Origin of the sequence: Belnapia arida (assembly GCF_016773205.1) — a bacterium.
Lineage (GTDB): Bacteria > Pseudomonadota > Alphaproteobacteria > Acetobacterales > Acetobacteraceae > Belnapia > Belnapia arida.
In genome coordinates this window covers 1-40,953 of sequence record NZ_JAETWB010000030.1, presented here as the reverse complement: position 1 = coordinate 40,953, position 40,953 = coordinate 1, and the positions used below count along the sequence as shown (strand labels likewise).

The 40,953-nt window shown below is 62.5% G+C and carries 37 protein-coding genes; 25 read left to right on the top strand and 12 right to left on the bottom strand.

Going from position 1 to position 40,953, the window contains the following annotated elements; translation table 11 throughout:
* The coding region (locus tag JMJ56_RS26710; RefSeq protein WP_202834800.1) for a recombinase family protein at window positions 1–983 on the bottom strand (983 nt) is incomplete at its 3' end.
* Complete coding sequence (locus JMJ56_RS26705) at window positions 980–1,483, bottom strand: DUF2924 domain-containing protein (RefSeq protein ID WP_202834799.1); 504 nt, start codon at window positions 1,481–1,483, stop codon at window positions 980–982. The genes JMJ56_RS26710 and JMJ56_RS26705, both read right to left, overlap by 4 nt.
* Window positions 1,484–1,900: 417 nt before the next feature.
* On the opposite strand from JMJ56_RS26705, the gene JMJ56_RS26700 reads away from it, so the two are divergent.
* The 8 genes from JMJ56_RS26700 to JMJ56_RS26665 all read left to right on the top strand — a co-directional run bounded on the left by JMJ56_RS26700 (window position 1,901) and on the right by JMJ56_RS26665 (window position 10,470).
* Window positions 1,901–2,767, top strand: coding sequence for a hypothetical protein (locus JMJ56_RS26700; RefSeq protein WP_202834798.1), 867 nt, complete (start codon window positions 1,901–1,903; stop codon window positions 2,765–2,767).
* A gap of 86 nt (window positions 2,768–2,853) precedes the next feature.
* The gene (locus JMJ56_RS35395; protein ID WP_328702479.1) at window positions 2,854–3,084 is read left to right on the top strand and encodes a helix-turn-helix domain-containing protein; all 231 of its coding nucleotides are present in this window, start codon (window positions 2,854–2,856) and stop codon (window positions 3,082–3,084) included.
* Window positions 3,081–3,284, top strand: a complete 204-nt coding sequence (locus tag JMJ56_RS26695; RefSeq protein WP_202834797.1) for a hypothetical protein — start codon at window positions 3,081–3,083, stop codon at window positions 3,282–3,284. Before JMJ56_RS35395 ends, JMJ56_RS26695 begins: the two co-directional genes overlap by 4 nt.
* The gene (locus JMJ56_RS26690) at window positions 3,281–4,870 is read left to right on the top strand and encodes a hypothetical protein (RefSeq protein WP_202834796.1); all 1,590 of its coding nucleotides are present in this window, start codon (window positions 3,281–3,283) and stop codon (window positions 4,868–4,870) included. The genes JMJ56_RS26695 and JMJ56_RS26690 overlap by 4 nt, the downstream gene beginning before the upstream one ends.
* Window positions 4,871–5,052: 182 nt before the next feature.
* Window positions 5,053–6,033 carry a Bug family tripartite tricarboxylate transporter substrate binding protein gene (locus JMJ56_RS26685; RefSeq protein WP_202834795.1) on the top strand — a complete coding sequence of 327 codons (981 nt, stop codon included), beginning with the start codon at window positions 5,053–5,055 and terminating at the stop codon, window positions 6,031–6,033.
* A gap of 973 nt (window positions 6,034–7,006) precedes the next feature.
* Complete coding sequence (locus JMJ56_RS26675) at window positions 7,007–8,251, top strand: site-specific DNA-methyltransferase (RefSeq protein ID WP_202834793.1); 1,245 nt, start codon at window positions 7,007–7,009, stop codon at window positions 8,249–8,251.
* Between the two features lies 1 nt (window position 8,252).
* Window positions 8,253–8,765 (top strand): phage terminase small subunit P27 family, encoded by a 513-nt coding sequence (locus tag JMJ56_RS26670; RefSeq protein WP_202834792.1) that lies wholly within the window; start codon window positions 8,253–8,255, stop codon window positions 8,763–8,765.
* Window positions 8,743–10,470, top strand: coding sequence for a terminase large subunit (locus JMJ56_RS26665; RefSeq protein ID WP_202834791.1), 1,728 nt, complete (start codon window positions 8,743–8,745; stop codon window positions 10,468–10,470). The genes JMJ56_RS26670 and JMJ56_RS26665 overlap by 23 nt, the downstream gene beginning before the upstream one ends.
* 110 nt (window positions 10,471–10,580) lie before the next feature.
* On the opposite strand, the gene JMJ56_RS26660 is transcribed toward JMJ56_RS26665, so the two are convergent.
* Window positions 10,581–11,204, bottom strand: coding sequence for a hypothetical protein (locus JMJ56_RS26660; protein WP_202834790.1), 624 nt, complete (start codon window positions 11,202–11,204; stop codon window positions 10,581–10,583).
* Between the two features lie 910 nt (window positions 11,205–12,114).
* Between JMJ56_RS26660 and JMJ56_RS26655 the strand changes: the two genes are divergently transcribed.
* The 6 genes from JMJ56_RS26655 to JMJ56_RS26630 all read left to right on the top strand — a co-directional run bounded on the left by JMJ56_RS26655 (window position 12,115) and on the right by JMJ56_RS26630 (window position 17,636).
* On the top strand, window positions 12,115–13,215 hold the full coding sequence (locus JMJ56_RS26655; protein WP_236038633.1) for a peptidoglycan-binding protein: 1,101 nt from the start codon (window positions 12,115–12,117) through the stop codon (window positions 13,213–13,215).
* A 28-nt stretch (window positions 13,216–13,243) separates the two neighbouring features.
* Window positions 13,244–14,119, top strand: coding sequence for a Tll0287-like domain-containing protein (locus tag JMJ56_RS26650; RefSeq protein ID WP_202834788.1), 876 nt, complete (start codon window positions 13,244–13,246; stop codon window positions 14,117–14,119).
* A 22-nt stretch (window positions 14,120–14,141) separates the two neighbouring features.
* The gene (locus tag JMJ56_RS26645) at window positions 14,142–15,608 is read left to right on the top strand and encodes a serine/threonine-protein kinase (protein ID WP_202834787.1); all 1,467 of its coding nucleotides are present in this window, start codon (window positions 14,142–14,144) and stop codon (window positions 15,606–15,608) included.
* Between the two features lie 249 nt (window positions 15,609–15,857).
* The gene (locus JMJ56_RS26640) at window positions 15,858–16,145 is read left to right on the top strand and encodes a terminase TerL endonuclease subunit (protein WP_202834804.1); all 288 of its coding nucleotides are present in this window, start codon (window positions 15,858–15,860) and stop codon (window positions 16,143–16,145) included.
* Window positions 16,146–16,368: 223 nt separating this feature from the next.
* Window positions 16,369–17,193: a Bug family tripartite tricarboxylate transporter substrate binding protein gene (locus tag JMJ56_RS26635; protein ID WP_202834786.1), complete on the top strand. Its 825-nt coding sequence runs from the start codon at window positions 16,369–16,371 to the stop codon at window positions 17,191–17,193.
* Window positions 17,194–17,267: 74 nt separating this feature from the next.
* Window positions 17,268–17,636: a nuclear transport factor 2 family protein gene (locus tag JMJ56_RS26630; RefSeq protein WP_202834785.1), complete on the top strand. Its 369-nt coding sequence runs from the start codon at window positions 17,268–17,270 to the stop codon at window positions 17,634–17,636.
* A gap of 174 nt (window positions 17,637–17,810) precedes the next feature.
* Here the strand turns inward: JMJ56_RS26630 and JMJ56_RS35025 are convergent, their stop codons facing one another.
* The 3 genes from JMJ56_RS35025 to JMJ56_RS35015 form a co-directional block, all read right to left on the bottom strand.
* A complete protein-coding gene (locus tag JMJ56_RS35025) occupies window positions 17,811–18,485 on the bottom strand; it encodes a serine hydrolase domain-containing protein (protein ID WP_202834805.1) in 675 nt (224 codons plus the stop codon).
* Window positions 18,407–19,054, bottom strand: a complete 648-nt coding sequence (locus JMJ56_RS35020; RefSeq protein WP_202834784.1) for a serine hydrolase domain-containing protein — start codon at window positions 19,052–19,054, stop codon at window positions 18,407–18,409. Before JMJ56_RS35020 ends, JMJ56_RS35025 begins: the two co-directional genes overlap by 79 nt.
* A gap of 315 nt (window positions 19,055–19,369) precedes the next feature.
* A complete protein-coding gene (locus tag JMJ56_RS35015) occupies window positions 19,370–19,738 on the bottom strand; it encodes a DUF3489 domain-containing protein (protein WP_328702478.1) in 369 nt (122 codons plus the stop codon).
* Between the two features lie 663 nt (window positions 19,739–20,401).
* On the opposite strand from JMJ56_RS35015, the gene JMJ56_RS26610 reads away from it, so the two are divergent.
* Together JMJ56_RS26610 and JMJ56_RS26605 are read left to right on the top strand one after the other, a co-directional pair.
* On the top strand, window positions 20,402–21,376 hold the full coding sequence (locus JMJ56_RS26610) for a Bug family tripartite tricarboxylate transporter substrate binding protein (RefSeq protein WP_236038629.1): 975 nt from the start codon (window positions 20,402–20,404) through the stop codon (window positions 21,374–21,376).
* A 421-nt stretch (window positions 21,377–21,797) separates the two neighbouring features.
* Entirely contained in the window at window positions 21,798–22,532 is a 735-nt protein-coding gene (locus JMJ56_RS26605) for an SDR family NAD(P)-dependent oxidoreductase (RefSeq protein WP_202834782.1), read from the top strand.
* An 81-nt stretch (window positions 22,533–22,613) separates the two neighbouring features.
* Here the strand turns inward: JMJ56_RS26605 and JMJ56_RS26600 are convergent, their stop codons facing one another.
* The 3 genes from JMJ56_RS26600 to JMJ56_RS26590 form a co-directional block, all read right to left on the bottom strand.
* Window positions 22,614–23,753 carry an MBL fold metallo-hydrolase gene (locus tag JMJ56_RS26600; RefSeq protein ID WP_202834781.1) on the bottom strand — a complete coding sequence of 380 codons (1,140 nt, stop codon included), beginning with the start codon at window positions 23,751–23,753 and terminating at the stop codon, window positions 22,614–22,616.
* A 98-nt stretch (window positions 23,754–23,851) separates the two neighbouring features.
* Window positions 23,852–24,013: a hypothetical protein gene (locus tag JMJ56_RS26595; RefSeq protein WP_202834780.1), complete on the bottom strand. Its 162-nt coding sequence runs from the start codon at window positions 24,011–24,013 to the stop codon at window positions 23,852–23,854.
* A gap of 9 nt (window positions 24,014–24,022) precedes the next feature.
* Complete coding sequence (locus JMJ56_RS26590; protein WP_202834802.1) at window positions 24,023–24,490, bottom strand: DUF3489 domain-containing protein; 468 nt, start codon at window positions 24,488–24,490, stop codon at window positions 24,023–24,025.
* An 831-nt stretch (window positions 24,491–25,321) separates the two neighbouring features.
* Here JMJ56_RS26590 and JMJ56_RS26585 point away from each other — a divergent pair.
* The 6 genes from JMJ56_RS26585 to JMJ56_RS26560 all read left to right on the top strand — a co-directional run bounded on the left by JMJ56_RS26585 (window position 25,322) and on the right by JMJ56_RS26560 (window position 32,392).
* Window positions 25,322–26,338 (top strand): amino acid ABC transporter substrate-binding protein, encoded by a 1,017-nt coding sequence (locus JMJ56_RS26585; RefSeq protein WP_202834779.1) that lies wholly within the window; start codon window positions 25,322–25,324, stop codon window positions 26,336–26,338.
* A 134-nt stretch (window positions 26,339–26,472) separates the two neighbouring features.
* A complete protein-coding gene (locus JMJ56_RS26580) occupies window positions 26,473–26,718 on the top strand; it encodes a hypothetical protein (protein ID WP_202834778.1) in 246 nt (81 codons plus the stop codon).
* A gap of 296 nt (window positions 26,719–27,014) precedes the next feature.
* Window positions 27,015–28,631: a tetratricopeptide repeat protein gene (locus tag JMJ56_RS26575; RefSeq protein WP_202834777.1), complete on the top strand. Its 1,617-nt coding sequence runs from the start codon at window positions 27,015–27,017 to the stop codon at window positions 28,629–28,631.
* A gap of 688 nt (window positions 28,632–29,319) precedes the next feature.
* Complete coding sequence (locus tag JMJ56_RS26570; RefSeq protein WP_202834776.1) at window positions 29,320–30,654, top strand: extracellular solute-binding protein; 1,335 nt, start codon at window positions 29,320–29,322, stop codon at window positions 30,652–30,654.
* Window positions 30,654–31,568 (top strand): carbohydrate ABC transporter permease, encoded by a 915-nt coding sequence (locus JMJ56_RS26565; RefSeq protein ID WP_202834775.1) that lies wholly within the window; start codon window positions 30,654–30,656, stop codon window positions 31,566–31,568. The genes JMJ56_RS26570 and JMJ56_RS26565 overlap by 1 nt, the downstream gene beginning before the upstream one ends.
* Window positions 31,565–32,392, top strand: a complete 828-nt coding sequence (locus JMJ56_RS26560; protein WP_202834774.1) for a carbohydrate ABC transporter permease — start codon at window positions 31,565–31,567, stop codon at window positions 32,390–32,392. The genes JMJ56_RS26565 and JMJ56_RS26560 overlap by 4 nt, the downstream gene beginning before the upstream one ends.
* Window positions 32,393–33,123: 731 nt before the next feature.
* Here the strand turns inward: JMJ56_RS26560 and JMJ56_RS26555 are convergent.
* On the bottom strand, window positions 33,124–35,139 hold the full coding sequence (locus JMJ56_RS26555) for a hypothetical protein (protein ID WP_202834773.1): 2,016 nt from the start codon (window positions 35,137–35,139) through the stop codon (window positions 33,124–33,126).
* A 231-nt stretch (window positions 35,140–35,370) separates the two neighbouring features.
* On the opposite strand from JMJ56_RS26555, the gene JMJ56_RS26550 reads away from it, so the two are divergent.
* On the top strand, window positions 35,371–36,207 hold the full coding sequence (locus JMJ56_RS26550; RefSeq protein WP_202834772.1) for a class I SAM-dependent methyltransferase: 837 nt from the start codon (window positions 35,371–35,373) through the stop codon (window positions 36,205–36,207).
* A gap of 672 nt (window positions 36,208–36,879) precedes the next feature.
* Here the strand turns inward: JMJ56_RS26550 and JMJ56_RS26540 are convergent.
* A complete protein-coding gene (locus JMJ56_RS26540; protein WP_202834770.1) occupies window positions 36,880–37,836 on the bottom strand; it encodes a LysR family transcriptional regulator in 957 nt (318 codons plus the stop codon).
* A gap of 177 nt (window positions 37,837–38,013) precedes the next feature.
* Here JMJ56_RS26540 and JMJ56_RS26535 point away from each other — a divergent pair, with 177 nt between their 5' ends.
* Together JMJ56_RS26535 and JMJ56_RS26530 are read left to right on the top strand one after the other, a co-directional pair.
* The gene (locus JMJ56_RS26535) at window positions 38,014–38,655 is read left to right on the top strand and encodes a hydrolase (RefSeq protein WP_202834769.1); all 642 of its coding nucleotides are present in this window, start codon (window positions 38,014–38,016) and stop codon (window positions 38,653–38,655) included.
* Window positions 38,656–39,021: 366 nt separating this feature from the next.
* Window positions 39,022–40,575 carry a VOC family protein gene (locus JMJ56_RS26530; RefSeq protein ID WP_202834801.1) on the top strand — a complete coding sequence of 518 codons (1,554 nt, stop codon included), beginning with the start codon at window positions 39,022–39,024 and terminating at the stop codon, window positions 40,573–40,575.
* Between the two features lie 156 nt (window positions 40,576–40,731).
* Here the strand turns inward: JMJ56_RS26530 and JMJ56_RS34225 are convergent.
* The coding region (locus tag JMJ56_RS34225) for a hypothetical protein (protein WP_236038625.1) at window positions 40,732–40,953 on the bottom strand (222 nt) is incomplete at its 5' end.

The following is a 40,953-nucleotide window of genomic DNA, read 5'->3' as shown; positions in this document are numbered from 1 at the left end:
CGCTGCGCCACGTAGTAGCGGTACAGCCGGCCGTTCTTCCGGCTATGCGTCGGCGACATTGCCCGGCCATCGATGCCGAAGATCAGGCCCTTCAGCAGCGCCGGTGCATGCTGCCGGTTCTGGGCGGCTCGGGCCCGCGGGCTGACCTGTAGAATGGCGTGGACCCTGTCCCACAGCTCCTGCGGCACGATCGCCGCGTGCTCGCCGGGATAGACATGACCCTTGTGCGTCACCTCGCCGATGTAGGTCCTCAGGTTCAGGATCTTGTAGACATCACCCTTGTCGAGCGGCCGGCCCGACTTGCTGCCCACGCCCTCAGCCTGCAGGCGCCGGACCGTCTCGACGCCCGAGCCGGTCTCGACGAACAGCCCGAACACCCGCCGAACTCGCGCCGCTTCGGCCTCGTTCGGCACCAGCTTGCGCGCCACCACGTCATAGCCGAGCGGCACCTTGCCCCCCATCCACATGCCACGGGCGCGGGACGCCGCGAACTTGTCCCGGATCCGCTCGCCGATCACCTCGCGCTCGAACTGCGCGAAGCTGAGCAGGATGTTGAGCGTAAGCCGCCCCATGCTGGTCGTGGTGTTGAAGGACTGCGTCACCGAGACGAAGGTGACACCGTGCGCCTCCATGGTCTCGACCAGTTTGGCGAAGTCCATCAGCGAGCGGCTGAGCCGGTCGATCTTGTAGACGACGATAACGTCCACCCGGCCCTGTTCGATATCGGCCAGCAGGCGCTTGAGTGCCGGCCGCTCCAGCGTGCCGCCGGAGAAGCCACCATCGTCGTAGCGGTCGTGCACCAGGACCCAGCCCTCGGCGCGCTGGGAGGCGATGTAGGCTTCGCAGGCGTCGCGCTGGGCGTCGAGGGTGTTGAACTCCTTGTCCAGGCCCTCATCGGTGCTCTTGCGTGTGTAGACGGCGCAGCGGAGCTTCTGCACCGAAGCCGGCATGACGCGGTCGGTCGGCAGCTTGCGGCGGCTCATACGCTGGGCCTCCCTTTCAGCCCGAAGAAGGTCCAGCCGTTCCAGCGCGTGCCGGTGATATGCCGGGCGATGGCGGAGAGGGACCGATAGGGGCGGCCCTCGTACTCGAAATCGTCGGTCCGGACGGTGACTACGTGTTGGACGCCGTCGTATTCGCGGATCAGCCGCGTTCCGGGCAGTGGCCGGCTGTCGGCGCGGATGCGGCGGAGGACGACATTGCCGCCGTCCAGCTGCTCGCCAAGGGCCTCTAGCCGCGCTCGGGTCTCCGACTTCAGGCCGCCATAGGCCAGCTCCTGGATGCGGTAGGCGAGGCGGCTCTGGATGTAGGTGCGGCTGAAGGGAGGCGGCTCCTTGCCATAGAGCTCGCGCCATTGCTGCTTGAGGTGGGCGATTGGCGCGGTCTGCAGGGCAGCCAGGCGGCCGAGGACGTCTGCTGGTGGGATGGCGGCAATGATGGGAGCTGGCGCCTGAGCGGCGTTCTGGGCGGCTATGCGGGGCATGCGGGTCTCCGGTTGGTCCGGTTCGCATGCATGCTCTAGTCGGCGCGGAAGTGTAGCGAACTCTCTCCCTGGTCACCGGGGTGTGCGGCGTCATGGGCGGGATCTTCAGCGGTGCGGTGCCGGAGCCGCACGAGGCCGAGAGCCAGTATGGCGCTGACCTCGCGGAGGTGGGGCGGGAGCTGGGAAGCTTGGGGCGGGGAGAGCGGCATTCGCCGGCTAGGTTCTTACCGGCCGGCCTAAAGGTACAGCAAAAACGGCCGCTTAGCGAAGCAGCTGCACCACTTGATAATGCCGGCGTAGAGCAGAGTGACGAAGCGAGTGTGTGGCAAGTAATATAGCCATCCGTCCGACAGGCGTGTCGGAGTCGGATCGCAGCGGATCTCGCACAACAACTACGCCATCGAAAGCGACTACCGGATGAGCCTCCCATCTTCCCAGCCGGCAGCTCAAAACGCCTTCTCGTTGCCGATGCCGCCGCCAGCAGGCTGGACACCGCTGGAGACAGTGGAAGCTCATTACCCGTATGAGGCGGAACTGTACAAAAAAGGCGGGGAACCGCTCAAAGCAGCTGTTCGCGCCGACGATGGCGAATGGGCTGCGCTGCTCTATCGTGAGGGCGACGACGTCACCTCAACACAGGCAGACTTATGGCTTGAGAAGCGGCTACTAGCCGTCCTTCGTGGTCGTCCAGACTTACAGTTGACGGGCTACGATCTCACGCGCGGGATCCATTCGCCTCCTTATCAGATGCCGCACGCAGTGCTTCTTGCGTCTGACCCAGAAAGGCGACGTCTGGACGGTAATCGCATTTACATCCACATTGATTTTAAGTCGGATACGGTCGAAATCTCGTACAGCTTTCATGAGATGCAGCCGAACCTGCCGCACGACGCTGAGCTGACTGGGGTCCGGATTAAGGCACTTGCCGACGCTACTGTAGCGGTCAGCTCGCCAGCGCAGCCAAGCTCTAGGAAGTCCCGTGCTGCCGCCGCGAGTAAAGCGCCACCGTCACGGGACGAAATTGCGCGCTGGCAGAAGTGGCGCTTCGACAATTGGCCGGCGGGGAAAGCTGCACCTACAGGTCCGCAGTGCCTAGCCGCCGCCCGAGCACACTTTGGCTACAAGATCCCGCGGGATCCATTCCTGGCGATCCGTGAGCCTATCGTGTCACGGGCTTGGAAGAAGCCCGGCCGACGTCGTTCGGAGGATTCAGAGCCAGTAAGCGCCTCTAAGCCATTGAAGGAGAAACTGAATTCGTCGGTTAAATCTCCGGACCGGAGATAGGCCGGAGTTTTTGGAATCACGCTTCTACGCGCATAGAAACTCGGTTGCCCGGTGCATCTCGCACCGATTCTCGATGAGGCGACCTAATGGACAAGCCTACTCCCTGGCACGCTACTGAGCCGACGCCGTCTAGCTCCCCCGCTCTACGACACATGACGCAACTCGATTTGGCCCGCCGCTGGCGCATCAGCCCGCGTACGCTGGAGCGGTGGCGGTGGCTCCGCCAAGGGCCGCCCTATTTGAAGATCGGAGCAGTTGTCACCTACCGGGTCGAGGATATCGAAGCTTTTGAGGCAGAGCAGCGGAGGTCCGCATGAAGGACGCCGCGTCCGCCGCCGCCATGAGCGATCCGTGGCAGAACCCATCCTTCCGGCGCCGCTGGCAAGAGCCGCTGGATCACTGCATGCCACAGAGCACACCTACCCCAGAACTCAATGTCGCCCTGGAGATCACCGGCCGTGCCCTGCGGGAGCAGTGGCGCCGTGAACGGGCGAAGCGTGAAGGAGTGCCGTCATGAGCGCGAACGCTCGGACCGGTTGCGATGTCCCGCGGCGATGCATCCGCATTGTGCCAGGCCAGCTTCCCGGCATCGTCGATCAAGCTGAGCAGGCGCTGCTCGAAAGCGGCCTTGGGCTTTACCAACGTGGTTCGCTCATCGTCCGGCCCGGCATCGTGCTGATCACCATCGCAGGCGGCAAGGAGGTCGCCGCACAACGCATTCTCGAGGTCGGAGAACATGCGTTGGTGGAAGCAATGACTGCCGCGGCTGAATGGGAACGCTACTACGCGCAAAAGCGCAAATGGACAGCAACCGACGCGCCGATAGGGATTGCTAGAGCCTATCTGAAGCGTGTTGGTCGATGGAAGCTGCCGGTCTTGGCTGGTATCATCGATGCACCGACCCTGAGGCCGGATGGTAGTATCCTTTCGACCTCCGGCTATGACCGGGCGACAGGTTTACTGCTTGCTACTGGTGAGACAGTGTTTCCCTCCGTTCCTGATCAGCCTACCAAGGCCGAAGCTGCCGCGGCACTGCAAGTGCTCTCGCCGCTTGTCGCCAGCTTCCCATTCGTCGGTGCGTCGAGCCGGGCAGTCGCTTTCTCGGCCATCCTGACGGCATGTATTAGGTCGTCGCTGCCGGCGGCACCGATGCACGCCTTCTCTGCCCCAACCGCTGGATCTGGCAAGTCGAAGCTGGTCGATCTTGCGAGTGTCATCGCTACGGGCCGCGAGGCTGGGGTCATTTCTCAGGGCAGGACCGAGGAGGAGCTGGAGAAGCGTCTTGGCGCCCTCCTGCTGGCGGGTGACCGGGTGATTGCCATAGACAATTGCGAAACGCCGTTGGGAGGTGAGTTTCTTTGCTGTGCATTGACCCAGCCAGTTGTGCGTGCACGCATTTTGGGCCGATCAAAGGCACCCGAGTTGCCGTCCGATGCCTTCATCACCGCGACCGGCAACAATCTCGTCCTTGTGGGCGACCTGACGCGGCGGGCGGTGCTATGCCGCCTTGATCCCAAGGAGGAAAGGCCAGAGCTACGCAAGTTCTCGAGCGATCCGATCGCAATCGTCAAAGCTGATCGTGGGCGCTACCTGGTGGCTGCGCTCACCATCCTGCGGGCCTACCACGTCGCAGGTCGGCCAGAGCGACCTGATCCGTTGGGTTCCTACGAGATCTGGAGTGACTGGGTCCGTGGTGCGCTGCTTTGGTTGGGCGAGGCCGATCCAGTGGCGACGATGGAGGGAGTGCGTGAGAGCGATCCCAAGCTTGATGCTTTGCTCGCTGTGCTAGAGCAATGGGAGGAGGTCATCGGCAGGAACACGGTCTCCGTGCGTGACGTAATAGATCGCGCGACCCAGCAGGTTACAGCTCTCGGCATGGGCTACCGAACGGAGTTCCGTTATCCCGACTTCCGTGAGGCACTACTCGCTGTCGCCGGCGAGGGTGGCGCTGTCAACAGCAAGAGGCTCGGCAAATGGCTCGCGAGCAATCAAGACAGGGTTGTGCAAAGTCACCGGCTGATCCGTGTCGGTGTAAGTGGCGGCATCGCTCGGTGGCGAATTGAGGCCGTTACAGAGGCGTCGGCGGATGATGGTGCTGACTAAGCTTCTATAAGCCCGGCGTCCACTGAGCAGAGCTCCTGGCGGGGGTAGGGGGCTTCCCACCCTCGCTTGCCAGCGGAGCGCTTTGCGTAGTCAGTATATCGCGGGGTACCGGCTCCTGCGCTACCGTTTCAATCCCTGACGGCATGTCTCTTGGCAGCCGCAGAACTGGGAGGGAAACGGACATGAACACCACCGTCGCGGCGACACGCCGCGCGATGCTCGCCTTGCCGAGCGCGCTCGCAGCTACCGCCAGCAGAGCCCAAGGCGCCTGGCCCGACCGCCCGGTGCGCCTGCTCATCGGCTACCCGCCAGGCGGACCGACCGACTTCATCGGCCGGCTTGCCGCCACCGGCCTCCAGGCGGCCTGGGGACAGACCGTGGTGGTGGACAACCGAGCGGGCGCTTCCTCCTCCGTCGCGGCTGAGGTGGTGTCGCGCGCTGCACCAGACGGGCTGACCCTGTTCTTCGCCTCGAACGCCGTTGTGCTGAACGCTGCGATCCATCCCAGTATGCCGTATGCGCTGCCCGACAGCTTCGCTCCGGTTGGCACCTTCTGCACCGCGCCGAACGTCTTTTGGTGTGCTGCGAACCAGCCGTGGCGCGACTTGGAGGCTGTGACGGCTGCGGCCCGAGCTCAGCCGGGTACCCTGGCCTATGGCACCACCGGCGTCGGTGGCACCGGGCACTTCGGCGGGGAGACGGTGTGCCGGGCGCTCGGCATCTCCCTGACCCATGTGCCCTACCGTGGCACGGCGCCGTTGATGCAGGACGTGCTAGGCGGCCGTGTACCGCTCCTGGCTCACGGCATGGCCGGCGCAGTGGGCCCTTACCAAGCGGGGCAAATCCGGCCGCTTGCTATTCTTGGGCCGAAGCGCGCCCCGGAGCTGCCCGAGGTGCCAATCATGGCGGAACTCGGCCGCCCCGTGCCGGATAGCGGCCTGTGGTTCGGCATCATGGCGCCGGCTGGCACATCGCCCGCCTTCGTGGCCCGCATGGCGGACGACCTGAAGGCTCTCGCCGCAACGGCTGATACCCGCGCGAAGCTCGCCACCCAGGCTGCAGTCCCGGACTTCATCGGGCCGCAGGAGTTTACGGCGCGCATCCGCACGGAGCTGGCGACCTGGCAGGGGATCGCGCGGAGCGTCGGCATTAAGGCGGAGTAGCGGTTCGTTGCGGCTTCCAGCGTTCACCGCCGGCGCTCTCCGCGCAGGCGTTCTTGAGCGGCGGCGCACGCGCGCGCGACGCGGCAACAGTGGACGTTGCCCCTGTCCCACGTGTGGTTGCCTTTGCTTCAAGTGTGGTTACCGCTCCTTCTGCCCGAGCGGCGATGGTGACTACGGACCGCAGTCTCTGGGCCTCTCGTCTGCGAGTCCTAGGACATAGGTGGTTTGGTGGTTTAGGTGGTTTGATTCCGGTACCCCGTGTGGAGATGTCACAGTGAGAGTTGTTGTTGTGTATTGGGTGTGATGTGACGTTTGTAGAGAGGGTGTCAGATTAAACCCACCAAACCACCCAAACCACCTTGGCGCGCGCGACCCACGCCGGGTAGGTCGGTCGCCGCTCAGCCTCACTGCAACATGACGCACGAACAGCGTAAGCTTTCGTAATAGAGCGAAGGGGAAGGTTATTGTTCCTCGCAGTTCTGGCGGGCATAGTTGCTGTGCGCTGCTTGAACTGCGGCGCTTCGTCCAGAGGACGCCGACATGCCGCTCCGCTCACCGTTGCACCGCTCTGAAGCTTGGAGGCCACCGGCCTCCGGCTTTCGACGCGAGGGCAACGCCAGCAGCGCGGCGCGTGGGTATGGCGAAGACTGGCGGCGTCTGCGTCTGCAGGTGCTGGCTGACGAGCCGCTGTGCCGCATGTGCCAGGCCGCCGGTCGTGTCACCGCTGCTACCGAGGTACACCACATGCGCGGGTTCCACGGCATCCACGACCCACTGCGCCTCGACCGACGCTGGCTGATGCCGATCTGCGTGCCGTGCCATCGAAGTGAGTCGCAACGCGATGGGGTCGATGCCCGACGATGAGGGCGCCCGGCGCGATGGGGGAGGGGGGTGTCAAAGTCGACGGCCTTTGGCCGCCGGACCGAGCCCCCGCTGAATTTCTTTGCTTGCGATATTACTGACCGGGGCCGTTATGAGCCATATCGCCCAGACTTGGGCCGCTGACGCCGTCGAGCGCCGCTCCATCGGCAGCCTCATCCCCTACGCCCGCAATGCCCGTACCCACAGCGACGCGCAGGTAGCGCAGATCGCCGCCAGCATCCAGGAGTGGGGCTGGACGGTGCCGGTGCTGGTGGACGAGGAGGGCGGCATCATCGCGGGTCACGGCCGCGTCCTGGCAGCTCGGCAGCTTGGCTACGCCGAAGTGCCGGTCATGGTCGCCCGGGGCTGGAGCGACGCCCAGAAGCGCGCCTATGTGCTGGCCGACAACAAGCTTGCGCTGAACGCCGGCTGGAACGAGGAGCAGTTGCGGGTCGAGCTCGCCGACCTCCGCGGCATGGGAGCCGACCTGTCTCTGATCGGCTTCAGCGAGGGCGAGCTCACCTCGCTTCTGGTCGAGGGCACCGCCGGTCTGACCGACCCTGACGCCGTGCCGGAGGTCCCCGCCGAGCCGGTGACCCGCCCCGGCGACGTCTGGCTGCTTGGGCGGCATCGCCTGGTCTGTGGCGACAGCACCACCCCGGAGGCCGTCGAGGCCGCTCTGGGCAGTGTCCGGCCGCACCTCATGGTCACCGACCCGCCCTATGGCGTCGAGTACGACCCTGCCTGGCGCAATCGCGCTGGCCTCAGCACCACCCGTCGCACCGGAGCCGTGGCCAATGACGACCGAGCCGATTGGCGCGAGGCCTGGGCACTGTTCCCCGGCGAGGTCGCCTATGTCTGGCATGGCGCTCTCCACGCCGCTGCCGTGGCCGAGAGCCTCACGGCCTGCGGCTTCGAGATCCGCGCCCAGATCGTCTGGGCCAAGGACCGGCTGGTGCTCGGCCGCGGGCACTACCACTGGCAGCATGAGCCCTGCTGGTATGCCGTCCGCAAGGCCGCTGGCGGCCACTGGGCCGGCGACCGGAAGCAGACCACCCTCTGGCAGATCGCCAGCCGCGGCCAGGACGCCGAGACGGTGCACGGCACTCAGAAGCCAGTCGAGTGCATGCGGCGGCCGATCGAGAACAACTCGAGCCCGGGCCAGGCGGTGTACGAGCCCTTCTGTGGCTCGGGCACCACCTTGATCGCCGCTGAGATGACAGGCCGCACCTGCCACGCCATCGAGCTGTCGCCGGCCTATGTCGATGTCTCCGTGCTGCGGTGGCAGGCGTTCACCGGCCAGCAGGCCGTGCGCGAAGGTGACGGCCTCCCGTTCCCGATCGCTGAGGCGGCCTGAGATGCGCGGCCGCAAACCTGTGCCGACCGAGCTGCACAAGCTCCGTGGCACCCTGAACGCCACGCGCCACGGCAAGGACCGCGCCGGCGAGCCCGAGGCCACCGGCGACCTGCTGCCCGAGCCGCCGGCCTGGATGACCGAGGCTCAGCAGGCCGGCTGGCGCTATGCCCTGGAGCACGCACCGCGCGGCATCCTGAAGCAGATCGACCGTGGCTTGCTGACCGTTTGGGTCGAGGCCGAGGCGCGCTACCGCACCGCGGCCACGATGCAGGCGCAGCTGGACCAGAACACCAGCCTGCCACTGCTGACCAAAACGCGGGACGGCACGCCGGTGCAGTCGCCCTATATCGGCATCATGAACCGGGCGGCGGCGCTGATGATCAAGGCCGCTTCGGAGCTGGGCTTCTCGCCAGCGGCCCGGCCTCGCCTCGCCGCTGGTGCCCAGGAGCCAGCCGAGGAGCACTCCCCCTGGAGCCAGCTGAAGGTGATCCATGGCGGCAAGAGCGCGGGCTAACCGGGCTGTAGGTGCCCCTCAGGGCGTCGCTGAGGCGGTCGCCTATGCCGAGGCGGTGGTGGGCGGCACCATCCCGGCCGGGCGCCTTGCTGGCCTCGCCTGTGCGCGCTTCTTGCGCGACAAGGCCGCCGCCGAGGCAGGGGAGGGGGCTTGGGACTTCCGGCCCGATCTGGTCGAGGCAGCCCTGCTGTTTGCCGGCCAGATGCCGAACATCAAGGGCCCAGAGGCCGGCCAGCCGCTGCGGCTCATGCCGTGGCAGAAGCTGGTCTTTGCCAACCTCTTTGGCTTCGTCGAGCGCCGCACGACCACGCGCCGGTTCCGCCAGGCGGTGGTGTTCGTCCCCCGCGGCAACGGCAAGACGACGCTCGCCGCGCCGATCGCGCTCTACCTGACCTTCGTTGAGGGTGAGGGCGGCGCCGAGGGCTATGCCGCGGCGGTGACGCGGGATCAGGCCCGGATCCTGTTCGATGCCGCGCAGCAGATGGTCCGGAAGACCGGCGCCTTTCGCCAGGCGTTCGGCGTTGGGGTGGGCGCCAATGCGCTGTACCAGGAGAAGACCGCCTCGAAATTCGCGCCGGTCTCGTCCGATGCCAAAGCGCTGGACGGCCTCAACGTCCAGGTGGCGGTCTGCGACGAGATCGCCTCGCACAAGACGTCCGAGGTCTACGACGTGCTGCTGACGGCCATGGGCAAGCGGCGCCACCCGCTGCTGCTGTCCATCAGCACCGCGACCGGCAACACCACGGGCATCGGCAAGCAGCTCTGGGACTATGGCGTCCGGGTGCTGGAGGGTGCTCAGGAAGACGAGCGGCTGTTCACGCTGGTCTATGCTGCAGACGCGGAGGACGATCCTTGGGACGAGGCGACCTGGATCAAGGCCAACCCGAGCTGGGGGCAAGCGGTGCAGCCGGACGCCATCAGGGCCATCATGCGGCAGGCGCGGAACAACTTGGCCCAGGAGACGGCCGCGCGCACCCGCCACCTGAACATCTGGTCCGGCGCTGACGAGGCGCTGTTCTCGATGCGCGCCTGGCAGGCATGCCGCAGCCCGGAGCTGCGGCTGGGGGACTTCGAGGGGCAGGAGTGCCACCTCGGCCTCGACCTCGCCAGCCGCACCGACCTGGCGGCGCTGGCTTTGGTCTTTCCGCAGACCTGCCGCGACACGGGCAAGACGACCTATGCCGCCTTCGCCCGCTGCTACCTGAATGAGGAGGCAGTGCTGGAGGCGCGCAATGCCGCGTATCCCGGCTGGGCGGCGGCTGAACACCTCATCCTGACACCCGGCAACGAGACCGACTTCCAGGCCATCGAGGACGACATCCTCGAGCTCAGCCGCCGCTTTCGCATTGTGAGCGTGGGCTACGATCCCTGGCAATCGACACAGCTGGCACAGCGTTTACGGGCACAGGACATTGAGATGGTGGAGTTCCGCTCGACCACCGCGAACTTCTCACCGGCAATCATCGAGCTCGACGCTGCGATGCGCTCCGGTCGCCTCCAGCATGACGGCAACCCGGTGCTGGAGTGGTGCATCGGCAACGTGGTCGGTAAGCCGGACCGTCGGGGCAACCTGTACCCGACCAAGGCGCGGCCGGAGCAGAAGATTGATGCGGCCGTGGCGCTCATCATGGCCATTGGACGCTCGATGACCGAGCCGGAGCAGTTCACCAGCATCTTTGAGCGGGCGGAGTTGTGGATGGCGTAGCTGGAGCGACGCACTCACGAAAACCGACTCGAAGCCTCGGAGTACCGAGCGGAACCAAAAATGGCGATTGCGAGGCTGATACAATTTCGCGGAAGTTTTGACCTATTAAACTACATTCTTGTGCTCACGGAGGACATGTTAGCTTCGGTTGAAATATTCTCGCCGTCGTCTATCGAGCACACATTTTGGTGGTGATATATTACTATCAGCTGCTTTTTTGATTCATGCAGAGTGTCCTGGTTGATCATTTTACTAATTAGGGGTTCGCATTTTTGGTAGGCATTAAGAAAATCCAAGCCCACCGCTATACTGGCGCCGAGAGACACTAAAGCAAGAGCACCGCCAAGCGGTGTTGGACCCGCCGCGACTGCCATGCGCCCGGTGTTGGCGATAATTCCCCAATTATCGACCAATGAGACGATCGCAGAGGCGAATGCAACGCCGCATTCTGCATATTCACCCTCTAACATGCCAACTGCATTGAGGGCCTTCTTAACCGCAAAAAGCCCCGCATCCTTGGCGTCGATTTTTCCGCGTCGCACAGAGGCTTCATCGATGAAGTCGATCCACGCCCATATGAACGCGGTCAGGAACGCTACCAGCTTTGGTGGTATGTTTTGACCAGTATTCTTTGAATAACCCTCAGCAACCAATCCTATCACTTTCTCGACGAAAGATTTGACATCCTTGCGTGCTCCTAATTTCAACGTGGCGGACACTATCGGATTAGCCATGGATGTCGCCTCAACGGTGAGCCATAAACATCATTGTTCAGCGCTCACAGCGGCGACCAGCCTCGATTGCTGCCTCAACCAGAAGTTTACCAACGAGCCAGGAAATGACTGGCGCGTGAGCGGTCGGTCCGCCGTGTGCAATCCCTGTGGCCTGTGCACTTGAGTGGCATGCTTGCTCGCCACCGGATGCGCCAATCAGACTCGCTGTCCTTGGCGCCCTCCTTGCTCGACTCGATCTACAATACGCTCTCGCCAGCTTCGCCTACGGCGCTACCGCTATTCCAGTGTCGCGCGCCGATCGCCCTCGACGTTGCCGCGAGAGACATCGCCGCGCTCGGAGGCTGCCACCCACCAGCGCAGACCGTCGCATAGAGAGCAAGTTTGCCGATTTGGGCCAACCGCGAGTCAGGCGTAGTCGCATGCGGGATCGCAGCGCCTAAAGGATGTTCGCTAGTGCCCATCGCCGTCATGCAGCCGGGGTGGTTGGCGATGGACGACGCTCCGTACGGTGGCAGTGATCGCCGCTTTCCGCCTCAGGCGCAACTTTATGACCCAGTTCTCACGGTAGGGCAGGCTACAGGCGCCAACGGAACGGCGGCCGCCGGCGCGCCGCGTATCCGTTCTAAATTAAGCAGATCGAAAACATTGAAGGGCTCACGCAAGCGCTAGCTCAGCACTGTGCGCATAGACTTCATCCTGCCTTGTTGCAGGCCGAGACGAGGACACGCCTCAGTTTCACACAAGGGTGATTTTTGCTGCGGAATCAAATCTACTAAAAGATCGTAATGTTTTTTTTGGAGTCAGCATGGCGCCGAAAGCCCGTTCTCGAAGTGCGACGGAGTTGATGCGGCTATTCAGACTTCACAAGCCGCAAAGTCACGGCCTTCGACCAGCTACGATAGCGCGCTTTATGCTGATAGCGTTTGCTGTGCTTGGGTCCTTCGCGCCCTTCACTAGCAGCGCTACTGAAACGGCGCGTGTGGCTTTGATTGTAGGAGTGGGAAACTACGTCTCACTACCTTCAATCCCTGCCTGCTCTGCATCGGCGCGGGTAGTCACTGAGGCTTACCGAAGACTTGGCTTTGACATTATTGAGCGCCTCGATCCGGGTCGGGGTGAGCTCGATGCTGCTATCACAAGTTTTTCGAAAAAACTCGCTTCGGCATCCAGCGCGAAAGCTGCCGTCTATTTCTGCGGCTACGCAGCGACATATAACAATCGAACCTTCCTACTTCCAACTTCGGCTACGATTAGTACAGACACGGATATCCTCACCCAGGGCGTAATCGCCAAAGCGTTGCAGGATAGCCTGGCGCGAGGTACAGCTCAAGCAGGCCTTATAGTAGTTGATGCGATTTCCTTAAATCAGACTGGCCCACAAATCGAGCTCAACCGCTTTGTGGAGCAAGCTGAAGCTTCTGGTTATGGCTTTATCATTAATACGGTGCGGGGTGAGGGCACCACGCCCTCTACGCTCTCCACTGCTCTTGAAGCTGAACTGGCAAAACCGAGTCCTGAGACTCTTATTCTTGTGGCCGGTGTTCAAGAGCGGCTTTTCAGCCAAGCGGACGGAAATCGTCCAATCATAGTGCCCGGCAGAGAAAATATGACGTTTGCAGTCGCGCCGCGTAGCTCGTCGCAGGTGTCCCAAGCTACGCCTTCTGCTCGGGAACCCGCATTGCGCCAAAATGAGCAACGAGTTCAGTCAGAAGTTGGACGAGAAACTCCGAGTGGCAACCTGTCTCGAGTTCAAGCCGAGGCACATGGCTCCTCTCGGCTTAATCCGGCCGATACAGCCCGTGTTCCCGATGAGTTGCGTATGACCGAAGGCGATCGGCGTCGAGTCCAAGCGGTGCTTGCAGCTTTCGGTTATTACAGTGGCCGTATCGACGGGCGATTTGGAGCAGAAACGCGTGCTGCAATTCGTCGCTACCAGTTTGAGATAAACGCCGAAATGACTGGTGTGATCACCGGAGAGCAAGCCACGCGTTTAACCACTAACTTACGCTAAATCTCATTGTATAATCTAGGAGATGACCATGGGTCTCAGAGCGAAATTCAACATCATAATGATATCAGTTTTTCTCGCAGGGCTAGGCCTGTCCGCTTATTTCGCGCGGGAGCTCGCAACGAAAAACGCAAGGGGACAGATGCTACAGGAAGCATCGATCATAATGCGCCAGGCGACTGCAGTTCGCTCTTACACGTCGGGGGAACTGCGTCCCCTGCTGGCGGAACAGATGAATATTCGCTTCCTTCCTCATTCTGTGCCATCTTTCGCGGCACAAACGGTATTTCGTACTATGCAGCGTGATTTTCGGGATTACTCATATAAAGAGGCTGCCCTTAATCCTACAAATCCATCCGACCGTGCTACGGAATGGGAAGCTGATATCATAAATATGTTTAAACGCAATGAAAATTTGTCAGAGCACGTTGGAACTCGCGATACCCCTGCCGGAGCGATGCTAACGTTCTCAAGACCGTTCCGTCTTACCGACCGTGCGTGCCTAAGTTGCCATTCTACCCCAGCAGCAGCACCACCAACGATGATAGACCTTTATGGGCCGAGCAATGGCTTTGGGTGGGTCTTCGGCGACGTTATTGGTGCGCAGATTGTGTCGGTGCCTTTGAGCGTGGCCCTCGCGCGAGCAGATGATATTCTTTATGCTTTTGTATCGATGCTCACTGCTATTTTCATCGCTATATTGCTTGTCATGAACTTCTTGCTGCACTTTGTCATTATCCGCCCCATTCAGCGTATGGACGCATTGGCACGGCGGGCGGCCGAGGGGGATCTTGAGGGGGAGGAGTTGGAGGTTAAAAGCAGGGATGAAGTGGCTTCTCTCGCGCGTTCCTTTAATCTCATGCGACGCAGCCTTGCTCGATCGATGTCCATGCTAGAGGCCATCTGACAGCGGGGATCACTCAGAGACAATGACCGAAATCCCTGTGATGATTGGCCGCTACCGTGTTGATGCGGTCATTGGTCGCGGTGGAATGGGTGTAATTTACCGCGCTCATGATCCACTGATCGATCGTCCCGTTGCAATCAAGATCGTCGGAACAAGCATCCTCGACGGCACCGAACGCGAAATTTTCTTACAACGCTTCAAGCGAGAAGCAAAAGCTGCCGGGCGATGCTTGCACCAAAACATTGTTTCTGTGTACGACTATGGCACACACGAGGAAAATCCATATATCGTAATGGAATTTGTGGCTGGCATAAATTTGCGCCAAGCTCTTAAACGAAAGAAATTCCTGACGCCGACCAAAGCTGTTCGTGTAATTGAGCAGGTGCTTGAAGCACTACACTGCGCTCATTCGGCCGGAATAGTTCATCGCGACATAAAGCCGGGAAACATTCTGATTGGAATAGATAAACAGGTAAAAGTGGCTGATTTTGGCATATCGAAGATAGATCGCTCCGAGCTGACTGGCATTGGGGGATTCCTGGGAACACCTGGGTATATGGCGCCAGAGCAGTACGAAGGCCACGAAGTCGATGGTCGGACTGATATTTTTTCCACAACTGCGATGCTTTTCGAGCTGCTGACTGGAGTACAGGCCTTCCCGGGAAAGCATCCTTTAGAATTCGGCCGCCGGATTGTGCAAGAGCCAAACCCAATTCTCCCAACCGAGTTTGCGCCTGAGCTTGTCAGGGTCGTCGAGCGCGGACTAGCTAAGCGACCTGAGGACCGCTTCCAAAGCGCTTTTGAGATGGCTGACGCGTTACGCAGACTTTCAGATTTTTCTACTCCGGCGCCGTCGATGCTCAGTGACGTTACAGTGCTCCAGCCTAGAAACGTGCAACAGATTGAGCGACCTCTACCTGAAGGTCCTAGGTTTGACGAAGATCAGTCTGTTGCGGTGGGCGACGAGCAGAGGGTGGAGAACCACGGGTCAGTTCTTGTTGGGGCACACAGCACTGAGTACCTCCTCATTCTCGAGCGATGTTTGGCCCGACGCATCGGCCCAGTGGCGCGCTTGCTGGTGCGACGCGCAGCCGGCGCGACTCATGATACCTGGACATTGCATGACACGCTTGCGACAGCGATACCGCATCATGGGGAGCGTTTGGAATTCCTAAAGGAAATCAGAACGATCCACCGGCAGCAAGCTGGGCCGAATCTCAGAACAGGTTCGACCAGCCGCTCCTGGCCGGCAACGGGCAAGGTGGAGAGTGGCTCATCAAAGTTATGGCGCGTAGATGCGGCCGAGGTCGAACGCGCGCAAAGTGCGCTCGCACTCCGGTTCGGTCCGATAGCTCGACTGCTGGTTCGGCGAACTGCGGCCGTGGCCACAAGTGTTGATGACTTTTGGAGTTCGGTTGCGCGCCATATCGAGGATGCTGCAGAGCGTGAAGAGTTTCTTAAGCAGCACCTCGGCAAACGCAGTTATTGATCCGGTTTATAAATATAGCTGAATTTGTTTTTTCTGACTTCTTCACAAGTGGCCATGACGAGGGAGATAGGAGGGGCTGTGGGTCTTTCGAACTGTTCGGATCTGACGTCCTTCGGTCGCTATTTGGAGACTACGTCGCTCAGAGCCTGATTGAGCCTCCCTTATTAGCCCGTTGCAATCTTCTCCTGAGGTGCACATCGGGAACCGCCCGGCGGGGCGGAAGTGTAGGAGAGAGGTAAACGAAACCGCATCGAGTTCCGCTCGACCACCGCGAACTTCACGCCGGCAATCGTAGAACTCGACGCTGCCATGCACTCCGCTCGGCTCCAGCATGACGGCAACCCGGTGTTGAAGTGGTGCATGGGCAACGTCGTTGGCAAGCTGGACCAGCGCGGCAATCTCTACCCGAGCAAAGGGCGGCCGCAGCAGAAGATCAATGCCGCGGGCACACTCATCACGGCGATCGGGCGGTCGATGACCGAGCCAAATCGCGCCTTGACTCCGGTGGGAGGATCATCCGGGATGATTGTACCCTAGCCGAAAGGGGCAAAAACAAGGGCGGAGAGGGGAGGCCGGGATGCGCGGTACCGCAGCCATTGGATGCCTTTGTAGAGCGACCCTGGCAATCCTGGCCGTCCTGCTGGGGATCGCTGGCGCGCCAGCACGTGCGCAGGGTCCCGAACTACCCTTTCCCTCCCGCCCCATACGGATGATCCTACCGTTCACAACCGGCTCGCCGCCTGACCCTGTCCTTCGGGCCATGGCCGAAGACATGTCGCAACGGCTAGGTCAGCTCGTCGTGGTTGATCCGCGACCAGGCAGCGCCGGCGTGGTTGCGGCCGCAGCGTTGCTGAATGCACCAGCAGATGGCTACACCATTGCGCTTCTCGGGACTCCGCCGGTTGCTACTCTTCCACACCTGCAACGCAATCTTCCCTACCGGGTCGAGCAGCTGCAGCCGGTGACGAATGTCATTCAGGGCGCGTTCTATCTTACCGTCACAGCGGATACCCCGGCCACCAACATTCGAGACCTAGCCACCATCACGCGCCGCTCGCCATCGCCGACCCTCTTCGTTGTCGTCGGAATTGGCTCCTCGCCGCATCTGCTGATGTCTGTCTTCGCCAGGCACTCTGGCGCCAATGTCGAGCCGGTGGTGTACCGTTCAGAGTCTCTCGGAGCGGCCGATATGATATCAGGCCGGGTCTCCATGCTCATGGGGACGCTAGTCCCGGTGCTTGACTTCGCACGTGAAGGGAAACTTCGGATACTGGCTACGACAGCGCCGCAAAGGCTTGGGATCTTGCCAGAGGTCCCCACCGTGGCCGAAGCAGGCTTTCCAGAGATTGAGATGGTTTACTGGAATGGCATCTTTGTCAGCAGCCAAGTGCCGCGTCATCTTGTCGAGCAACTTAATACCGCTTTGGTGACCTCAATGCGCTCGCCGGCAGTCATCGCTGCTGCTGCAAAGGTACCTGAGTTGCAACTAGCGCCCAGTACGCCGGAAGCCTTTAGTGCTGTCGTCCGCCGTGACCGCGAGCGTCTTGGAGGCATCATCCGAGAATACGGGATTACAATAGAGTAGGATGCAACGGCTAGCATGGCATGTGTTGCTTGGGACCTTTCCGAGGTCCAAGCGCTGATGGGAGATCAGCAGCAATGACACCAGAAGGATCCCCAGCCGATCACGAAGCGCTGCAGCGGTTAAATCATGAATATATCGCGTCTGTGCAGCGGGGAGACGTCAAGCGGTTTGACGAATTGTTGGCCGAAGACTTTCTTTGCTCGAACCCTGACGGCACGCTGGTCGACCGTGCCCAATTCTTGGAGCAGACCGCGCGGCCAGTGGTGATCAACAGCCTTGTCGCCGAAGACGTTCAGATCCGGCTGTTCGGCGACGTTGCCCTCATCCACGCCCGCACGCGGTATCAAACGGCCAGCGGCGACGAACGGCATGGCCGCTATACCGATGTGTGGGTGCGGCGTGACGGCAGGTGGCTTGCAGTATCTGCGCATGTGACACGATAGCGCGTCAGCAGGCGACTGCTCCCATGTTTGCCACTGACCACGACCAATGGCCGGTGGCGAACATGGGCGCCAGCCCTTAGAGACCTGCTAGTCGTCGGACTCCGGTAAGCCGAACCTCAGGGCGAGGTTCAGCCACGCACCAGCTATTGAGCCTGTGTCCTGCGGTCCAAAACCTCAATCTGCGATGGCGCCATAGACAAGCGCGTTGAGCACGCGGCGGTAGTGCTGCCGAATCAGCCCAGGCGTGCTCGCCATGAATACCACAGCGAGTTCTTCCTTTGGATCGACCCACATGGCAGTGCCATAGGCGCCATTCCAGGTGAACATCCCAGGGCTGCCGAGCACATCTGAACCGCCCTCGCGCCGCACTGCCACCGTAACCCCGAAGCCGAAGTTTGTCAGGTGAGGCTCGGTCGTCGGCACGCGGTTGGCGATCTCTGAGTGAAGGTGATCACGCGTCATCTCCTCAACGCTCTTGCGCGAGAGCACCCTCCTGCCCTCAAGGGTGCCGCCGTTCAGCAGCATCTGTGCAAAACGAATATAGTCAGCTGCTGTCGAGACAGCCTGACCGCCGCCGCCCTCAAAGCCTGGCGCGACAAGGCCGACCCGCATCTCTTGCGGCTGGCCGGTCAGCGGGTCGGTTGGCAGCGGCGTAGCGTACCGGCTGCGCTGGCCTTCGGGCACCACAAAGCCTGTGTCCTGCATCCCAAGCGGCCTCAGAATACGGTCGGCCATTGCTTCGCCGAGCGACTTGTCGGTGCGCTCCTCGATTACGAGGCCCAGCACGTCGATGGAGAGGCCGTACTCCCAATACGTGCCGGGTTGGTGCAATAGCGGGAGCTTCGCCATGGCGGCAATGAATCCGAGCCGCTCATCCGCGCGTAGCCGCCCAGGGTGCGTTGCCAAAGCTGATGGGCGGCGGTGTTGCCGCGGTTGCCGTACACGATTCCCGATGTATGACGGGCGAGATCGATCAACCGGATCGGGCGCTCGGCGGGCACAGTCTTTTCGGGATTGCCGTCAGCGGCCACTCTCATGCTGCCCAGAGCCGGGAAGAACCGGCTGACAGGGTCGTTCAGCGAGAGGCGGCCTTCCTCCAGCACCGACATCAGCGTGGCCCCGGTCAACACCTTGGTCATGCTGGCGATTGGGAAGATGGCATCCCGCGGCATCGTCCGCGTACGGTTACCATCCTGAAACCCGAAGGCCTCATAGTAGGCTAGCTTGCCACGGCGAGCGATGGCGACAACGGCGCCTGGCATTCGCCCTTCGCGCACTTCTGTCTCAATCGTGGTGCCAATGCGGGCCAGCCGTTCGGGTGAAAGGCCGACGCTGTCCGGCGGCACAAGGGGCAGCGGGTCGGCTGCAAGCGCCGGCAGGCTGAATAGCATCAACGTTGCAAAAAGTAGTTTGTTCATGAATTCATTCCCTCCAGCAGAAAGCGTAGCCCGCCATCTATGAGGGTTCTACGTCTCTCGTTGGCCGCGGTGGAGGATTGTGAATGCTAGCGGCGATAATGCTCGGGCGCTCACCTGCTGTGCTTCCAGCGCGAGCCCGCTCTGGCCCTGTTCGGGGTCGAGACCCGATAGAGCCCGACCGAGAGCTTGGCGACGCGTGCAGCATCGGCCGCATCAGCCCGCCTCCGCGATGCGGTAGACGGTGTAGTTGCCCTTGGCGCCCTCCTTGCCTGGGCCGACCTGGCGGATCCGCTCGGCAGCCTCGACCGTGATGTCCTAGCGCTTTTTCAGTCCGGCGAAGGAGCCGCGGACCGTGTGGGCCTGCCAGCCGGTGGCCTCGGCGATCTGGGCGACGGTGGCGCCCTCCGGTCGACGCAGCATGGCGAGCACCTGCTGCTGCTTAGTGCCCTCGCGCGGCTTGCGAGGTTGGGCCGGATCGTGCAGCGACCAGGTGTGCGTGCCGGCGAGGGCAGCGCGCAGAGCGGCGACCGCATCGGGCAGGCGGCCCTCTTGGGTTTCCTCGTCGTCCCAGGCGGCCAGCACGGCCTCCGCCGCGCTGCGCAGCCCCCGCCGAGCCGCCATCGCCCCAGCAGCCGCTGCGGCGGCGGTGGGTGCCTCCTCGACGAGCGAGGGAGCCTCAGGCACGTGTGCGGCCGTCGTGGGGACTTCTGCCGGGGTGCTCGCGTCGACGGTCCCCTTGGCGGCACGCAAGCCCGCTTCGGTCAGGAGGTAGTGCACAGGGACGCCGTTCACCGCCCAGGCTGTGGTCTCGTCTAACGGCTCAAGCGCTGCCGGCTCTATCAAGCCTTTGGCGAGCAGGCTCCTGCGAATGGCGTCGCGCGGTGCAGGGGCAAGCCGGGCCGGCGGGGTCACGAGGTGCTGCAGGTGCTATAGCGCGGCGGCGAGGATCGCGGCCTGGGTCGGGGTGGGCGTCATGGCGGGCTCCTGGTGCAGCACCCGACCTTCCAGGTGCTACCGACCAGAGCCCGCCGAATAGCTGGTCGGGGCGGTGCGCTGGCGTCTACCACGGGGTTCCCGACCATTGGCTCGGCGCCGGCCGCAAGCCAAAGCGGATAGTTGGATCATGTACTTGGTTGGTCGAACGGGTCAGGTGGCAGGCCGGCTACTTGCCGGTACCCGCATGCCGCCGCGTTCTGGCACTGGTATTCGGGACGGCGTGCCCCCGGGTGCAGGTCTTGGGTAGTCGCTAACTGACCTACGCTCAACCAAGCACAGGCTCGCCAAGGCGTGCCGCGGTCGGGCATGCTGCCATTCACAAGAAGAAGCCAGTTCCGGGAGGGACACGCCTTGCAGCGTCGCGCGCTCATTGGAGGGCTGCTCGCAGCCCCCGCTATATCAGGGTTGGCCCTCGCACAGGATGCGGTATGGCCCGCTCGCCCGATCCGCCTGCTCGTCGGCTGGCCACCAGGCGGCTCGGTCGACATCCTCGCCCGCATCCTGCAGCCGCGCTTACAGGCGGTTCTCGGCCAGTCGGTGGTAGTCGAGAACCGTCCCGGCGCCACAGGGTCGGTCGGAGCGGCAGAGGTCGCCCGCTCAGCGCCCGATGGCCACACGTGGCTGCTAGCCGTCGATAGCCATACGATCATTCCCTCGATTATGACGCTCCCGTACGACACGCGGCGAGACTTCACGCCGGTGACGCTCATCGGGCGAGGGCCACTGGTCGTCACGGCCTATCCGTCAACTCCTTGGCGCAGCTTCCAGGACCTCGTGGCTACAGCGCGCGAGCGACCGCCGGGGTCGTTCCACTATGCAACCGCCGGCATTGGCACCCTGATGCACATGGCCATGGTTCAGCTCAGCAATCTCGCCGGGGTGCAGCTGACCCACGTGCCCTACCGCGGCGGCGCCCCAGCGCTGCAGGACGCCCTCGCGGGACAGATCCCACTTTTCGTCACCAATGCTCCAGTCGGCGGACCGCATGTCCGCAATGGGGCGCTCAAAGGGCTTGGGGTAACCACACGGGCGTCCTGGCGCGACCTGCCCGGTGTGCCGAGCTTCCATGAGCAAGGTTTCATCGGCTTCGAGGCGCCGACCTGGTGGGCGGTCTTCGCCCCGGCGGGAGTGTCCGAGGCGATCAGGCGACGGATGGAGACGACCCTGGCGGCCATCCTTGCGGAACCCGAGGTGCGAACGCGGGTCGAGGCGCAGGGTATGGATGTACTTGCGATGTCGGGCGAACGCTTCGCCCTCTTCCACGACAATGAGGTTGAGCGCTGGGGCCGTGTGGTACGTGAGAATGGCATTCGGGCCGACAGCTGAGCGGCATGGGCGCTACCCCAGCGGATTACGCTCGAAACACCGGGCCCTCCTCAAAGTAGCCGCTCTCGAGCAGGCTGCGAAGCACGTCATTGCAGGCGACCACCGTGCGCACTCGATGCTGGCGCGCGTCGCCATAAAATACGGAAGGCAATGTTAGAACACGGCAGGTCGGTACTCCTGGTGCAGACCCGATCATCCGGGTGCTACTGACTGGAGCCCCGCCGAGCAGCCGGCCGGGGTGATCCGCCAGCATCTGCCACTGCGCCGCCTTACCATTCGCTCAGTGTTGAGGTTCAGTGAAGCAGAAGGTGAGCGGGAAGGCCGCCACGTCTCTGCCGGGAGTTCGGAAAGTGCTGCCAGCTGTGGGTTGCATCCGAGATCGAGGTTCGCCTACCCACAATTGGTCGAGGAGAGCTATTGCATGACCCAGACATTGCACGGTCGCGTCGCCCTGGTCACAGGAGGATCTCGAGGAATCGGTGCCGCGATCGCCTTGGCCTTGGCTAAGGTGGGGGCCGCCGTTGCCATCAACTACTGTTCCAGGTCATCTGACGCCGAGGCAGTTGCCAGGACGATCAATCAAGGATCTGGCCGGGCGGTCGCTCTACAAGCGGACGTCTCCGATAGTTGCGCCGTTACCGCTCTGGTTCAGAGCGCATCCGAGCAGCTGGGGCCGGTCGATATTTTGATCAACAACGCCGGTATTGCCCTGATCCGCGGCATGGACGATCTGACCGAGGCCGACTTTGATAAAACAATCGCCGTTAACCTGAAGTCCGCCTTTCTGTGCACCCAAGCGGTGCTGCCACACATGCGTGCGCAGCGCTGGGGCCGCATCGTCAACATCTCATCGGGCGCAGCGCGAGGCGCAGGTGCAGTTGGGGTGCACTACAACGCGTCCAAAGCCGGCATAGAGGGACTGACACGTGGTTACGCGGCCCAACTTGTTAAGGAGGGTATTACGGTCAATGCAGTCGCGCCGTCGTTGATTGAGACCGACATGGTGAAGTCGGGCGTGGCCCAATCGCCATCTCGCATTCCGCTTGGCCGGTTCGGGACGACGGAGGAGGTGGCGCAGGTGGTCATGATGGTGGTAGGCAACGAGTACATGACGGGCCAGACGGTGGCGCTCTCTGGCGGGATGGCTTTCAACTGATAGTCCGCTTTGGAAGGGTGCCTGCCTGTTTTGGCCGTCGATAGGCTGCTTCAGAACGGCACTATAAATGCTCGTGGATTTTCAGGCTCCGAAGGTGAACCGGCTGCCGGTGGTGCACAGCACCAGCGCCTGCGGTATTTCCCGCTTGGCGGCTTCCAGGAAATTCTGGCCGCTGCAGTGCATAGGAAAGACGTGCTCGACATCGAGCGCCTTCAACTCGGCCATGACCTTGTTCAGATAATCTTCGGGTGCCGGCGCCAAGTGGAAGCCGCCGACAAGGGCATAGACCCGATCCACCCCGCTGACCTGCTTCGCCCGGCGCACCGTGTTGATGATGCCGCCATGCCCGCAGGAGGTAATGACCACAAGGCCGCGGCTCTTCACGTGGAAGCAAGTGGCATGCTCGTGCAGATGCTGGTCGGGCGCAGGTTGGCCCGATAGTTCCGCCGAAGTGAAGTGGTGGTTAGCATACTTCGTCACATCGCAGCCGGCGCCGTCGCGCTGGCCGAACTCGACAAAGGTGTTGGGCAGGACGCGCTCGATGCTGACGCGCGGCACGATGCCGGTGGTGAAGGCCATGCCCTCGATCACGATCGGCTCCTCGGACAGCACCGGGCGCACCCGCGCGGCTTCCAGCATGCGGCGGTCTAGCATGCCGAAGCTGGTGAAGGCACCATTGAGCGCCCGCGTATGGCGATAGCAAAAGGCGTCTTCACCGCCGACATGGAGCCGCAGGTCTTCCCGCATGCTGGCCCGGTGCTTCGCCAGGAAGCCCTCCATCCCGCCGATATGGTCGTAATGGCCGTGGCTGCTGATCAGGGCGTCGATCCGCGGAACGTCTACCTGCAGTAGCTCAAGATTATTGTTCAGCACTTCCGACGTCCAACCGAAGTCGAGCAGGTAGCGGCGGGTCTCGCTGCCCATTTGCGCGGTGAGGAAAAGCGAAAGGCCCCATTCGCTGCGCAGAGTACGGTTCAGTTGCGCGCCGGAGAAGCCGCGCGTGCGCTCCACCCGAACTCCGGGCGCCTGGGCGCCGGAGATGAAAACATCATGCGCACCGTCGGTCACCACCTGGATGGAAAGGCTGTCCACCACGGGCGCGTCGATCCGCGGCGAGGGCGCCGTCTGACCTTGCGCCTGCACTAAGCGGGTGCAGGCCAGCGCAGGGCCGGCGAGAGCGAATGCGTTGACCAGGCGGCGGCGACCGAAGGCTGGATACATCGCAAGGTCCTCCCGATTTGACTGTCGCACTTCGTGGCCTCCGGCTCCGATCACGGATGTGTGGTCCCGATCTCCATTCCTAAGCATGCCAAGGCAGTCTAGCAGCTGCCATTACGTGGGGCTCGGCGGGTGATCTGGTTCAGCCGCGCCGCGACCAGCACCGCCCCGAGTTGCCGACACTGCGCCAGTGCCGCCTGGAAGCCCGGCCAGCGGTCGTAGTTGCCGCTGGTTACGTCTTGGTACTCGGCACCAAGGTCCACCCATGGGCCTTAACATAGCCCCTGATATTGGCCTGCTGCGCTTCCACCCCAAAGCCGCTCTGACCCTGCTCGGCGGCGGAGACCCGGTAGAGCCCGCCCGCCAGCCTGGCAGCGCCGTGCAGCCTCGGCCGCATCAGCCCGCCTCCACGATGCGGTAGACGGTGTAGCTGCCCTTGGCGCCCTCCTGGCCCGGACCCGCTTGGCAGCTTCGACCGCGATGCGTTGGCACTTCTGCAGCCCGGCGAAGAAGCCTCGGGCCGTGTGGGCCTGCCAGCCGGTCGCGTCGACGATCTGGGCGACGGTGGCGCCCTCAGGCCGGCGCAACATGGCAAGCACCTGCTGTTGTTTTGTGCCCTCGCGCGGCTGGCGCGGTTGGCCGGATCGCGCGGCGGTCGGGTGGGCTCGCCAGCGAAGGCGGCGCGCAAAGCGGCGACCGCATCGGGCAGGCGGACCTCTTGGGCTTCCTAGTCGTCCCAGGCGGCTAGCACAGCCTCCGCCACGGCGCGCAGCCCCTGGCGGCTCGGCATCGCTGGAGAGGCCTCAGCGGGGGCAGCGGGCGGCTTCTGGGTCGGCGGGAGCGGCCTCGTGAGCCTCAGGCGCGTGTGGTGGTGTCGTAGGGGTTTCTGCCGGGGCACCTGTGTCGGCGGTTCCCTTGGCGGCACGCATGCCGGCTTCGGCCAGGCGGTAGTGTACAGGGGCGCCGTTCAAGGTCCAGGCTGTGGTCTCGTCTGATGGCTCGAGTGCTGCCGGTTCGATCAGACCTTTGCTGAGGAGGCTCCTGCGGATCGTGTCGCACGGCGTTGGAGCGAGCCGGGCCAGCGGGATCACGAGGTGCTGCGGGTGCTGCAGCGCGGCAGCGAGGATTGCTGCCTGCGTTGGGGTAGACGTCATGGCGGGCTTCTTGGTGCAGCACCCAGCCATCCGGGTACTACCAACCGGAGCCCCGTTGAGGGGCGACCGAGGCAGTGCGCCGCTGTTCGCGGTGGCGCGTCACCGACCACTGGCTCTGTGCGCGAGCTGGGTTGTGGGACGTTCCACGGCGGGTCCCAGTTTGGGCGCCACTGCTCGTTGGGGACTGAAACCGTGCATGGTGCATGCGGCGCTAGCGGAGGACGTCCAGCTGATGCCAACAGCACCGAGAACCTCACCAGCGCCTTGGACCCGGCCTGCTGACACTAGTCGGGACGGCCTATCGCTTGCTCTCCAGGCTGCCATCCTCATTAGCGGACGGTCCGTCCCCGCGGATGGCGAAGCGGGCGAGCAGGATGTAAGAACGTTTCGGAAATGAGCGCTCAGGGGAGAATGTGTATGCGTTGTCTGCTTGCCGCCACTATCGGCCTAACCATGTCGCTGGCGGGCGTAGCGGAGGCCGGCCAGGCTTTCGACGTGATCCGAGCACGAGGCACCATCGTCTGCGGTGTCAACCAGGGCGTCGCCGGCTTTTCGACCCCTGACAGCCGGGGCGATTACCGCGGCCTTGATGCTGACTTCTGCCGGGCGCTTGCGGCTGCCGTATTTGGCGACCCGGCAAAAGTGCGCTTCGTCCCGACCTCCTCACAGAACCGCTTTACCATGCTGCAAAGCGGTGAGATTGATGTGCTCGCGCGGAACGCGACGCAGACGCTTCAGCGTGATACGGCGCTTGGCTTGAACATGGCAGGGGTGAACTTCTACGACGGCCAGGGCTTCATGGTCCGCCGTTCACTCAACATTACCTCGGCTCGACAGCTCGATGGCGCGACAGTCTGCATACAGCCGGGCACCACGAGCGAGCTGAACATCGCCGACTATTTTCGTGCGAACAGTATGCGCTTCACGCCGGTACTGATTGAGCGGCCAGACGAGTTCGTCGGAGCCTACAACTCTGGCCGATGCGATGCGATGACGCAGGATGCAAGTCAGCTCGCCAGCTATCGAGCGACCGCCGTGCAGAACCCGAACGACCACATCCTCCTGCCCGAGCGCATCAGCAAGGAGCCGCTCGGCCCCATGGTCCGGCATGGTGACGACCAATGGTTTGACGTGGTGAAATGGGTCCTAACAGGCATGATCGAGGCCGAAGAGCTCGGTATCACCCAGGCGAATGTGGATCAGCGCCTGCGTGACCCCAACCCCGTCGTGCAGCGACTTTTGGGCGTGACGCCTGGCTTCGGGCGCGCCCTCGGGCTGGACGAGCGATGGCTGTTCAATGCCATCAAGGCGGTGGGGAACTACGGTGAGAGCTTCGAACGCAACCTCGGTAGCGGTAGCGCTATCGGGCTCCCACGTGGCCAGAACGATTTGTGGACCCGCGGCGGCCTTATGTACGCTCTACCGCTTCGCTGATGCATGAGCCTCCAAATCTGGGCGGGAGGAGGGCGACCACATCCCTGGCACCACGATTATTGCGGCGCGACTGCCTAATGGTGGAAATCGCTAAGCGCGTGCTAGCGTCCGTTGCGAACTGGAGGACGCGTCACATGGGTGAAGCCCAAGACATCGTGGAATACGAGACTCAACCGACAGATTACCTGCCCCACGTCATCGCTCGCTGCGTCGACAAGGCGAACAGGCATGGTCACCGCGTCCGCTTCGCGTTAAATGGCGCTCAGGTGGTCGTCTACCCCGGCCAGTCGGCGATCGAGGTCGACGCGGAGGTTCAACGGCAGTGGCGGGCGGTTGCGAGGCGCCCTTTGGTCCAGGAAACTTCCATCGATCCCGATTAGCCCTAACAAAGGCCAAGTCTGGCGGCTGAAGCTGCTCCTTCCGGCCACCAAGCTCAGAGAATGACGGCTGAACGCCGACACATCGGATCTACTCAATCGGTCATTGTACCTTCTGAGCACCTACCACCAAAAGCGGCACGAATGCTGAGTGGATCAACTACTGCGATGCTCGCAGTCAGGGCAGTGCCAATGGTACACGGCGGGACCGCATTAGCGCTTCCGCAGCCTACATCCGCGGCATAGTCTCCAAGCGCCAGGGATCCTGGTTTACGTGGCTCCCCGGCGGGGAGGACATCATGCGATCACACGCGGCTATCAGCCGTTGGGCGCTTGCGCTTGGTCTCGCACTCGGCCCTGCACTCGCGCAAGCCCAGCAACACGACCATACCCATGGCGGCACGCCACCACCACCGGCCGCGCTTGGTACCCTTCATTTCCCGGTTAGTTGTACGCCCGAGGCGCAGGCCGCCTTTGATGATGCGATGAAGCTGCAGCACTCCTTCTGGTACCAAGCAGCAGATCAAGCACATCGCCGGGTTCTGGAGCGTGATCCGAGTTGCGCCATGGGCTACTGGGGGCAGGCGTTGGCGCTGCTGCGCAACCCCTTCAGCCCACCGCCACCCAATGCCCTGCCGCAAGGCCGGGCGCTGTTGGAGCAGGCACAGCGCATCGGCGCCAAGACTGAGCGCGAAGCCGGCTTCATTAGTGCGCTAACTTTCTTATTCGCTGGTGACGACATGCCGGGCCACCGTGCCAGGGTGGTGCAGTATGCCCAAGCAATGGAGGCGCTGAGCGGGCGCCTTCCGGATGACCCCGAAGTGGCCATCACTCACGCGCTGTCGCTGGTCATGGCAGCGTCGCCCACCGATAAGACTTATGCCAATCAGCTGCGAGCAGGCGACATTCTGGAGCGGGAGTACACCCGCTATCCGCAGCACCCAGGGATCTCCCATTACCTGATCCATGCCTACGACGTGCCAGCATTGGCACATAAGGGCATTGCCGCAGCCGAGCGTTATGCGGCTTTGGCTGCGGACGCGCCGCACGCATTGCATATGCCCTCCCATATTTTCACCCGGGTTGGGCGCTGGGATGACTCAATCGAGACTAACCGACGCTCGGCCGAGACCGCGCGGGCGCGCGAGGAGGTCTTCGACGAGTTGCACGCGCTCGACTACATGGTCTACGGCTATCTTCAGACCGGCCGATCTGAGGCGGCGCGGCGTGTGCTGGACGAAGTCGCCCGCTATGCCGCATGGACCCCGCCGACCGCCATCGGCGGTTATGCGCTCACCGCCATGCCGGCGCGACTGGCGCTGGAGTACGGTGATTGGGAGACCGCCGCGAGGCTGGGTACCCGGCGCTACGATGTGCCTTTCGTGGATGCCACCACGCACTTCGCGCGCGCTGTGGGTGCGGCCCGTGCCGGCCGCCCGGAAGCAGCTGCGGCGGATGTCGAGGCGCTGAGGGCTGCGGCTGCTGCGCTGCAGGGCCGCGATGCCTACTGGCAGGAGCAGGTGGAGATCCTGCGCGTTGCTGCCGAGGGCTGGGTGGTGTTCACGCGCGGCGAGCGCGATGCCGGTCTCGCCCTGCTGCGCGAGGCGGCGGACCGCGAGGGACGCACTGAGAAGCACCCGGTCACCCCTGGTCCTCTCTTTCCCGCGCGGGAGCAACTTGCCGAGATGTTGCTTATGACAAATCGCCATGCTGAGGCGCGACGTGAGTTCGAAGCTGTCCAGCAAACCGAACCCAACCGCTTCCGGGCCGTGTATGGAGCAGGTCGCGCCGCCGAGCTGGCCGGGGACCGTGATGAGGCCCGTCGGCATTACCAGCGCTTAGTGCAACTTGCGGAACGTGCCGACGCACCCAGGCCAGAGATCGAACAGGCGCGGGCGTTCGTCAACCAACGGTGATCGAGACATGGCGGAGGTGGGCTCGAACCCACCTCCGGAAGCGTCCGCACAGTCCTCCTAAGTTACCCGTGCTCCGGACTTAAGCGAAGCGCCAAGGTGCTTGCGCCGCTTGGTGGCTTGCTCAATTTCATAAGGCACAGCAATGCCGGCGTTGCTGACGCTAATCGGAACCAAGATCCGCGCTTTGCCAACCAACCAACCAACCAACCGCAACGCTGGACGCATGACCAGCGCTAGATGCCACGAGACTGGCCTCTAATGCCGTAGCAACCATGACGCTAGCGGCAACGGTAGACACGCCGCGCGCGATCGTCGCCACTGGCAGCCGGCGGCCTGGCGCTGGCCAACCCAGTGCAATCTCGGGCAAGGCCAAAGCGCTGGAGTCCGCCGTCCAGCTTCGGCGAGGATGAAAATCCAATCCGATCCGAGCACAGCTACACCCCAGTTGAGGTCTGAGGCCGGCGCGAGGCTGGAGCTTTGGGCCGACAGGGGTGTGCTGGACAGGCAGATGTGGCGGAGTTGCCGCATGTCGTCCTTGCCCATATCGGCACTGTAAGCTTCGTCTGTCAGGTGACGCCTCGGGTTTCCTAGACGTCTCTACACCCTTGCCGGAAGCGACCGTTTTAGCGGAGGATCGGCTCTCGGGTAGTGCGGGAGCAATCCGCCGCCCCTTCCTCGGGAGGAAGCCATGGTCGGGATCACGCGCCGCGCCGCTTTCCAAGGCGGAGCCGCACTGTTGGTTGCGCCTTCCTTAATCGATCGGGCAAATGCCCAGAGTGCCTTCGACTGGCGCCGCTTTCGCGGCGAGCGGATTGAGGTAAGCGTTCAGCTTTCCCCCCGCGGTACCATGCTGCAACAAAACAACAAGGAATTCGAGGAACTCACCGGGATCCGCTGTGGCCTTGAAGTTGTGCCCGAACAGCAGCACCGACAGAAGATCATTGTCGAGTACGCCTCTGGGCGCCCCTCCTTCGACGTGACCGAGATCAGTCTGCACGTCAATAAGCGCCAAGTGGGGAAGGCCCGCTGGAACACTGATATCCGTTTCTTACTGGCGGATTCAACGTTGACGGCGCCGGATTTCGACTTCGCAGATTACGGTGAGGGCATGATGACATATGCAACCCAGTCGGATGGGCGGCTGGATACTTGCCCTGCTGGTGCCGATTATTTCATTTTATACTACAACAAAGAACTGCTCGCTGCAAAAAATATTGATGTGCCGACCACGTGGGACGAGATGTACGAGGCATCGAAGCGCCTCGCCGATCCAACAAAGCAGGTCTATGGCCATGTCGGACGGGGCGTAAAGAACGCTAATGTCGTGCTGTGGTCTAGCTACCTGCTGGGAACTGGCCAGCGCGACATGATCGATGCCAACCGGCAGCTCATTACCGATACCCCCGACGCTATTTGGGCCGGAGAAAACTACAAGAAATTCCTGCGCGACGTATCGCCACCGGGCTCGATCGGCTTCAACTGGAATGAGTGCCAGACCACCTTCATGCAGGGTCGGGCGGCCATGTGGGTTGACGGGATCGGCTTCGCGGCACCGCTTGAGGATCGCACCCGGTCGCGCATTGCGGGCAAGGTTGGATATGCGGTGGTGCCACGCGGGCCGGGGCCGCAACACCACTGCGCGCTGTTTGGAGCAGGTTATGGCATCCCTGAAGCATCACGGAAAAAAGGACCCGCTTGGCTCTACATTCAATGGGCATTGGGCAAGGCCAACCAGCTTAAGTGGCTAGTCAGCGGTGCTGGCGTGCCGGCCCGTAGCAGCCCCTTCAGGAATGAGGAAGCCATAGGCCGAAGCCACTTCCCGCGGGATTTCTTCCAGACATTGGAGGCGAGCGCCAAAATCGCCCGCGCCGGATTGCCAGAGATTGTTCCTGTGACGCAATTCCGCGATGTGATCGGCAGCGCACTGACCAACAGCATCAGTGGTGCTGATGTTGCAACCGAGCTGAAAAAGGCAACTGCCGAGTTCCGGCCCATTCTAGAACAAAGCGAGCGTGAAACCTGATGTCCCAAGCCACGGCTGCATCTGTCGCCGTCAGGGCCGTCGCCAACCGGCGCCGTAATTATGCGCGGCGTTATGTCTGGTTCGTGATACCTGCTGCGGTAGTGATTATCGCCGTCATACTGTTTCCCTGGATTTTCACTATCTATGTCTCAGCCTTCGACTGGAGGCTCGGAGGGGAACGGCGTTGGGTTGGTTTCGCCAATTACAAACAGCTGTTCACCGATGCGCGGTTCGGGTGGGCGGTTCTCCGCACGATATTTTATACGGCATTGGCGGTGATGTTACCGATGTTGTTAGGCTTAATAGCCGCTCTTAGTTTTAACAGAAAATTTCCTCTACGTGGTTTGGCTCGCACCATCTTCATTCTGCCGATGATGGCAACGCCAGTGGCGGTGGCACTCGTCTGGACGATGATGTTCCATCCGCAACTCGGTGTTCTGAACTGGCTCCTAGTGCAGTTCGGCCTTCCGCCTAGCCTGTGGGTCTATAGCGCGGACACGGTTATCCCAACCCTGGTGCTTGTCGAAGTGTGGCATTGGACACCGCTGGTCATGCTGCTGATCCTTGGCGGTCTCGCCAGCCTGCCTGTCGACCCGTACGAGGCGGCAAAGATTGACGGTGCCAGTCCGTGGCAGGCATTCCGTTACATCACGCTTCCCCTGTTGGCACCTTTCATTGTTGTGGCCCTGATCATTCGTACCATTGATGCCCTAAAGGCATTCGATACTATCTACGTCATCACTCAAGGCGGCCCTGGCCAAGCCAGCGAAACCATAAACATATTCCTCTATCTGCAAGCCTTTGCCTTTTACAATGTGGGGTATGCTAGTGCGGTGGTGGTAGTGTTCTTCATCCTTATTATGGGCCTAGCAGCCCTGCTTTTGTGGACACGAGAGCGGGTGCGGATGACATGAGAAAGCTCAGGCGCCTTGCCGAAAACATAGGCTTCGGTTTTGCGGTCCTCGTGCTGATCGCTCCGGCAATATTGGTGTTTCTCTGGATGCTGTCGCTATCGTTGAAAAACGAACTCGATAACACTGCATGGCCACCAGTCTTTATTCCCGATCCACCAACGCTAGACAATTACCGCGACGTCTTCGCGCGGAACGATTTCTTGCTATATGCCTGGAACAGCGTCATCGTTTCCTTCGGCGCCACTTTCCTGGCACTCGTTATCGGTGTGCCGGCCGGCTATGGCATCGCCAAGATGCGAGCCATGCGCGCAGCGGCATTAATCCTGATAGCGAGAATAACTCCAGGCCTTTCCTATTTAATTCCATTGTTCCTGTTATTCCAATGGCTGGAAATGACGGGAACGCTGTGGCCGATTTTAATAACTCATTTGGTTATCACTGTCCCGATTGTGGTCTGGGTTATGATCTCTTTCTTTGAGGGCCTACCAACGGAATTGGAGGAAGCTGCATTGGTCGATGGCGCTACGATCTGGCAGGCTTTCCGTCACGTGGCAATGCCATTAGCCCGTCCGGGCATCACAGTCGCAACAATTCTTGCTTTTATTTTTTCTTGGAATAACTTTGTTTTTGCCATGGTGCTCGCCGGACGAGAAACACGAACCTTGCCGGTAGCCGTCAATAACATGCTGACTTTTGAGCAGATTTCCTGGGGACCGCTTTCCGCAGCTGCGTTACTGGTCACCTTGCCGGTGCTGCTGCTGACGCTGTTGGCCCAGAAGCAGATTGTCGCCGGACTAACTGCAGGCGGGGTGAAGGGCGTGTAAGCGATTTTTGAGAAAGCCGCTGCTGGTAAGCTTGGGGCTGAAAAAGCGGCGGCGGTGAAGAGTCTCATGCAATTCGCCTGGAGAAAGCTGCCATTTGCACACTTAAAACCGAGCCTTAATTGGGGGCTGTAGGTCTTCCGGATCCTGAGCTGTACCCCGTAACACCATCTCAAACTGCTGATTACAGCTATCGAATCAGCGGACCATCTGCGGACGACAGACGTTTGACGCCTGCCGGGTAGCCCCTGAGCGTACGACCATGGCCGTCGTGGTGACCATACCTTCACCCATGGCTATCGCTTCCCTGTCCATCCGCTGACTCCTTGTTGCCGTTGCCCAGAGACTTTCATTCCCCGGTTCCCACCGCTGCTCCAGTCGGTCTCCTCACAACCCGTCTCTCCCAATCAGACCACCGCGCTGAGGCGCAGGTTTGGCCAGGGTTTTTGCGGCAACCTTGATGGTGCGACGGCGGAACGGAGCCGGGTTTTCTCTCCGAAATGCCGGAGACTCTCCGGACCTTGAGGGTAGGGCCTTTTAACCCTCAAGCTTTACCGTGTTGAAATCGCACGGCTTTCGGGCCGGATGCCGGCGCCTTATTCAGCATCGCGACTGCTTGCCGGTCAAATTTGCAGACAACGTCAGCTTCTCCACTCCCAAATTCGCCCTCTCGTTGGCAGCGGGTCACCTGCCCATCTCAGGGAGGACCACAACCGGGCCACGGCTAGGCGGTCTCACCCAAAGCCGATGCGCTTGCCACCGTCGCGGAACAGCTTCTCGCCCTCAGGGATCGGCTGCATGGCAGCGACGAGGTTGTCCACACTGTAGCCCGGCAGTGCCTTCCGGATTGCGGCGACGTAGGGACGCGCTTCCTCGTCGCGCCTGGCGAGCGCGAGAGAGACGGCAGTAATCGCCAGGATATGAGCGTGGGCGTTGGGGCGGGCAGCCGCCTTCACGGCTACCTCGGCCGCGTCTTCGAATCGGCCCAGGCGGAGTAACGCCATCGCGCGGGAGCCGAGGATCCCGAACAGCAAGGGGTCGAAGGGACTGAGGCGCTGCGAATGGTCGGACGCAGCGACCGCGGCGGCCGCATCGCCGGTGAGCGAATGGACGAAGGCCAGAGTGTAGTGACCTAGCGCGAAGTTCGGGCTGAGTTCCACGGCGCGCCCCAACTCGTCCACGGCTTGATTGTGGCGCCGACGCAGCCAGAGCGCACGCCCCATGGCCCAGTGTGCGGCAGGGTCGCGGTCGTCGGCCATCAGGCTTTGCCCGGCGGCCGCATAGGCGCGCTCAACCTCACCCTCGCGCTCCGCCCAGCCCTGGAAGGCATTCTGCCAATGGGTGAAGGATAGGCCGGCATAGGCGCGCGAGAAGGTGGGATCGAGGTGGATGGCTGCCTCGAAGAAGTGCCGCGCCTGTTCGTTGTCGGATTTGTTGAAGCGGTACATGTGCCAGAGGCCACGATGGTGCGCTTCCCAGGCATCAAGCGAGTCCGGCGGCTTGAGGATGGCGTGGTTGCGCTCGAGCGCCTCGATCTCGCCGGCGATGGAGGCGACCACCCCGTTGCCGATCTCGTCGAGAGCGAGGAAGGCGTCCACCACCTCGTGGTCGAAGACTTCGGCCCAAACGATGCGCGCGCTTTGCGCCTCAGCGAGCTCGACCGCGATGGCGAGCCGCTTGCCGCGCCGTTGCACGGATCCGCTGACGAGGTAGTCCACGCCGAGCGTCCGTCCTGCTTCCGCTGGAGTGACACCTCGGTCCCGCAGCGCGAAGATCGTGCCCTGCGCGATGACGAAGAGGCTTCGTAGCTTCGCGAGCCGCGTGATAACGTCGTAGGTCAGGCCGTCCGCGAGCCCGCCGCCCTGCAGGAGCGGTCCGGGCGCGAAGTCCACGAACGGCATGATCGCGACCGAGGCGCGGCGGGCGGCGACGGGCGTTGCCCCCGGCGGGGGGGCCGCAGGAGCTGCGGTGATGCGGGGCAGCGACGCATCCGCGATCCCCGTACGCGCAGCCTGCCAAAGGGCACGGAGGGGCGCACTCTCAAGCCCTTCCGCCTCGAATTGCCGGATCGTCGCGGAGAGGTGCTCCTCACCCTCTCGGATCCGGCCCCGCCGTGCGAGCGCCGCCAGGATGGAAGCGTGGGGGCGGAGGTCGAAGGGAACAAGGCGGCGCCACTCGTCCAGGATGTCGGCCGCTTGCTCGTGGGGAAGGCGCTGCGCCAGCTGTTCCAATACCTCCGCGCGGAGATCGCGGAAGCGTCGGCGCTGCCCGACGAGCCAGCCCTCGAAAAGCGGCTGACGATCCAGCTCTAGGGTCTCTGCAAAGTCGCCGGCGAACAAGCGGGCTAACTCTCTCAGGCGTTCGGCACTCAGTGCGGCGACGCCGTCCCGGGCCGCTCGCACGACCTCGGCGGTGTCCACGAAGCAGCCGGAGAGGTCGAGGCCGACCGCGTCCTTCCCCGTAATCACCCTGCGCCTGCCGGGTTCGTCGAGGACGCCACGGATCCGGCTGAGGCACCATCTGAGCTCGCCGCGCGGATCGTCGGGGACGTCCCACAGCATTTCGCAGAGCTCACTTCGCGGGACGGGCAACGGAGCCAGTGTGAGATAGGCAAGCAGCGCGCGGACCTTGCGCGACGCCGGCAGCGTCACCGCCATTCCCGCGCGGGCGACGCTCAGCGGCCCGAAGAGGCGTATTCCCAGTGTCGAGCCGCTTTCTCCCGGACCCGGTGGTTCGGATTCCACGCGCATTCCCACGCCGCCTCCCACGCCCGCTTCCACGCGCAATCGCTACTGATAGGGGACGAGGAGACGACTTGCCGGGCGCCGGGCCCGCGGTCCTCTCCCCTCAGCGGGCGGCGAGCATAGCAGCGAACTGCAGGAAGGAAGAGCAATGGTGCTTAGCGCCCCTGCCATGACCACGCGCAGCCTTCCTATCGAGGGTGGCGCATCGAGACCCAGTTCAAGCCAAGGAGAATGATCATGTCGGCATCCGCTACCCTGTCCCAATCCGCCATTACGGCTCCGGATCTCGTAGCCGTGAAGGCACGCCAGCAGGCCACCTGGGCGACCGGCGACTACGCGGTCATCGGCACCACGCTGCAGATTATTGGCGAGCGGATCTGCGAAGCAGTAGACCTGCGTGCGGGTGAGCACGTGCTGGACGTCGCGGCCGGGAATGGCAATGCGACACTCGCGGCGGCTAGGCGCTTCGCGCAGGTGACCTCCACGGATTATGTCGGTGAGCTGCTGGAGCGCGGTCGGGAGCGAGCGGCGGCCGAACGCCTCGTTGTCGCTTTCCAGTCGGCTGATGCCGAGAACCTGCCCTTCAATGACGGGAGCTTCGACGTCGTTCTCTCGACGCTCGGCGTGATGTTCGCGCCGGACCAGGACAAGGCGGCCACCGAACTGATTCGCGTCGTTCGTCCCGGCGGTCGGATCGGCCTCGCCAACTGGACACCAGAGGGCTTCATCGGCCAAGTTTTCAAGATGATCGGGAAGCACCTGCCACCGCCGGCGGGTGTCCGCTCGCCTGCCCTGTGGGGCACGGAGGCGCGGTTGGCGGAGCTGTTCCAAGGCCACGCGGTGACCACGACAAAGCAGATCTTCAACTTCCGCTACCGCTCGGCAGCGCACATGCTTGAAATCTTCCGCACCTACTACGGGCCGATGAACCGCGCCTTCGCGGCGCTCGACGGCGTGGGAGCCGAGGCCCTGGAGCAGGACATGCTCGCGCTGATAGCGCGCATGAACCGCGGCGGCACGGACACGCTGATCGTGCCGAGCGAGTACCTTGAGGTTGTCGTGACACGGCGGTGAGGTTGATCCACATCAGCTCGAAGAGACATGTGATGGAAACGATGAAGGCCGACCGCTGCGTGTGGAGCGGCAGCGCTGCTCGGCGCCTCGATTGCTCTTTGTAGACCGGGCTAGGCGCAGCCTGCGGGCGTGGGGTTCGATCCTGGATTGTCGAGCACTTGGGTGCTGGCGTCGCCAAGCCAGTTCCGGTTGCCGCCGCCGCAGGACGCCGCGGCCACGAGCGTCGAGGCGGCTCAACTCCGTGCGAATGCAGGCTTAACGCGATGATGAGATGCTCGGGCGCTGTGAAGGCACATCATGAGCAGATGCTTGCAGATCCTGGAGTCGAGCGGGCCGTGCGTGACGAGGGGTTGCTCAAGAACTGGACGTGGCCGCTACGACCGAGGAGATCAGTCTTCTCGCTCCACTTGCGAACCGCACGTTTGCCGCGCTCTGGGTCGCAAGCATCGTTTCAAGCGTCCGACCCGCGATGCATACAATGGGCGCATCTTGGACACTCGTGCAGGTCGGCACTCCAGAAAGGCCTTGGCGCTCGCCTAGTCCAGCTCACGCCGCGCAAGCGCAGTCTGCCGAAACCACAGCTGTGCCGAGCTTGCAGGAGAGATCCTTAACGCCGCAAGGCGGCTCGCAAATTGCTCGGCGTTCCTGATGCCCAAATAGACGCGATGCTGATCATCGCGGCGACGTGGCTCGGCGCTTTTCCAAGACCACTCCCGTGGTCTGGCCGTCAAGCAAATCCCGATCCCAGAACGGCTCACTAAATGCATCGACCAGAAAGTCGATGAATGTGCGCGCGCGCGCTGTCTGGTTGCGCATTGATGGGTGCAACACATGTACCGCGATCGGTGGCCGCGTGTGCTTTGCGAGTATGATCGAAAGCGCACCGCGCCTGACCGCATCATGGACAATGAATGTCGGAAGCATTGCCACACCGAGACCCGCAATAGCCGCTTCCCGCACGGCTTCGCCGCTCGCAAGATCGAGTTGGCTGGTCACGGTCGGCACGACATTGTTGGCAAACCTCCAATAAGAGGCTTCTTCCCGCTTCGAGTAGACCACACCAGGAAAGCGCGAAAGATCTTCAGGCTTTTGCGGCGTTCCGAAGCGTTTAAGCAGTGCAGGACTAGCAACGCACACATGCCGAATGGTGGCGAGCCGGCTCGCCACGAGTGACGAGTCACGCAGATCCGCGATGCGGATCGCCAGGTCGAAACCATCTCGTACCAGATCAACCATGCGGTCGTCGGTGTCGATCGACAGCGTGACGGCAGGATGCCGTTCTAGAAACTCGCCTAACACCGGGGCCAGGCAGTGCGTGGTGAAGTAGACCGGCGCGGTGACGCGGATGCGGCCCTTCAGCTCGCCGCTTGCGTTCGACGCCGCTTCCTCCGCTTCTTCGAGCCCCGCCAGGAGCTCGACCGCCCGATCATGGAATGTATGGCCGGCTTCGGTGAGCTGGACGCGGCGCGTCGTCCGATCGAACAGCCTTGCGCCGAGCCTGTCCTCAAGCTCGCGAATCCGACGGCTCACTGCAGATTTGGCGACACCAAGGCGTTCCGCTCCCGCAGCAAATCCGCCGGCTGATACAACAGCAACCAGCGCTCGCAGATCTTCGAACCGGTCCGCCATGGATACACCGTGAGCCCGCCAGGATGTGGAATCAACGGTTAAGTAAACCCCAGAAGAACAATCTGTGCTCCATCGAGTGGCTATTCGAGAACGGAACGCGGCGTAGCTTGGCGAAGGTTCTTGGTGCGCTATCTGCCTCGAGCCGATTTCCAAACTAACCAAGAAGGAGACCTAGCCATGGCAAGCGAGACGATCCGTAATCCCCAGACCGACCATCTCATCACGCCAGACAACTCAGCCCTCCTCATCATCGACTACCAGCCGGTCCAGGTCTCTTCAATCCGGTCGATGCCGTGTGAGGAACTCGTCTTCAACATCACGGGCGTTGCCAAGGCAGCGGTCAACTATGGCGTCCCGGTCATCCATTCGACGGTGAATGTCTCGACCGGCCGTAACAAGCCGCCGATCCAGCAACTGCAGGGCGTCCTCGGCCATCTACCGACCTATGACCGGACCACGGTCAACGCTTGGGAAGACGCCGAATTCAAGCAGGCGGTCAAGGCGCTTGGGCGGCGCAAGCTCATCATGACCGCGCTGTGGACCGAGGTGTGCCTGACCTTCCCCGCACTCGATGCCCTTCTGGAAGGCTATGAAGTCTATGTCCCCGTGGACGCCGTAGGCGGCACATCGGTCGCGGCGCACGAGGCGGGGCTGCGGCGAGTCGAGCAGGCAGGTGGCCGAATGACGAGCCGCGTCCAGTTGTACTGCGAACTCCAGCGGGATTGGGTGCGCGAAGCGACCATCCCTGGCTTCATGGACGTCTTCGAAAGCTTCGATGGGTTCAACCCGGAGAAGGCAATGGAAGCGCGCGCAGCCTGAACAACGGCTGAGGTGTGAAGGAGGCAGCGATTGCGAATGCTTTTGCTGCCTCTGCGGGTTGAACGGTTAGAAGTCCCATACCCGATTGGCACTTTCTAAGTATGCGCGAACCAACGTCGATCGTCAAAGAACCCGTTTGAGAAGGGATAATGGGGCTGGCCTCACGGGCTGATCCTCCAAGGGCATGATGCCCTTGGACCCCCATCTGTATTGGGTTGAAGAGGGGGCTCTGGACACCGGTATGCATCTTCGGCTGTCGGCATGAAGGAACGAGCAGGCGCTGCCTGATTGGCTTGCCGCAGATCCGACAGTACAGAAGGTGCTTGCGCGCGAGGCGCGAGGCTAACCGCGAAAGGCTTGGAACGCATGACAACTGGCATTCACCACATCACGGGCATTACCGCCAACGTCCAGGCCAACGTCGATTTCTATGTCGGCTTCCTCGGCCTCAGACTCGTGAAGCGGACTGGAGGCTTTGCGGACGCCGAGCAACTGCACCTCCTTTACGGAGACGGCCTCGGCAGTCCCGGTTCTCTGCTGACCTTTCTGGTCTGGGAAGCTGGCGGCCGCGGCCGCACCGGCATCGGGCAGTTGCTTGAGGTCGCCCTCGCGGTGCCGCCAATATCCCTCGGCGAATGGATGACCAAGGCGCTCACTGCCAACATTCCGTCCGAGGGGTTGTCCCACGAGTTTGGGGAATCGGTTCTCAGGTTAAGGGATCCGGACGGATTGATCGTGAAGCTCGTTGGCGCTGACATGTCCACACCGGCTCCGCTTCCGAACGCGCCGACCCGCCTGCGGGGCGCCACCGTCCTGACCGACAAGGCTGAAGCGACCGCCGAGTTCGTAACACGCTTCGGGTACAGGCGCGAGCAACGGTCCGGCCCGACGCAGCGTATGGCGTCCGACACCGATGTTCTGGACGTCAGGGATATGTCGGGGTTCGTGACGTCCGTGCCAGGCGCCGGCGTGCCTGACCATGTAGCCTTTCGCGCGCGGGATGCCGACGCGGTCCGATCCATGCGGCGGTCGCTCAAAGAGCATGGGCCGACCGAGGTTCATGACCGGAAGTACTTTTTGTCTCTCTATGTTCGCGATCCCGCCGGCATTCTCATGGAATATGCGACGGATGGGCCGGGGGTGACCGCGGACGAAACGCCGGAAGCGCTCGGCCGAACCCTGTTTTTCCCACCGCGCGAGACTGACGACGCCGACGATCTCCTAGCGATGCTGCCGCAATTCGCTTTGCCCGGCGAGGAGAGAGTTCCCGCCCGCGATCTCTCTTTCATCCATCGTTTCAATCGTCCGGCAACTTCTGACGGTACGACTCTGGTGCTGTTGCATGGGACTGGCGGAAGCGAAGCCGACCTGATGCCGATTGCTCGGCGCATCGCGCCGCGTTCGACGTTGCTAGGTGTACGCGGGCGGGCGACCGAGGAAGGGGCCAACCGCTGGTTTCGCCGGATCGACGCCACGACGTTTGACCAGTCCGACATTCGCAGCGAAGCCGGGGCGTTTCAGGCTTTCGTCGAAGACGCGGTGTCCGGCTATAAGCTCGATGCAGAGCGGCTCGCCTTCCTCGGCTACTCCAACGGCGCGAACCTACTAGCGGCCGCTACGCAGCTCCATCCTGGATTCGTGCGCTGCGCAATCCTGTTGCGCAGCGCTCAGGTGCTGGAAGATCCACCGGCCGCCGATCTCTCGGGAACGGCTGCGCTGCTGCTTGACGGACGCGACGATCCCTTGACCCGCGATCTGCCGACCCCGGCCGTCGCGCTCCGAGCCAATGGCGCGCTCGTCGAGACTCGCGAGCTTGCAGCCGACCACGGCTTGACGGCCGCGGATGTCTCCGAGGCTGCAGAATGGCTTGAGCGAGACCTCATGAGCGGAACGCCTTTATCACAACGGGTTAGTCCGTGAAGTGTTGCGCTCGATGAGCTTCGCCGGTTTGCGACTAATGAAGTCTGGTTGGAAACGCCGCCACGCTGCATACGGAAGGTTTGGAGAATTTGGAAATCTACCCGCTAAGGCGTTGCAGCAGTTCTAGACCTCGCGGCGATTACTACGCTCGCCCGCTCACAGCGTGACGCCTTCGCGGGATCGAGAGGGTAGGGCGGCGGGCCCTTTGGCGCCGCCGTCATCGACGGGGCCGGAAGAGTGCTTGCCGTCCATCGGGACGATGAGCGCTTGCGGTTTTGCAGCACGTTCGAGGTCTCTCTTGCGTAAGCGTCCGGCCTCCATCGCCTTCTCTGGCTGCTGAGGTGCGTTGAGGCTGGCGGCCTTAACGTCGGGCGTAAG

Bases quoted from the DNA above. Each gene is read 5' to 3' on its own strand.
- JMJ56_RS26705 (WP_202834799.1), bottom strand. From the start codon at position 1,483: ATGCCCCGCATAGCCGCCCAGAACGCCGCTCAGGCGCCAGCTCCCATC.
- JMJ56_RS26700 (WP_202834798.1), top strand. From the start codon at position 1,901: ATGAGCCTCCCATCTTCCCAGCCGGCAGCTCAAAACGCCTTCTCGTTG.
- JMJ56_RS35395 (WP_328702479.1), top strand. From the start codon at position 2,854: ATGGACAAGCCTACTCCCTGGCACGCTACTGAGCCGACGCCGTCTAGC.
- JMJ56_RS26695 (WP_202834797.1), top strand. From the start codon at position 3,081: ATGAAGGACGCCGCGTCCGCCGCCGCCATGAGCGATCCGTGGCAGAAC.
- JMJ56_RS26690 (WP_202834796.1), top strand. From the start codon at position 3,281: ATGAGCGCGAACGCTCGGACCGGTTGCGATGTCCCGCGGCGATGCATC.
- JMJ56_RS26685 (WP_202834795.1), top strand. From the start codon at position 5,053: ATGAACACCACCGTCGCGGCGACACGCCGCGCGATGCTCGCCTTGCCG.
- JMJ56_RS26675 (WP_202834793.1), top strand. From the start codon at position 7,007: ATGAGCCATATCGCCCAGACTTGGGCCGCTGACGCCGTCGAGCGCCGC.
- JMJ56_RS26670 (WP_202834792.1), top strand. From the start codon at position 8,253: ATGCGCGGCCGCAAACCTGTGCCGACCGAGCTGCACAAGCTCCGTGGC.
- JMJ56_RS26665 (WP_202834791.1), top strand. From the start codon at position 8,743: ATGGCGGCAAGAGCGCGGGCTAACCGGGCTGTAGGTGCCCCTCAGGGC.
- JMJ56_RS26660 (WP_202834790.1), bottom strand. From the start codon at position 11,204: ATGGCTAATCCGATAGTGTCCGCCACGTTGAAATTAGGAGCACGCAAG.
- JMJ56_RS26655 (WP_236038633.1), top strand. From the start codon at position 12,115: ATGCTGATAGCGTTTGCTGTGCTTGGGTCCTTCGCGCCCTTCACTAGC.
- JMJ56_RS26650 (WP_202834788.1), top strand. From the start codon at position 13,244: ATGGGTCTCAGAGCGAAATTCAACATCATAATGATATCAGTTTTTCTC.
- JMJ56_RS26645 (WP_202834787.1), top strand. From the start codon at position 14,142: ATGACCGAAATCCCTGTGATGATTGGCCGCTACCGTGTTGATGCGGTC.
- JMJ56_RS26635 (WP_202834786.1), top strand. From the start codon at position 16,369: ATGGCCGAAGACATGTCGCAACGGCTAGGTCAGCTCGTCGTGGTTGAT.
- JMJ56_RS26630 (WP_202834785.1), top strand. From the start codon at position 17,268: ATGACACCAGAAGGATCCCCAGCCGATCACGAAGCGCTGCAGCGGTTA.
- JMJ56_RS35025 (WP_202834805.1), bottom strand. From the start codon at position 18,485: ATGGCGAAGCTCCCGCTATTGCACCAACCCGGCACGTATTGGGAGTAC.
- JMJ56_RS35020 (WP_202834784.1), bottom strand. From the start codon at position 19,054: ATGAACAAACTACTTTTTGCAACGTTGATGCTATTCAGCCTGCCGGCG.
- JMJ56_RS26605 (WP_202834782.1), top strand. From the start codon at position 21,798: ATGACCCAGACATTGCACGGTCGCGTCGCCCTGGTCACAGGAGGATCT.
- JMJ56_RS26600 (WP_202834781.1), bottom strand. From the start codon at position 23,753: ATGTATCCAGCCTTCGGTCGCCGCCGCCTGGTCAACGCATTCGCTCTC.
- JMJ56_RS26585 (WP_202834779.1), top strand. From the start codon at position 25,322: ATGCGTTGTCTGCTTGCCGCCACTATCGGCCTAACCATGTCGCTGGCG.
- JMJ56_RS26580 (WP_202834778.1), top strand. From the start codon at position 26,473: ATGGGTGAAGCCCAAGACATCGTGGAATACGAGACTCAACCGACAGAT.
- JMJ56_RS26575 (WP_202834777.1), top strand. From the start codon at position 27,015: ATGCGATCACACGCGGCTATCAGCCGTTGGGCGCTTGCGCTTGGTCTC.
- JMJ56_RS26570 (WP_202834776.1), top strand. From the start codon at position 29,320: ATGGTCGGGATCACGCGCCGCGCCGCTTTCCAAGGCGGAGCCGCACTG.
- JMJ56_RS26565 (WP_202834775.1), top strand. From the start codon at position 30,654: ATGTCCCAAGCCACGGCTGCATCTGTCGCCGTCAGGGCCGTCGCCAAC.
- JMJ56_RS26560 (WP_202834774.1), top strand. From the start codon at position 31,565: ATGAGAAAGCTCAGGCGCCTTGCCGAAAACATAGGCTTCGGTTTTGCG.
- JMJ56_RS26555 (WP_202834773.1), bottom strand. From the start codon at position 35,139: ATGCGCGTGGAATCCGAACCACCGGGTCCGGGAGAAAGCGGCTCGACA.
- JMJ56_RS26550 (WP_202834772.1), top strand. From the start codon at position 35,371: ATGTCGGCATCCGCTACCCTGTCCCAATCCGCCATTACGGCTCCGGAT.
- JMJ56_RS26540 (WP_202834770.1), bottom strand. From the start codon at position 37,836: ATGGCGGACCGGTTCGAAGATCTGCGAGCGCTGGTTGCTGTTGTATCA.
- JMJ56_RS26535 (WP_202834769.1), top strand. From the start codon at position 38,014: ATGGCAAGCGAGACGATCCGTAATCCCCAGACCGACCATCTCATCACG.
- JMJ56_RS26530 (WP_202834801.1), top strand. From the start codon at position 39,022: ATGACAACTGGCATTCACCACATCACGGGCATTACCGCCAACGTCCAG.